Annotated in this window: 42 protein-coding genes and 4 pseudogenes (1 of these 46 running past the window's edge); 2 read left to right on the top strand and 44 right to left on the bottom strand. The window is 33.6% G+C overall.

Translation table 11 applies throughout. The features are described from left to right. The 16 genes and pseudogenes from HMPREF1514_RS09835 to HMPREF1514_RS08235 all read right to left on the bottom strand — a co-directional run. Nucleotides 1–822: pseudogene (locus tag HMPREF1514_RS09835) on the bottom strand (IS982 family transposase); the annotation flags it as partial. A 229-nt stretch (nt 823–1,051) separates the two neighbouring features. Further along, nucleotides 1,052–1,960, bottom strand: a complete 909-nt coding sequence (locus HMPREF1514_RS08170; protein WP_037598630.1) for a magnesium transporter CorA family protein — start codon at nt 1,958–1,960, stop codon at nt 1,052–1,054. 179 nt (nt 1,961–2,139) lie between these two features. Next, nucleotides 2,140–3,684, bottom strand: coding sequence for a peptide chain release factor 3 (locus tag HMPREF1514_RS08175; protein WP_037598631.1), 1,545 nt, complete (start codon nt 3,682–3,684; stop codon nt 2,140–2,142). A gap of 243 nt (nt 3,685–3,927) precedes the next feature. Then, complete coding sequence (locus HMPREF1514_RS08180; RefSeq protein ID WP_037598632.1) at nt 3,928–6,189, bottom strand: DEAD/DEAH box helicase; 2,262 nt, start codon at nt 6,187–6,189, stop codon at nt 3,928–3,930. Beyond that, a pseudogene (locus HMPREF1514_RS08185) lies at nt 6,189–6,647 on the bottom strand (cytosine methyltransferase); the annotation flags it as partial. The gene HMPREF1514_RS08180 and the pseudogene HMPREF1514_RS08185, both read right to left, overlap by 1 nt. An 83-nt stretch (nt 6,648–6,730) precedes the next feature. Continuing rightward, nucleotides 6,731–8,224, bottom strand: coding sequence for a recombinase family protein (locus HMPREF1514_RS08190; RefSeq protein WP_037598636.1), 1,494 nt, complete (start codon nt 8,222–8,224; stop codon nt 6,731–6,733). Next, the gene (locus HMPREF1514_RS08195; RefSeq protein WP_037598638.1) at nt 8,217–9,884 is read right to left on the bottom strand and encodes a recombinase family protein; all 1,668 of its coding nucleotides are present in this window, start codon (nt 9,882–9,884) and stop codon (nt 8,217–8,219) included. Before HMPREF1514_RS08195 ends, HMPREF1514_RS08190 begins: the two co-directional genes overlap by 8 nt. Beyond that, nucleotides 9,884–11,548 carry a recombinase family protein gene (locus tag HMPREF1514_RS08200; protein WP_037598640.1) on the bottom strand — a complete coding sequence of 555 codons (1,665 nt, stop codon included), beginning with the start codon at nt 11,546–11,548 and terminating at the stop codon, nt 9,884–9,886. Before HMPREF1514_RS08200 ends, HMPREF1514_RS08195 begins: the two co-directional genes overlap by 1 nt. A gap of 98 nt (nt 11,549–11,646) precedes the next feature. Next, nucleotides 11,647–11,802, bottom strand: coding sequence for a hypothetical protein (locus HMPREF1514_RS09345; RefSeq protein ID WP_198014312.1), 156 nt, complete (start codon nt 11,800–11,802; stop codon nt 11,647–11,649). 449 nt (nt 11,803–12,251) lie between these two features. Continuing rightward, nucleotides 12,252–12,668, bottom strand: a complete 417-nt coding sequence (locus tag HMPREF1514_RS08205) for a sigma factor-like helix-turn-helix DNA-binding protein (protein ID WP_037598641.1) — start codon at nt 12,666–12,668, stop codon at nt 12,252–12,254. A gap of 248 nt (nt 12,669–12,916) precedes the next feature. Then, nucleotides 12,917–13,501, bottom strand: coding sequence for an MptD family putative ECF transporter S component (locus tag HMPREF1514_RS08210; RefSeq protein WP_037598642.1), 585 nt, complete (start codon nt 13,499–13,501; stop codon nt 12,917–12,919). Nucleotides 13,502–13,511: 10 nt separating this feature from the next. Continuing rightward, a complete protein-coding gene (locus tag HMPREF1514_RS08215; protein ID WP_037598643.1) occupies nt 13,512–14,216 on the bottom strand; it encodes an energy-coupling factor transporter transmembrane component T in 705 nt (234 codons plus the stop codon). Further along, the gene (locus tag HMPREF1514_RS08220; protein ID WP_037598644.1) at nt 14,206–15,723 is read right to left on the bottom strand and encodes an ABC transporter ATP-binding protein; all 1,518 of its coding nucleotides are present in this window, start codon (nt 15,721–15,723) and stop codon (nt 14,206–14,208) included. Before HMPREF1514_RS08220 ends, HMPREF1514_RS08215 begins: the two co-directional genes overlap by 11 nt. A 2-nt stretch (nt 15,724–15,725) precedes the next feature. Beyond that, nucleotides 15,726–17,435, bottom strand: coding sequence for an ABC transporter ATP-binding protein (locus tag HMPREF1514_RS08225; RefSeq protein WP_037598646.1), 1,710 nt, complete (start codon nt 17,433–17,435; stop codon nt 15,726–15,728). Further along, entirely contained in the window at nt 17,428–19,167 is a 1,740-nt protein-coding gene (locus HMPREF1514_RS08230; RefSeq protein WP_037598647.1) for an ABC transporter ATP-binding protein, read from the bottom strand. Before HMPREF1514_RS08230 ends, HMPREF1514_RS08225 begins: the two co-directional genes overlap by 8 nt. A 102-nt stretch (nt 19,168–19,269) precedes the next feature. Continuing rightward, nucleotides 19,270–19,842, bottom strand: coding sequence for a TetR/AcrR family transcriptional regulator (locus HMPREF1514_RS08235; protein WP_005367034.1), 573 nt, complete (start codon nt 19,840–19,842; stop codon nt 19,270–19,272). 305 nt (nt 19,843–20,147) lie between these two features. Here HMPREF1514_RS08235 and HMPREF1514_RS08240 point away from each other — a divergent pair, with 305 nt between their 5' ends. After that, nucleotides 20,148–20,507 (top strand): plasmid mobilization protein, encoded by a 360-nt coding sequence (locus tag HMPREF1514_RS08240; RefSeq protein WP_037598651.1) that lies wholly within the window; start codon nt 20,148–20,150, stop codon nt 20,505–20,507. After that, nucleotides 20,508–21,839 (top strand): relaxase/mobilization nuclease domain-containing protein, encoded by a 1,332-nt coding sequence (locus HMPREF1514_RS08245; RefSeq protein WP_037598653.1) that lies wholly within the window; start codon nt 20,508–20,510, stop codon nt 21,837–21,839. It begins immediately after the preceding gene. A 5-nt stretch (nt 21,840–21,844) separates the two neighbouring features. Here HMPREF1514_RS08245 and HMPREF1514_RS08250 read toward each other — a convergent pair whose 3' ends face one another. The 28 genes and pseudogenes from HMPREF1514_RS08250 to HMPREF1514_RS08385 form a co-directional block, all read right to left on the bottom strand. After that, nucleotides 21,845–24,433, bottom strand: a complete 2,589-nt coding sequence (locus HMPREF1514_RS08250) for a TrlF family AAA-like ATPase (RefSeq protein ID WP_037598654.1) — start codon at nt 24,431–24,433, stop codon at nt 21,845–21,847. Nucleotides 24,434–24,469: 36 nt separating this feature from the next. Continuing rightward, nucleotides 24,470–24,973 carry a hypothetical protein gene (locus HMPREF1514_RS08255; protein ID WP_037598655.1) on the bottom strand — a complete coding sequence of 168 codons (504 nt, stop codon included), beginning with the start codon at nt 24,971–24,973 and terminating at the stop codon, nt 24,470–24,472. Continuing rightward, on the bottom strand, nt 24,963–25,835 hold the full coding sequence (locus HMPREF1514_RS08260; RefSeq protein WP_037598656.1) for a hypothetical protein: 873 nt from the start codon (nt 25,833–25,835) through the stop codon (nt 24,963–24,965). The genes HMPREF1514_RS08255 and HMPREF1514_RS08260 overlap by 11 nt, the downstream gene beginning before the upstream one ends. Then, nucleotides 25,828–27,927 carry a DNA (cytosine-5-)-methyltransferase gene (gene dcm / locus HMPREF1514_RS08265; RefSeq protein ID WP_037598657.1) on the bottom strand — a complete coding sequence of 700 codons (2,100 nt, stop codon included), beginning with the start codon at nt 27,925–27,927 and terminating at the stop codon, nt 25,828–25,830. Before dcm ends, HMPREF1514_RS08260 begins: the two co-directional genes overlap by 8 nt. Nucleotides 27,928–27,966: 39 nt before the next feature. Next, nucleotides 27,967–28,182, bottom strand: a complete 216-nt coding sequence (locus HMPREF1514_RS08270; RefSeq protein WP_037598658.1) for a helix-turn-helix domain-containing protein — start codon at nt 28,180–28,182, stop codon at nt 27,967–27,969. Nucleotides 28,183–28,331: 149 nt separating this feature from the next. After that, complete coding sequence (locus tag HMPREF1514_RS08275; RefSeq protein WP_037598659.1) at nt 28,332–28,991, bottom strand: hypothetical protein; 660 nt, start codon at nt 28,989–28,991, stop codon at nt 28,332–28,334. Nucleotides 28,992–29,043: 52 nt separating this feature from the next. Further along, nucleotides 29,044–37,395 (bottom strand): helicase-related protein, encoded by an 8,352-nt coding sequence (locus HMPREF1514_RS08280; RefSeq protein WP_037598660.1) that lies wholly within the window; start codon nt 37,393–37,395, stop codon nt 29,044–29,046. A 9-nt stretch (nt 37,396–37,404) separates the two neighbouring features. Then, nucleotides 37,405–38,352 carry a DNA cytosine methyltransferase gene (locus HMPREF1514_RS08285; RefSeq protein WP_198014314.1) on the bottom strand — a complete coding sequence of 316 codons (948 nt, stop codon included), beginning with the start codon at nt 38,350–38,352 and terminating at the stop codon, nt 37,405–37,407. A gap of 55 nt (nt 38,353–38,407) precedes the next feature. Next, nucleotides 38,408–40,114: a DNA topoisomerase 3 gene (locus HMPREF1514_RS08290; RefSeq protein ID WP_037598662.1), complete on the bottom strand. Its 1,707-nt coding sequence runs from the start codon at nt 40,112–40,114 to the stop codon at nt 38,408–38,410. 91 nt (nt 40,115–40,205) lie between these two features. Next, entirely contained in the window at nt 40,206–41,813 is a 1,608-nt protein-coding gene (locus tag HMPREF1514_RS08295) for a CD1107 family mobile element protein (RefSeq protein ID WP_037598663.1), read from the bottom strand. Then, nucleotides 41,791–42,021, bottom strand: coding sequence for a hypothetical protein (locus HMPREF1514_RS08300; protein ID WP_001078452.1), 231 nt, complete (start codon nt 42,019–42,021; stop codon nt 41,791–41,793). The genes HMPREF1514_RS08295 and HMPREF1514_RS08300 overlap by 23 nt, the downstream gene beginning before the upstream one ends. 15 nt (nt 42,022–42,036) lie before the next feature. Beyond that, a complete protein-coding gene (locus HMPREF1514_RS08305) occupies nt 42,037–44,118 on the bottom strand; it encodes a CHAP domain-containing protein (protein WP_037598664.1) in 2,082 nt (693 codons plus the stop codon). A gap of 6 nt (nt 44,119–44,124) precedes the next feature. Then, nucleotides 44,125–46,557 carry a VirB4-like conjugal transfer ATPase, CD1110 family gene (locus HMPREF1514_RS08310; RefSeq protein ID WP_037598665.1) on the bottom strand — a complete coding sequence of 811 codons (2,433 nt, stop codon included), beginning with the start codon at nt 46,555–46,557 and terminating at the stop codon, nt 44,125–44,127. Beyond that, a complete protein-coding gene (locus HMPREF1514_RS08315) occupies nt 46,460–46,858 on the bottom strand; it encodes a PrgI family protein (RefSeq protein ID WP_000542590.1) in 399 nt (132 codons plus the stop codon). Before HMPREF1514_RS08315 ends, HMPREF1514_RS08310 begins: the two co-directional genes overlap by 98 nt. Nucleotides 46,859–46,861: 3 nt before the next feature. After that, nucleotides 46,862–47,128 (bottom strand): hypothetical protein, encoded by a 267-nt coding sequence (locus HMPREF1514_RS08320; protein WP_000573637.1) that lies wholly within the window; start codon nt 47,126–47,128, stop codon nt 46,862–46,864. 12 nt (nt 47,129–47,140) lie between these two features. Further along, nucleotides 47,141–48,004, bottom strand: coding sequence for a VirB6/TrbL-like conjugal transfer protein, CD1112 family (locus HMPREF1514_RS08325; protein ID WP_000466903.1), 864 nt, complete (start codon nt 48,002–48,004; stop codon nt 47,141–47,143). A 12-nt stretch (nt 48,005–48,016) separates the two neighbouring features. Next, complete coding sequence (locus tag HMPREF1514_RS08330; RefSeq protein WP_000345446.1) at nt 48,017–48,232, bottom strand: Maff2 family mobile element protein; 216 nt, start codon at nt 48,230–48,232, stop codon at nt 48,017–48,019. Nucleotides 48,233–48,253: 21 nt separating this feature from the next. Next, entirely contained in the window at nt 48,254–48,547 is a 294-nt protein-coding gene (locus tag HMPREF1514_RS08335; RefSeq protein ID WP_037598666.1) for a hypothetical protein, read from the bottom strand. A gap of 357 nt (nt 48,548–48,904) precedes the next feature. After that, nucleotides 48,905–49,348, bottom strand: coding sequence for a hypothetical protein (locus tag HMPREF1514_RS08340; RefSeq protein WP_037598667.1), 444 nt, complete (start codon nt 49,346–49,348; stop codon nt 48,905–48,907). 80 nt (nt 49,349–49,428) lie between these two features. Beyond that, on the bottom strand, nt 49,429–51,210 hold the full coding sequence (locus HMPREF1514_RS08345; RefSeq protein ID WP_037598668.1) for a VirD4-like conjugal transfer protein, CD1115 family: 1,782 nt from the start codon (nt 51,208–51,210) through the stop codon (nt 49,429–49,431). Then, complete coding sequence (locus HMPREF1514_RS08350; RefSeq protein ID WP_037598669.1) at nt 51,207–51,692, bottom strand: PcfB family protein; 486 nt, start codon at nt 51,690–51,692, stop codon at nt 51,207–51,209. The genes HMPREF1514_RS08345 and HMPREF1514_RS08350 overlap by 4 nt, the downstream gene beginning before the upstream one ends. Beyond that, on the bottom strand, nt 51,692–52,729 hold the full coding sequence (locus HMPREF1514_RS08355) for a DUF6017 domain-containing protein (RefSeq protein WP_037598671.1): 1,038 nt from the start codon (nt 52,727–52,729) through the stop codon (nt 51,692–51,694). The genes HMPREF1514_RS08350 and HMPREF1514_RS08355 overlap by 1 nt, the downstream gene beginning before the upstream one ends. Nucleotides 52,730–52,804: 75 nt before the next feature. Further along, nucleotides 52,805–53,086, bottom strand: a complete 282-nt coding sequence (locus tag HMPREF1514_RS08360; protein ID WP_037598672.1) for a CD1845 family protein — start codon at nt 53,084–53,086, stop codon at nt 52,805–52,807. Nucleotides 53,087–53,097: 11 nt separating this feature from the next. Further along, entirely contained in the window at nt 53,098–53,946 is an 849-nt protein-coding gene (locus HMPREF1514_RS08365; protein ID WP_037598674.1) for a KilA-N domain-containing protein, read from the bottom strand. Between the two features lie 167 nt (nt 53,947–54,113). Next, nucleotides 54,114–55,241 (bottom strand): annotated as a pseudogene (locus HMPREF1514_RS09355) (site-specific DNA-methyltransferase); the annotation flags it as partial. 509 nt (nt 55,242–55,750) lie between these two features. Further along, nucleotides 55,751–56,455, bottom strand: a complete 705-nt coding sequence (locus HMPREF1514_RS08375) for a YwaF family protein (RefSeq protein ID WP_006269761.1) — start codon at nt 56,453–56,455, stop codon at nt 55,751–55,753. A 6-nt stretch (nt 56,456–56,461) separates the two neighbouring features. Continuing rightward, nucleotides 56,462–57,009 (bottom strand): annotated as a pseudogene (locus tag HMPREF1514_RS08380) (DUF1697 domain-containing protein). Next, nucleotides 56,999–57,671 carry the end of a UDP-N-acetylmuramoyl-tripeptide--D-alanyl-D-alanine ligase gene (locus HMPREF1514_RS08385; RefSeq protein ID WP_037598675.1) on the bottom strand. The gene runs 698 nt beyond the window's last position, so only the last 673 of its 1,371 coding nucleotides appear in the window; its start codon lies beyond the right edge, outside the window; it ends in the stop codon at nt 56,999–57,001. Before HMPREF1514_RS08385 ends, HMPREF1514_RS08380 begins: the two are co-directional and overlap by 11 nt.

Here is a 57,671-nt window from a genome sequence, read left to right on the forward strand (position 1 = left end):
CCTGTTCAATCTCCAATTGCCATTCTGCTAAAGACCTAACAATCGGGTGCTCAATGTCAAACATTGCATTTAGAACAAAGATTCAAGTTTCAATAGTTCCTCGGATGGCTAAAATGCTGGATTGTTATGCTCATCGGCGCTCTCCATATTTTTACGAAGTGGCGTCCAAAGATGAACCCCCTTTGCCTCCAAGCGTTCTTTCAGCTCTTTACTTAGGTATCCCAAATCTCCTAAAACGCGAGAACAAAGGACGGTCTCCAGTAATTCTTCTGCTACCTGAATATCATGGACTGAGGCAAGGGTAACCAGATAATCCAAAATATAGCTCGACACTGTCACCGCCAAATGCACTTTCAAACCGTAAGACCACATGTTTTTGAAAGTACAGTAACCAATGTTGACCACCTCATTCAAGAACTTGATCCGATGATTTCTGACAGGCTAGCAAAGGAGGTGGACTGGAAAACTGTCGATGATGACCAATTCATCAAAATCTAGCTGATTGAAATAGGGGCGAATCAACCGAAGCAGGGGCGTCAGATAACGAGCATGGCGATAAAAGCAGCTTCTCTCCAGTCCGGTGAATCCGAAGAAATTGCAAATCAATTGGTAAAACCTTCGCTGTGACTTCATTCCAATTTCTGCCTGGAACAGCATTAAGGTCAAAACAGAAACATCTGAAACCTTGCATTGCTCTACATTCTTACGATGAACCAGCTCATCAGGAGCGACTTTTTGATATAAGTCACATCAGACTTCACGAAGCTGTGACATACTAAGTTGAAGAGGATGATGATTCGGTGTATAATGGAAAGTGTCCATTTGGTTTACCTCTCTGCTTTTTTCTTCACTTGCAGTATACACCAAATGGACTTTTTTGTGAAGCAAAATCAACTAGCAACAGGGGTATATAGTATTTTAAAACAAGACTTCTGTAAATTTGACAACTATACTTTGTGCCTATGTAAACAATATATCATTTCTTTTAAAATTTATCGGGGCAAAACTAGAAACGATTATGATTTTGCTTAACTTCCTCATCTAGACAATTTTATTGTTTATTTACAAATCGCTTTAGAAACTGAACAAGAATAATCCAGAGTATAAAACTAATAAGCACAATATAGAGCCAAGCATTCTTATCACTTGACCAAGGCAGTGGCACATTCATTCCAAAGAATCCTGTAATAACTGCCAATACTGCCAATAAGACTGAAATAATAGTTAATAGAGCTAAATTATCGTTTAGATTGTTGTTCAAAATATTGTTGTACGAGCCTGACAATTGATTGAGAACTTGAGCAATCAAATCTGTCATAGCGACGAGTTGACGAGCTTCAATCATGACATCATCAAACTGCTCTTTTTCAATCTCATCTAAATGGCGATAAATGGCATGGCCTTTAATATGCTCCAAAAGCATGCGGTTCTGCTTGGTAGCAGCAACCAGATAGACCATAGAGGTTTCTAAATCCGCTAAAGCAAAGAGATTTTTTTTAGTGGTTGTTTGGTGCAAAAGATGATTGATGTTATCTTTTGTTTCGTCCATTTGTTCAATCACAGGATAATAAGAATTACACACTAATTCTAAACTAGCAAATAGAAATTTGTAAACTGTAACTGGTTCATGGTGTTCAACATAATTTTTCATCATATCTACAACATAAGTATTTTCCTTATTGCTAATGGTAATGAGCCGATCCTGCTGTACCACAAAGGTCATAGGGACTGTTTCATAGTAATTTTTAGCTCTTTTTAAATTGAGTACATTGAAAATAAAAACAACTGTTCCTGTCTCACGATTATAGTCCATGTGGGCGCGTTCATTTTTATCCAGTGCATACTCAATTGTTTCTTCATCAATATTGTATTTTGTATAAGAACCTGGGTGTTGACTCAAAATATCTGCATCCAAATTTATCCAGGCCATTCCACTCTGTAATTTCTTTTCGATAAACACTACTTTCCCCTTTCACTATCAATGGAAAAGGACTGAGAGAAGAAAGCTCAATCCTTAGGAAAATTTAATATATACAATTCAGTAAATCTTTATATCTTGTAGCAACTAACCTAGCGAGCCTATTTTATTATAACTATGATGCTGCTATACACGGTCTGTAATCAGATAGTTTTGGTACGTCACATCTTCTCTTCCAACTTGACATCCGGATACTTGTCTGCGAACCAGCGAAGAGCAAAGTCATTATCAAAAAGGAAGACAGGCTGGTCAAAGCGATCTTTAGCTAAGATATTGCGACTTGAGGACATACGCTCATCCAGGTCATCTGGTGAAATCCAGCGGACTGTCTTTTTACCCATTGGGCTCATAACCACTTCAGCATTGTATTCATTTTCCATGCGGTGCTTGAAGACCTCAAACTGGAGCTGACCGACAGCTCCTAGCATATACTCGCCAGTTTGGTAATTGGTATAAAGCTGAATGGCCCCCTCTTGTACCAGCTGTTCAATCCCCTTATGGAAGGATTTTTGCTTCATGACATTCTTGGCTGCAACCTTCATAAAAATCTCTGGGGTAAAGGTTGGCAAAGGTTCAAATTCAAACTTGTTCTTGCCCACAGTCAGGGTATCACCAACCTGATAAGTCCCGGTATCGTAAACGCCGATAATATCACCGGCCACAGCATTGGTGACATTTTCCCGGCTTTCGGCCATAAACTGGGTGACATTAGACAGCTTAGCGGACTTGCCAGTGCGAGGCAGATTGACACTCATACCTCGCTCAAACTCACCAGAAACGATACGGACAAAGGCAATACGATCGCGGTGGCGCGGATCCATATTGGCCTGAATTTTAAATACAAAACCTGAAAAGTCTGGGCTGAGCGGCTCGACTTCTTCACCGTCTGTCTTCTTATGGCCATGTGGTTCCGGAGCAAACTTAAGGAAAGTTTCTAAGAAAGTCTGCACGCCAAAGTTGGTCAAGGCTGAACCGAAGAAAACCGGGGTCAATTTACCAGCCAAAATCGCTTCTTCTGAAAATTCATTTCCAGCTTCTTGTAAGAGTTCGATATCCTCCTTGACCTGATCATAGAAAGGATTGGAAGCAAAAAGTTTATCCCCATCTTCCAAAGAAGCAAAACGCTCATCGCCTTTGTACAGTTCTAGACGTTCATTATAGAGATCATAGAGACCCTCAAAACTTTTTCCCATACCGATTGGCCAGTTCATTGGGTAGCTAGCAATGCCTAGAATTTCTTCCAGTTCTTCCAGTAGATCTAAAGGTTCGCGACCATCTCGATCCAGCTTGTTCATAAAAGTGAAGACTGGGATATTGCGATGTTTGACAACCTCAAAAAGCTTCTTGGTCTGTGCCTCAATACCTTTAGCTGAGTCAATGACCATGACCGCTGCATCCACCGCCATCAAGGTTCGATAAGTATCTTCTGAGAAATCCTCATGCCCCGGCGTATCCAGAATATTGACCCGTTTGCCATCGTAGTCAAACTGCATAACAGAGGACGTCACAGAAATTCCCCGCTGCTTCTCAATATCCATCCAGTCGGACTTGGCAAAGTTTCCGGTCTTTTTCCCCTTGACTGTCCCAGCCTCACGAATCTCGCCCCCAAAGTAGAGCAACTGCTCAGTAATAGTCGTCTTCCCCGCATCCGGGTGGGAGATAATAGCAAAAGTCCGTCGCTTCTTAATTTCTTCTTGTAAAGTCATCTTTTTCTCTTTCTTTCATTTTAGAATAATCATGAATGTTAGCATCTACTTTTTATTTTTACATCGGAATCCCTGATCCTTTTAACTTATCTATTATAGCGGATTTAGCGCTTTTTTTCAATAATCTAAGGTTTGTAAATAATAGGTTAAGATATGGCTCATATAACAATTATTTAAAAAAATCCACTTTGTAAGGTGGATTTTTTGATAAGCAACTTTCTTCTTCCTATAAATCAGACAGAATTAAAAGTCAAACAAATCATCTTGGAAGAATTCATTCATTGGCTTCCAGTATTCTCTATCATTGATATCCTCTTTCCATACAGTATTGTTAAAGAGTAAGCCCGTCACATCGCCAGCAGTATTGACGATTGGACGGACAAAAGCAAAACGCGCCCCATTTGGATTGGTGTCCTTATTTTCAGACCACTCTCGGATTGCTTTGAATTTTGCTTCTGAGTATGTGTCAATATTTTGTTTCTTTCCACCTTTAGTTTCAACGACATAGGTCCGACCATCTGTCCCTAAAAAAATATAATCCGGGAAAAAGCCTTCTTTCTTTTGCCCATACGCAACTGAGAAATAGTTATCTCCTCGGTCCTTGCTGCGGTACCACCACTTGACTTGTTGGCTGCTTTCAAGCCATTCTTCAAAGGCTTTTTCTGGCTTTGAAGTTGTCACCCAATTATTTCTGCCGTAACCTTTGTAAACATTTTTTGAGAAAACTTCTCCGGCTTCATTTTTCAAAGTTTGATACATTTCATTCTTAGGAAGAACAAAAGAAACAAGGTCCAATTCATTATGACTGATACCGTATTCCAAAGACAACTGTTTATCAAACAGTCCCTGTGCATCTGCATTTTTAGCAGTTTCACGAAGAAGTCTGTAATTATTGATGACAAAAGCCATAAATTCAGACGGTTTTAAACTTAGAAAACGCTTGGTAGGTTCTTCGCTGCGATTTGAAAATAATTCCAGTAAGATATGATTGACATCACTAGGTCTATCTCGGTAAAGATATTTTTGGATGGCTTGTTCAGCATTCAGTAGATCCAAACGATTGTCACGAAGATTGACAGGCATTTTAATATCAAATGCCATTAGCTGTTCAGTAACGATATCTCGCTCTAATTTATCAGATTTAACTAAATATTGAAGAATTGTTGTTCCAAAAATATAACCGTAACTCTCTAATTTTTCTTGATTTTGCTTGCCGTTTTGTTCTACTAGACCATAGTCATTTTTGAACTGCTTGCGAAGTGCTTGAATGACTTCACTGTTTGTCAAACCGGCTCGTAAATTTGGTTTTACTGAAGTAAGTTGGAAATCAGGTGCTTCCTCTTTCAGCTCATAAGTCGCAATATAAGCCCCTTCTCCTTTTTTCAAGACATCTGCTATATATTTCTGGTCGTTCGAGTAGATGAAAGCGTTGTCTAACAAGGGATTATCATAATGCTTTTGCCCAGGCATTCTGCGAATACGACCAATAGTCTGCAAAGTAAAATTGGGTTCAGTATTGAGACGCAGCTTGACCAAAATTTTAGCTCGAGGCGCATCCCATCCGGTGGAAACCGCCTGCTTCATCAATAGATAATTAACAGGACTGTTCTCTTTTTCAATCGCAGTTATGTTAATTTTCTCATTAGCCAGCCAAGTCGCTACCTGTCCATCCTCCTGACCAATTTCAGATAGATAGTCCCTGACTTGTTTGATGAGGCTCTTGCGTTCCTCCTTATTTGCTTTTCTCTCATCAGGAAACTGAATCAATACCAATGGATTGATGGAAAGACCTAATTTTTCGTATTCTACCTTTACCTGACGGCGCTTATCATCCGCAAAATCCAAAAAATATTGGATCATATTATCCACAACATCTCCATCCACGCCATCTGGATTGAGCTCTACATTACGGACAATCAGCCCCTGAGCAATGACATCTTCATCATTGACCTGAACATTATCATAATCTGGTGATGATGATTTGGGTGTTGCAGAAGCTCTAATAATCTTATCTGCTTCAAATTTATTAATAATCCGCTGCGCTTTTTCCGTCTGATCGCGATGCTCTTCATCAATAATCAAGACAAAGTGCAGCCCCTTATGTTTAGCAACTTTGATAATATCGTCAAGATTTTGAGTCTCGCCCTCACGCAAGGCAATAGCCTTATCATTTTTGACACGTTCCCAATTCAGAAAAGTCGCTGTGCCAGCTTGAAAACCTCCAGTCAAGGCTTCATCTAAAGTAATAGATTTGACAAATTTCCCAATATCTTTGGCTTTATTCCAAGACTGCTCTTCCAATTCTCCATTTCCCGGTGTCAGCCAGACAAAGACGTAATCATAAGGATTGGGATTATACTCAATAATTCTGTCCATCAGTCTAATGAGCATGATAGTCTTTCCGGCTCCAGTAGGTGCATAAAAGACCGTTGTTTGTTTTCGAGAATAAAAAAACTTGTCTTGCAGGGTTTGAACTGCCTGCTCTTGAAAAGGAAATAGTTTCATTATAATCCTGCCTCTCTCATTTCTTTTGCAAAATAGTATTCCGGAACATCGACTAGTTCAATGCCTTCATACCGCACCCTGTCTTCTTTTTCCATCAAAGCATGGGAATGCCGACGGACATAAACTGTCTTAATGCCTGTCAAATCCAGCTCTCTGATTTCCGACAAAGTAAAGGCAACTGCCTTATCACTTTCCTCTAGGTCAATGGCATGCTCCAGCTCAATCAAGGTCTTCACATTATTGAGCAGGGCATATTCTAAATCTTCATCCTCTTTTTCGATGAATTGAGTTTTGAAATATTTGAGGTTATGCGGCAGATCCTCTTGGATATTTGCCAAACGTTTATAAGTTACTTCTTCGCAGATATTATTCTCATTGTTGGTGCAAAGAATATACTTGCGCTTGCCACCGTCTTCCTTGTTGAGCTGCGCTACCGCATGGCCTGTTGTGCCCGAACCCTCTCGTGTCAAGCGACTGACACAAAATTTATTGTCTATTTTTAGACAGCAAAAAGAGAGTGATTTCTCACTCCCTCTTGTGTCTATTTCCATATGATTTTTTGAACTATACTACCTTCACAGATAACTGACTCAACATACTTTTCCATAAGTTTCCGTGTAAGTTCATTATCTGTTACTACTTCTGTTTCATTAGAAGATAGTTTTATCTTTTCTTCAAGTTTCTCGATTTCCTTATCTATCTGGCTTTTTCTTTCTACAAACTTAACTTTCGTCATTTTACCAAGCTTATATTTTTCAAAATCAGCCATCTTCTTCGCCTGAAGCTTTTCTATCTTTTTCTCTATATTTTTAATGCTTATTTTTTCTTTGGGCTTTACTTCTGCTTCGCCATATTTCTCTTTAATAAGTGTAAGCACCTGCTTCTCTAACTTATCTACTCTTGAATTTTTATGTTCTACATTATTGCACTTGCAGATCCTACAATGAAAATACTTATGTATTCTCATACTTCCATCTGGTCGCTTAAATTTTGATTGAGTAAGTCCCAGAATATGGTTACAAGTAGGACATCTTGCAAATCCTTGTAATGGAGAATGCTTTCTCCATGGATAGTCAGTATTTTTCCCTTTTAGAAAGCTATTTTTTTCTTTAATTTCTTGAACCTTATCAAATTCTTCTCTTGAAATGATAGCTTCGTGGTGGTCATAAACTCTACCCCATTCTTCTTTAGGATTAAATTTAAAACTACTGGGATTTAATACCGATTTTTCTTGCATATTGAAGACATAAGTGCCTGTGTAATTTTCATTGGATAAAATATCTACCACTGTACCATTTGTCCATGTTGGTGCATCTCTTGTATCTGATGATACTATGTTATATTCATAATCCATATTGGTAAGTTCTTTTTTACGCTCGTTTGGTGTTGGTATATTCTCTTCATTCATAACTGCTGCAATCTTTCTCGATGCAAGTCCTGTAAGTGCTAAATCATATACCTTCCTCACAATCCAAGCTGTCTTTTCATCAATAATAATGTTGTGCTTATTATCCGGATCTTTCATATAACCAAATGGTGGACTCCAAGCAAGAAACTTTCCTTGCTTCTTTAGTTCCGTTGTAACGGTCTTTACTTTCTGCGAAATATCCTTTGTATAGAAGTCATATAACAACCCTTTAAACTGAATATCAAGATCTGTCCCATTTCCTTTTTCCTTAGCACTGTCATAGCCATCATTAATAGCAATAAATCTAATACCAAGAAACGGAAATATATTCTCCAGATAATCACCAAGGGTAATATAATCTCTCATAAACCTCGACAAGTCTTTTACAATTATGGCATTGATTTTACCATTCTTAACTTCTTCAAGCATTCTTTGAAAAGATGGTCTTTTCTCATTTGTCCCTGTATATCCATCGTCAACATATTCTTCTCTTTTGAAACTTTTAAATTCGTCATTTCTATCAAGAAAACCATTTAGGAAATACCTTTGGTTGATGATACTTTCGCTTTCATCTTTTTTCATCTGGTCTTCTACAGATAATCTGATATAAAGGGCAATCTTACTCATACTTTACACCTCCCATCAAACTATCCATATTAAATTTAAAGATGATTTCAAAGTTATGATTGCCATAAACAATTATCTTTTCTACTAAGCTATGAATTAAGTCAGTTGGTAGCTTTTCAACTTTTTTTACTGAAAATACATCTTTAATCCATTTAACTGATTTCTTTTTTTCTTTTTCAAGGTCTTTTACATTTCCCTCTGTAGAGATAACTTCGCTATTGATTGTTGCAATATGACTTAAAGCAATCTCCCTTTTCAGACTATATGTTTCTCTATCAAGTTTGCCTAAGCTATAGTCTTCATAGGTTTTTTGAATGATAATCTCCTCTTTTTCAATCTTGGCTTTCAATTTGAAAATATCCTTGTTTAATTCATCAATATTTTCGTCAAACTTTATGGAAACTCTTTCTATTAGCTTTGTCTTGCTTGTAGCCTTAGTAATAAATTCTGCTACCTTTTCTGACATTGCTTTATCTAAGTCTCTTTCCATAATAAAGACTCTAACCTCGTTATCTATCTTTCCTGTACAAGTATCATTTTGAAATGAGTAATAAAACCTATCATGGTTAATACCATAAATTCTTGTTCTTCGATAAAGTTCTTTGCCTGTTGCATTATTAAAGACTAAGCCTTTATATCTATTTTCATAATATCGTTTAAAGTTATGTTGTTCTGCTCCAAAAGCATGATTTTTTAAGCGTTCTTTTCTTCCATCTTGTATCATTTCAAAGTCTTCTTTTGAAATAATAGGTTCATGAGCATTTTCATAAATAATATGCTGACTTTCATCTACAAATTGTTGCTTCATTCCCTTTGCAAGATTCTGTTGCTTAACACCTTGTACTAAAGTTCCTGTATAAGCTTTATTCGTAAGCATTTTGGAAATAGTACTTTTATTCCACTGCGGATCACCATCCTGTCTATAAATTCTACCTGTTTTGTAGTAGACCATTCCTGTCGCATAGCCCTTTGTATTAAAGTGCTTTGCAATCTCATATTGGCTTTTCCCCTCAAGTGTCAATCGGAACATTTCTTCAACAATGAACCTAACATTCTCATCAACTTCTAACTTTTGTCCCTCTTTTAATTTCACTACCTTATATCCATAAGGTGGAACAGAACCAATAAAGTATCCATTTCTTGCCCTATTATGCTTACTTGTCTTTATCTTTACCGAAATATCTTTAGCATACATATCGTTGATGATATTCTTAAGAGTTACTTCAAATGATTTCTTAGAATCTAAATCCTTAACGGTATCAACCTTATCATTAACAGAAATAAACCTCACTCCCAAGAACGGAAATACCTTGTCTATGAGTCTTCCCATCTCAAGATATTCTCTTCCAAGTCTTGATAAGTCCCTTATGATAATACAATTAATTCTTCTTTCACGAATATCTTGCATCATCTCTTGAAACTGTGGTCTTTCAAAATTTGTCCCACTATATTCATAGTCTGTGTAAATATTTACGACTTTGATATTTTCCTTTAAAGCATACTCTTTACAACAAAGCACCTGTGTTTCGATAGACGATGATTTCTCACGCCATTCTTCTTTTCTTTCACTGGATAATCTTGTATATACTCCGGCTTTATAGAATACTTTTTGTGCTTGTTCTTCGTTTTTTCTTATATATCTTTTGGAAGTCCTTGCCATTAACAAACACCTCCAACTGCAAGCTTAGGTTCAACTCTTTCTAAATGCTCACCAAATAACTTGCCCATTGATATTAGTCTTGCCTTATGTGTATCCTTAGCTTCGACCTTATCACTATCTACAATCGCTTGAAGCAGATTCACTGTTTCAATATTGTTGAAGACAAAGTTAATTGCATTATCCTCTCCAATCTCAATACGATCTATAAAAGACACTAAAGACAATCGATTCAGTTCATCAGTTTCAGGATTAGGAACTATCTCAGAAACGAAACTACCTTTATCGTTTATCTTCATTTTCAGTTCATTTACGATATTTTGCTTTGTAATAATTTGTTTCTCAATTTCCCTAATCTTAATAAGATAATTTTTTCTAAATCGTTCAAATTCTTCAGTCGTTATAAGCTCTTCTTCTAAATCCATATAAAGAGATTGTCTAAGTCTTTCATATTTTCTTTTTTCTGCATTTAAAGACTCAAAATCAACTTTCACAGTAAATTTTGAAACATCTATTTTGCTAACTTTCTTAAGTAGCTCATTGTACTTAGATAGATAGTCATTTAGTGCGTGAATTGTTGCACCTATAACATAATCTTCTTTGATGCTATGCCTTGAACAGTCACCTGAATTGTTATACTCGGAACAAATATAGAAAACTGTATTTCTTACCTTTCGTCTAATCATCGGACTTCCACAATCTTTGCAGTAAAGCATTCCAGATAGGATTTGTGGCTTTTCCTTAGATCCTTTTACATCACGAAGTAGCATTTTGTTTGCTAGTGCAAAGATAGATTTTGATACTATGCTTTCATGAGCATTTTCTATTGCAATCCAGTCTTCTTTTGAAACATCTACTTCATGCTTTGATTTATAATTTAACTTTGCTGTTTTTCCTTGTTCTAGGACACCAATATAAACCTTATTTGAAATAATACGGTTTACCATTTTAGCATCCCACTTTGCTTTTTTCACAACAAAACCAGTATTGAAGTTATCACCACTATTTTCCTTATGCTTTGATGGTGTAACTGTTCCAATACTGTTTAGAAAGTCAGCAATAGCCTTTGAGGAATACCCCTCTATTTTCATATTAAATATTCGCTCAATAATATGAGCTACTTGCCTATCAACTACAAGCTGATGTTTATTCTTATCATCTTTCTTATATCCAAAAGGAGCAAATGATCCAATAAACTCGCCATTCTTCCTTTTCACCTCTTTTGATGATTTCACTTTCATAGAAATATCTCGACAGTAACTGTCATTGATAAAATTTCTAATCGGAAGTATTAAATGTGTATCACTAACATCTGCATTATCACTATCATAGTTATCATTTACAGATATGAAGCGAATACCTTTTTCAGGAAATATCTTTTGCAGATACTTCCCAGACTCAATATAATCTCTGCCAAAACGAGATAAGTCTTTTACCATAATGATAGAAAACTTTCCTTTATTCAGGTCATCAATCATATTCTTGAAATTTGGACGCTCAAAATTAGAACCACTATATCCATCATCTACATATTCATAAGATAGATCTATGTTCTTTTCTTTAGCGTAAGATTTGATTATTTGTCTTTGATTTGAAATAGAGTTACTTTCATTGCTGTCTCCATCTTCTCTTGAAAGACGAAGATACATACACGCAGTATTTCTCATAACAATCCTCCTAAAATGATATTTTGGCAAATAGTCATTTCGGAAGATTACTTCTACCACCTATATTTTACCGCACCCTATTTCTCTTTGTCAGCCCCTCAAATCCTGATACAGGATTTGCATAGATACATCTCAACAATATCAAGTAAATCAAGCTTTTCACTTTCGCTTGTAGAGTAGGTTATTTTCTTAGAATAATCATCTGCTATTTGCTTCTTATCCTTATCTTTTTTAACTTCTTTTTTCTTATTCATAGTCTTAACCTCACTATTTTTATAATAAGTTTTTTGACATTGGTAGGTGCATTGGCTGCTACATTGGAATCTCACCACCGCCCCTTATTAAGACGAGCCGGCTTAAACTATTGAAGTATCATTATCACCATTTGCATCACAGAGATAGATTGCCACATCTATCCTTTATGTATTCCTATTTATCACTCTTTTTCTTTTATCCTTGGCACTTACCAGTATTCATTTAAACCAATTTCTTAGCAGAAAAGTCTTGGCGTAGGTCATAATTCTCCACAAATGGATAACGTCCCACCTTGGTCTATTCAGTTGTCAAAGAACGATTGCCTAATGGCTGTAAGAGAGAATTCTTTTTAAATATCTTGAATTTTATTTCCTATCTTCTAAAAAATTAAAGAGGACAGATCTCCCTTCACTTTATAAAGGAAAATCTGCCCCCTGCTACAAGGTACTTAATCCAATAATTCTTCCAAAAGTTTCTTTAACTTCTTCAATATATTATTTTTTCTCCACTGTATGGCTTGATAGCTCACTTTCTTTTCAGTTGCAACACTTGATAGAGTTTCATCATTGAAATACAAGCGTTCAATAATATCTCTTTCTTCTGCATTGAGCCTTGATATAGCATTTCTGACTGCTTCAATCATCATCTGTGTTTCAACAATCTTTTCTACATCAACACTTTCATCAACAATATTATCTACAAAATGTCCGTCATGATCCAATGATGAAAAAAAGAGCAAGTGGTTTTTCTTGTCCACCTGCTCTAAATACTTCTCGTGTTCTCTTTCTCGCCAGTAGACTTTGTATATCTGCTCGCTGACTTTGACCTCTTGCCCATTGACATAAAGGTAATATTCTTTTGGCATTTTATTTCCTCCATTTCTTTTTTGTCTGCGTTTTTAGACAAAAAAGGAGGACTTCTGCACATAGGCATAATAAGTCCTCTGAAATGAAAGAAACTTGCTCTTTCTCTATATTTTAAATTTGATTTTTTATGATAATTACCAGTATCAAAAAGGTCTATTGTTTTTTTCTATATGAATAACAGACCCCAAATAATACATAGCAATTACCTCCATTATTTAATCCATTTTCCCCCACAAATAAAGATTGATTAAATCACTCCTGCTTTTTCAAAATGTTTTTTAAGTATCCTTGTTGCAACGAATGCTCCTATGCAGGCAAGAACAAAAGTAGCAAGTCCAAAGCCTACTGCCCACGAAACTTTGAAATAAGATAATGCTTCATTTATTTGTGCTTCGCTCATTTTCCATTTTGATGCTCTTTCCACAAAAGAAGCTGTTCCGAATAAAATCACAGGAATTACTGTTCCTAAAAAATCTGCTAATGCAAATGTCCCATATCCAATAATCATTCGTCCCTTGCTCTCATAATTTCCTATAATCAAATCACATATAATTCCACCAATTACAGCAAAGACTGCATGAGGTAAATGTCCTCCCGACAATGCAATTAAAGCAAGAAGCGTTCCTGATATTGTAAATACGCCCTTCTTTTTAACTTTCAAAGCCATAAGGATATAAACGGTAGCAGATACCATAAAGCTAACTCCTGAAGCAATAAATCCTCCAATAACTGTTGTTGCCATAGCAAATGCAACCGCCATGTATATGACAATTCCAATTGCATTAAAGATTCCGATTGTAATAAAATCACGACCATTCAATTTGTTTTTCATAAAAGTCCTCCTAATAAATTTTCTGTATTACTATCACAAGAGCAATCATCAATGCTCCTAATAGTCCAATCATTAAGTCTGTTTTTCTAAACCGCAATTCTGTTAATGTTACCCTCTTCTCATCACTATCAAGTCCTCTAATAAGTGCTGAAGCTGACAGTTCATCTGAAATCTTAATCATTCTCATTAAAAGCGGAACAAGCGTATATTCAATATATTTAATTGGATGTAGCAATGGGAAAAATCTGCTTGTTACAATTCCTCGAATCTTCATATTCTCTTTTAATGCCTTGAGTTCTATTTTTATAGTTGGTACAAATCTAAGCAAAACACTAAAAGGTATACCAATGCTTCTTGGTACTTTCATTCTATTTAACGCTTCCAGCATTTCACTTACACTTGTAGTCTTTGTTATATATCCACCAAACATAGCGATTAAGGTCATTCTTGATGCAAAGTAAATAAACATATATATTGCAAATACAATACTTGCTTCACAAAATTTTCCAAGCCCTAACTCTATGCAGTATAAAAGCACAAAAAACAAGATAAAGCGTAACGCTCTTTTCCACATACTGCTGTATACATACAGAAAAAAGGCAAAGACAATCAGTCCGAAAAGTAGAATTGTATCGCTTATAAAAAAGCTCGTAAATCCAACAATTGGAAGTAGAGTAAGTTTTATTCTCGGATCTATAGTTTTTCTATCTGACAAGCTCTCTACCTCCTCTCATCTTGTCTAATATGAGAAATTTATTACTTTCACTCATATTCAAAACACTTTCTATTTTTCCATCTCCCATTACCCAGAGCTTACTCACTGTGTTTGCTAAAAACTCAAAATCATGACTTATTACCAAAACTGTTATCCCTTTTTTTAATTGTTCTTCAATCAGTTTTGCGACGGAAAGCATTGAGTCTTTATCACAACCTGATGTTGGTTCATCATAGATGAAAATCTTTGCCTGTTTCATCATTCCACAAGCTATTGTCAGTCTTTGTTTTTCTCCTCTTGATAAAGCAAACGGATGCTTATCTATATATTTATCTAAGCCAAGAACATTCAAAATAGACTTTGCCTTTTGAGTATTTTCTTTTTTATCTTTACTTGAAATACCAAGTAGCATTTCATCAAGTACACTTTCTGAAAACAACTGATAGTCTGAATCTTGAAAGACAAAATATGACATATCCATTAAATCTTTATGATTAAGCGACTTATCTTTCCTCGCCCATATTTTTCCCTCTTCTATCTTCTCAAGTCCTGAAATCACTCTTGCAAAAGTAGTTTTCCCGGTACCATTTAAGCCGATAAGACCAATGGCTATTCCGCACTCCATATTAAAATCAAGATGATTTAGAATGTACTGTTTTTTCTTCTTCCCATCCTTAGCTACATTCGTATAGCAAAATTTCAAGCCTTTTCCGCTGATACTTTCATCCTTTAATTGATATGAATCTTTCTTCTCGCTTATCCTGTATTCTTCTAATTCAAGAATTCTTAGTCCATTCTCATCCCAAAACGCCCTTTCAAGATAGATAACTTCTTCCCGACTCAAGTCCTGTGCAATTTCTCCATCTTTCACCAAAAGAAAACGGTCAAATAAAGATTTTACATAGTACAAACGATGTTCAATTAGAACAACTGTTGTTCCTTTTTTCTTTAATTTTTCCAAAATTAAAAACAGGTCAAATGTTGCTTTCATATCCAAATTTGCTGAAGGCTCATCTAAAATTAAAACTTTCGGATTCATTGCATAGATGCTTGCAATAGCTATCTTTTGTTTCTGCCCGCTTGATAATTCAAAAACAGATTTTCCTTTTAGTTCCTCAATATCCAGTTCTGCATATACTTCTGCTACTCTCTGTTTTATTTCATCTCTTGATTTGCAGATGGTTTGAAGCCCAAAAGCTATTTCTTCATCTGTCGTTGTCGTAAAAAACTGACTTCTTGGATCTTGAAATACAGTCCCTACAATATGCCCTATTTCATGAAGCGATAACTTGTTTATATCTTTTCCGGACGCAAAGGCTTCCCCTTGCATTTTTCCTTTGTAATAATGTGGAATAAGACCATTCATTACACTTCCAAGAGTGCTTTTACCACTTCCACTTTTCCCTGAAATTAAAACAAATTCACCTTTTTTAATTTCAAGATTGATATTTTTTAAAGCAGTTCGTCCATCTTCCCATTCATAAGAAACATCTTTTAACAAAATCATGGTTACACCTCATACTGAGCTTTCCATAATTTTTTGTAGTAACCATCTTTCTCAAGAAGTTCCCCATGCTTTCCTTTTTCAAGTAAATTTCCTTTTTGAAATACGAGAATTTGGTCAGCTTTTTGAATTGTTTTTAAATGGTGAGCCACTACAAGTACAGTTCTATTCTTTGCAAGTTCTGTAATAGCATCTTGTATCAAAGATTCATTTACAGGATCAACATTACTTGTCATTTCATCAAGAATTAAAATCGGTGCATCTTTTAGAAAAGCTCTTGCAATAGATATTCTTTGTCTTTGTCCCCCTGAAAGAATCCCACCATTTTCTCCAATATCAGTTTCATAACCTTTTGGTAAACTCATAATGAAATCATGTATCCTTGCCTTCTTTGCAGCTTTAATGATTTCCTCTTTTGTAGCTCCTTTTTTACCTACTCTGATATTTTCTTCAATCGTGTTATCAAACAGTTGAACATTCTGCATGACAATGCTGATACGATCTAAAAGCTCATCATAAGGAATATTCCTTATATCAGTTCCTCCAAGTGTAATTTTCCCTTTATGCACATCATAAAATCTTAGAAGCAAGTTGGTTATAGTAGTCTTTCCACTACCTGATTCTCCAACTAAGGCTGTCATTGTTTTTTCAGCAATAGAAAAGCTCAATTTTTCCATTTTAAATTCATCTTTTTCATAAAAAAAATCTATGTTTTCAAAAGCTATATCATTATCTTTCGGAACAATTCCATTCACTTTATCCGGGATTACATCTGCATATAAAATTCTTGAAAGTCTTTCGTAACTATCTACCGCCGAAACATAGTACATATAGTGTTGTTCCATAGAAGCGAACGGCTTATAAAACTCTTTTGAAATTACCGCAAAGATAATAAAATTAAGTACATCAAGACTTCCCTTTATAACAAGTATTGCTCCAGAGGTTAAAAGAACTAAATATCCAATATCCAGTAAAAAACCAAATATAGATAACTGTTTTGCCTTAAATCTTGAAGCTGCTTTGCTTGTTTCTCCAAACTTTTTTGTCTTATTCATAAGCTCATTATCCAAGCTCTTATTGTTTGAAAAACTCTTTAGTACAGGTATTCCTCTAACATATTCAACAAATAAGCTAATCATATCAAGAAGTGCTGAATTATTCTGATTCTCTATTTTTTCAGATTGCTTAATTGTCAGATATAGAAAGATAAGTGCAATCGGAACAGATACAGCCATTAGAATAGCAAGTTTTAAATCAATACTTGCAAGACCAATAAATACAACCGCACCTATCAAAAAATCACCAAACATTCTTGACCACATGTGTCCTACAACAAGGGACATATTATCAACATCTTTGTGTAAAATTGTATTGATCTCGCCCAGTCTTTCGTTGGTATAAAATCCCAAGCTGAATTTTTTTAATTTGATAATCATGCGTTCTCTGATTTGCTGAACAATATCAAAACCTGCACTATGCTTTTTCATATCTGCGACCATATTACAAATGCCTTTGAAGACTACAAGTAATCCAATCGCAATAAAATATTTATATAGGCTTGCTAAGCTCGTCTCATCAAATATCTGAAACAGTATAGAAAATACGATAACAATCATAGCTATGGAGCTTAGTCCATAAAGGGCAAAGAATATACTTGATATAATCAAATCTCTCTTGCCGGTTTTTGTAAGTAGTTTTAACATTTCTCTAAACATTTTCTGTTACCACCTCTTTCAAATTCCATCTATCTACCTTGTTCTGTGCTTCAACCATATCCTTGTAGAACTCACAACTTTTCATCAGCTCTTCATGGCTTCCTGCATCAAGAACAACACCCTTATCCATAACAATAATTTGGTCTGAATCTCTAATCGTATTTAGATGATGAGCAATTGTAATGATAGTTTTATCCTTGCTTAAATCGTCAATTGCTTCGCCGATTAGTCTTTCATTTTCACTATCAACAGCTGCCATTGCTTCATCTAATATTAAAATCGGTGCATTTTTCAGTATCATTCTTGCTATAGAGATTCTTTGTTTTTCTCCACCGGATAACTTAACTCCCATTTCACCTACTCGTGTTTCATATCCATTTGGTAATGCTGAAATAAAATCATGGCATCTTGCTTTTTTAGCAGCTTCTATGACTTCTTCTTTTGTTGCATTTAGTTTTCCGATTGCTATATTTTCAAAAATACTTAAATCAAAAAGGATAACTTCTTGTTGCACACTACCAATCAGCATTGAGATATTTTCTTGACTATATTCTTTTATGTCTTTTCCATTTATCAGTATTTGTCCTTCATCTGCATCCCAAAATCCCATAAGCAAATTAGATACAGTACTTTTCCCACAACCACTTGCTCCTACAAATGCATTCAAACTATTTTTCTTAAAAGTTAAATTGATATTTTTTAGCTCAAAGCTATCTTTTCCGTATGCAAAATTCACATCTTTAAATTCTATATTTCCAAAGTCTAAACCTTGTTCTGTCTTTTTCTTTGGAAGCGGAACTATTAAAACTTTTCCAATCGCCTTTAGAGCTTCCTTAAACACAATAGAAAAATGTTGCAATGTAGCCGTCTTACTTATAGATGCAGTAAAAGCAGACGATAAAATAATGGCAAGTATAAAATTAGGTGTTGTAATATTTCCATAGTAAAGAAATATACTTCCCAAAATCATAACAATAACTACTCCAATTTCCATAAATATGTCAATAAGTCCCATTGGAATCGTAATTGCTCCCATGCTCTTTTTAACCCAGTAAATATATTCTCTTGCCGTTTTTAATGTTCTTTCACTAATCTCCTCTTCTTTAGCAAAAGCCTTAATCACAGAAATATTTTTTACATATTCCATTAGCTCTTCTCTCATCTTATTTTCATGGTTAAAGTAAATAGCAAAGTTTTTATCCATTGTTTTCTGTGAAAGAACTTTTACCAAATACATGAGTGGAACTCCGGCAATCATTCCAAGAGCAAGACGCCAATCCACAAAAATCATAGCTACAAAAATAATGGTAGGCAGAAGTGTAACTGACATTATTTCAGGAAGACCATGAGCAAGATATACTTCCACTTGTTCTACATCATGTTGAACAATGTTGGTAAGCTCTCCTGTATTATGTTCTTTAAAGAATCCCAAACTTAGTTTTTTCAGATGACCGATAATATCTAACCTAAGTTCTGTTAATTTTTCGTATGCTTTCTCATGGGCAACCTTTGTTGCAAAATAATAAAACACTCCTTTTAATACAAACGATATAAAGATTCCCAAGAATATATACTTTAAATTACCTTCGTTAATATTGTTTGTAATTAAAGAACTAATCAAATATACGAGTAAGATTTGTGGTATCAAATCAAATACTATTTTTAAAGCAAGAAGTGAATTGGATAAGCCGTTTTTCCCAATCACTTTTTTTCTTAATTCTTTTTCCGGCATGAACAACTCTCCTTTCAAAATTGAATAATATTGAATTTTAATTCAGTATTAAGGTTTAAAGTAAGACTTTGCTGATTACGCAAAGTCTATTTTTAGTGCTGATTATAGGGATTCCACTCCCTTGTAATAACACCTTGCAATAAGTTTTAGCATATCTTTTGCCCACTTTTCACTTTGATAATGCCTTGCTATTTCAAGAAGTCCCTCTGTAAAGTTACTGGCTAAAATATGGGCAAGCATTGGATCATATTCCTGTTTCGATTGTCTTTTTAAACTTACTTCAATATGAACCTGCATTTGCGATATGAGTTTTTGTTTTGCTTCTGTATGCTTTGTACCTGAGCTTTTATCCATTAAAATAATTAACTTCTTACGCTCTTTTAAAAGTTCATGAATATAATTTTCTCCAACCTCATCAAACCTTTCAGAAGCAGAACCTTTTTCCAAAGATTCTTCCTCATTAAAAGCTGACTCGAAGTTTATATAAACAGAACTTACTACTGCATCAAACAAAACTTCCTTATTTTTGAAATAGGTATAAATGAGTGCCACAGGAATATCTGCTTCTTTTGCAATTTCTGTTAATTTGGCACCTCTATAGTCCTTTTTATAAAATACTTTTTCTGCTGCTTCGAGTATTCTATTTCTAACTTCTTCTTTTAATACTTGTGCCATAGCACACCTCTTTCTATTCCAATACTGAATTTATATTTAATAATAAATCAAAATTCAATATTTGTCAAGTTACATGTGGAAATTATGGCGTCCTTATGGTATAATTTAATAATAAATTCAAAACTTGCTTAACGCTTGTATTACAAATCATTCTTTTGTAGCTTTTGTAGCAAGCACAGTAAGTGTGTACCCACTTACGAAAAATCGATGAAGCAGCCCCTCGTGGAGTTGCTTCTTTTTTTATCAATTTTAGCTTGTTAGGGAGCACCCTAATACCCCAGATTTTATGAAAGGAAGTAACAACCATGGCAAATAGAATTAGAAATGTTCAGTTGAAAATAAACTTAACAGAAGAAGAAAAAGCACTCTTTGAAAAGAAAATGAAGATGGCAAAGTCTAAGACCATGAACCATTTTCTAAGAAAAGTAGTATCTGAATCAGATATTTATGTCGTCGATTTACAGCCCTTTAGGGAAATACAAGGATTACTTTTTAGGTATGCAAGTAGTGTCAACCAAATTGCTAAACGAGTTAATTCGACTGGTGTTATTTATAGCGATGACATCAAAGATATGCAGTCCCAAATTGAACATCTATCAAAAGAAATATGGCAAATACATTCCCTACTGCTCAACAAAACTACCAATAAAGGAGATGACATATAAATGGCAATTACAAAGATACATCCAATTAAATCTACTCTTAATCTTGCTATTGCTTATATAACAAATGAAGAAAAGACAGATGAAAAAATATTGGTAAGCACAAATAAGTGCTTCGCTTCTACCGCTCATACTTCTTTTCTAAAGACAAGAGAAGATAACAAAGTGAGTGGCTCTGTCCTTGCAAGACACCTCATTCAATCATTTATGCCTGGTGAAGCTACGCCAGAAATAGCACATCAAATCGGAATGGAACTTTGCAAGAGAATACTTAAGGATCAGTACGAATTCGTACTTACTACCCATATAGACAAAGGTCATATCCATAACCATATCATCTTCAATAATGTAAATATGGTTACAGGCAAGTGCTATCAGTCCAACAAGAGAAGCTATCATCAAATTAGGTATCAAAGCGATAAATTGTGCAAAGGAAACAACCTATCTGTTATTGATAAGTTCTACGAAACTTATAGGAAGAAATATAAAACTAATGGTAAGTCATGGTATGAAAATGACCAATTTAAGAAAGGTACTTCTTGGAAAAGTAGACTTCAATTTGATATAGATAGGGCTATTAAACAATCCAAAGATTGGGATGATTTTATAAAGAGAATGGCTGCCCTTAATTATGAGATCAAGTATGGAAAGCACATTGCATTTAAGCACAAGGACAAAGAAAGATTTACAAGAGCTAAGACTATTGGAGAAGATTATACTGAGGATAGATTAAAAGAGCGTATCTTAGATAATGCTAATCAAAGAACATATACAGTGAAAAAGCGTATTGGAAATATAATTGATATTGAGAATAATGAAAAGATAAAATCAAGTAAAGGCTATGAGTATTGGGCTACAAAACATAATTTGAAAACTGCAGCCGATACTGTACTTTTGATGCGTGAAAAAGGATTTAAGTCTATCTCCCAGCTTGATGAATACATTAAAGAGAGTGCATTAAAAAGACAAGATTTACAGGATCAAATCAAAGTTGTTGATAACAAAATTTCAACTCTATCAAATATTATGGAACAAGTTCATACCGTAAAATTGTATCGTCAAATCTATTTGGAATATAAGAAAGATCCATCTGATAAGGCTTTTTCTGAAGAACATAAATCAGAAATAACGCTCTATGAAAATGCCCTTTCAGACCTAAAAAAATCTTACTCAAAACTTCCAAACTCCAAGGATATTTTGAAAGAGCTTGATTCATTGCATGAAAAAAAGAATACCCTAATGCAAGAGTATTCTTCTGCAAAATCTGATATGAAAGAACTGTATCAAATCAGAAAAAATTATGAAAAATATATGGGTAAGGAGATGGAGAGATAGCTTGACTATGACTGTATTGCGTCATACCAGTTTGTATAAATTAGCTTTCTCCTTTCAAACGCCTCCTTTCCACCTTCCATAATATCAACAATTTTTTGATGAGTGCTAATGCAATCAATATTTCCGCAATCTGCATTTATCTTTTCATCATATTCTGTGGAAATAACACTTTCTGAATCTCCCAATACAGGAATATTGGCATTGTGTGTTGCGAATATAAATTGAATAGAGCCCTTCTTTTTCTTAATAGTACTTATTACTTCTTGATAGATAATCTGATTATCTAAATCGTCTTCTGGCTGATCAATAATAATTAGATCATTTTCTTCCTGAGTCAAAATAAACAATATCAGTGCAGATGCTCTTTGCCCAATTGAATGTTTCTCAAGTAATTTATCATGATAAAATATTTCCACTAAATCAGGACATTCTTCACGGATAAGATTACTATAATTTTCCTTAATTTTATTGTATACTTTAACAACTTCATTATCGGTTAAAATTCCACGAAGTCTTTTACTGTCCTCTAAAACGCAATCAATAATAATATCCGTAAAATCCGAATATTGCTTTGAAATCTCAGTGGTTTTATTATCAGTAAGACCTGTTCCTTTAAATTTAGTTTTAATATCTTGTTTAAATTTTTCTTTATCGCCTTTAAAAAGAATTTTAATTTTAAGCTCTCTCTGGCTCTCATTAATCTTTCTTATTTCATTTTCATATTTATTGAAAACATCATTAAGCATTTCATTTCGCTTTCGAGCGAAGCCCCTTATTTCTGTACTTAAACTATTTCTCGAATTGTTTCGTTTAGTAAACTTGTCAATATCAGCCACAGTTTTTTCGAGCTCAGAATTATATTTAACATAGCTATCAGGGTCTAACTCTTCATCATTTATTTCACGCTTAATATTCGCGAATTCTTCTTTTAAAGAATCAATTTCATTTTCCAGTTCAATTCTCAGTTCTTTTAACTTCAATTCTTTTGTCGAAACATTTTCGATTTCACAATTAATTTTTTCAAAGGATTCAACAATGTCTTTTAAAATTAACTCAATCTTTTGAAATAACTCTGTATTATATTCGCTTTTATAGTCCGATATACCGAATTCAGTCTTATCTATTTCTTTATATGTCGCTGATAACTTTTCATACGTAGCTTTTACGTTATCAAGTAACGTTTTTATCGTTGAGGCATCCTTAGAATATGATGTTTGTTTTTTTAGTTTTTCAGCAATCCCTTTTTCTTCAAAAACCTTAAGCCTATGCTCCAAATCTTGTTGAGTGGTCTTAAGTTCTTTTACTTTTTCAGGTATAGTTTCCAGTTGCAAGAATTCTTTTATTGAATTTTCAAGACTATTTAAATTTTCCTCTTTTAATTCTAGATCATCTTTTATTTTTCCACCTACTAATTTCTGCAACAACTCAAAAGCATATCCACTTTTTGTAAAAGATAAATCCTTTTGACCAAAGTATAATGGATTATTTATTAAAGAATTTATTGATATTCCTACATCCTTTCCATCACTATCTATAACAGAAGGTTGTTCTCCCATAAGTCTTTTTACTTCATACTTTTTCCCATATTCGTCAATAACTTCTAAAGATATTTCTCCACCAGAACCTAATGTGTTTTTTACCAAATCGTTCTTATAATCACTATCTATATCTGCATTAAGATTCAATGCATATCTAATTGTCTCTAAAATCGATGATTTTCCACTCCCTCTAATTCCAATTAAAGAATTCAGTTCATTTGAAAATGGTATTTTAACAGAGTCCAATCTGCCACCCTTAAATGATGCCGACTTAATATATCCATGATTACAAATAGGTAAATCTCTCAGAACTCTACTCTCATAATCTTGTAAGGCAAACTTTACCGCTGCGAATGAATATTCACCAATCTTAATAAAAGAAGTTTCTCCTTTTCCTATCTCACTAATATTTTTGGGATCTGAACCTTCTACAAATGCAACTTCATAACCAAACCAATTTTTTATTTTGGATTTATTGTCAAAAGTTCTAAGTTTCTGTAATCCAAGCACTCTTTTTTTAAATTCATGATTCTGTGCTAAAGAACTTAATCTACCACCACCACATTCTTCAATAAGTCCACTTCTCTGTTCAATATGTGCAAATACAATAAAATAGTCTTTATTAAGCTTTTCCAGTTCTACTAGTAAGGTATTTATATCAAAGTTACAGCATGTGTTTTCATTTTCTCGATTACTTATTCCTTGGAAAGCAGCAGTCAAAAAACTGTCAATATGGTTTTCGCCATTTTTAATCCAGTCTTCTGGATTAAATACTATAAGTGTATGAACGCCATTTTTACCATCTTTAACTGATAACTCCACTCCTGGCAAAATGAAAATATCTTTTTTCTTTGCTGTTTTTTTCAAAGCTTTATATTCTTGCAAATCAAATTTATTATGATTAGTTATTACTCCAATCTTTATCTTTTCACTTTCCAGTTTATTTACGTAATCGCTAACAAATGAGTTGTCTTCCCCTATATATTTGAATTCTTTGTCTTTCCTTGTATGTAGATGAAAATCACATCTTATCCATTCACAACCATTATCAAACATAATTCTAAAATCACCCCTTTTCAAAAATAATAAATTCTAAATTTTAGGCACAATAGAATGATTATCTATCCCATCTTTAGTTATATCCCATCTGGCAACCTTAATTTTTTTAATTCTTTTTCCGCTTCCATAATCAAGAAGGTCTTCCCTATTTAAATTATTTAAAACTTTTTTTAAGCTACCTAAACCGCCAGAGGATAATAAATACGCTTCCTCAGGATTGCAAAGTTTACAATATATCAATAATTGCCCTAAGTTTTGAAGATTTAAAGCTGTCTTTTTTGCTTCAACCAGATAGATTTCAGCTCTATCCTTCCATCTTACAATTCCTAAAACATCAATTTCAATTTTCAATCCAACAACTTGTGGATAATATTGTATTACATCGTATTTATCTAAAATTGAATCCAAATATACAGAATGACAATCTAACACAAACACTTCGCATCTTTTATTTTTAAACTTGTCTTTAAGGTATGTATCTAACCATCTGCACATGCCAGGATATAGATCAAATTCACTTCTTACATTATTCGCCATATCCCAACTCCTTTGCTAATTGAGTCCATGAGTCAAAATGCTTGCCTCTTATTTTTTCAGGCAAGCTATCATCATTTTCCATAGGATGAATAGGCTTATTCCTTAATCTAACAGGTTTTTCCCAGTAAAATTGATGTGTTTTTTCTTCATCTAAATAGTCAAGCAGTTCTTCAGCATATCTTTCTAACGCCCTTTGCTTATGAACAATGTTAAATCCTATAGGCAAAAATTCATTTGCCCATATCTTTACTTGATGTTCCTTTTTCCAATAATTAGGTTTTCCTTCGTTGTATTTTTTTAAATTAGAATCTCTAAAATTCGGATGTCCAAAATCTATTGTTTGCACTGGTATATCTAATGTTTTCAACATATTAGCTATATCTATAACAAATTGCCAATTACCTGGAATCTCAATATATACTCTATGGCAGCCATCTTGTCCAAATGCAATATTACTTTTCCTAATGTATCCTGTTACATCTGCCACTCCTCTAAGTAACTCTTTCTTTTCGTCAGTAGACATATTAAATAGTTCATCATTCATTGTCATTGTTGAGTGATGAATTCCATTTCCAATAAATCTTAAAATTTCCCTCATTGTATAATCTTCATTAGGCTTTGTAAAAGACACCCTTGTTACACTTTTTGTTTGTGAAATAGGCAAGGAATGTCCTAAAAGTGGTTCGATAACGCTTCTAATATCAGCTAAACTACTTTTTACATATACCGAAACTTCTAGCCCTTCATCATCTCTTAAATTCTTATGTGGTATTTCTATCGTAATCGTAGTGCTATTAACATCTCTTTGTACTTCTCCGTTTCCTAATATCATACCTACTAAATAAGCCATTTGATTATTCATTTTCAATTACCTCACTCTCATTATTGACTAAATTTTCATATATATGATCGGCGATAGCCTTTGCCATAAGTGGTGGCACCGCATTACCAATTTGTGTTCTAATATCAACTTTATTACCATAGAAAATAAATCTATCATCAAATGACTGAATTCGGGCAGCTTCTCTAGGTGTAATAGAGCGATTCAAAAACGGATGATTATTTGTACCATTTGATGCAGCATCAAATCTTGTGTCTATAGTTGGAGATGGCTCATCCCACTTCAATCTCCCCCATGTTGAATTAAATTTTTGCTTTCCTAAAAGATTTTCAGGCAAATATTCTTTACCTTTTTCTGGTGGTATCATGCTAAGCTTATGAATTGCAATTTCAGAATGATTAGAAGCCTTATGATTATATAACCTATCACTATCTTTTCTCATGAGCTTTTGATACTCTGTTTTTGCTTCAGTAATATAACTTTGTTCAAAATCACCTTCATTTGAGTTTAAATATGCTAAATCTTCGATAGCATCTCTAACTGTTGTAGGTTTTTTAACTGTTGGCTCTGGCAAAGAAATTGCTTTATTTTTGCTGCACAGAAATATAACTCTCTCCCTATTTTGTGGAACTCCATAGTCACTTGCTCTAACTATACCTACACTAACTTCATAACCTAATTTTTTTATCTCACTTATAATTTGATTTTTAAACCATCCGTTAGATGTAGACATTAAACTCTTTACATTTTCTATTACAAAAACTAGAGGCTTAAGTTCCTGAACCAAATGTAGATATTCTATAAACAAAAAGTTTCTAGGATCATCTAAGCCTAATTTTTTGCCCTTTAAGGAAAATCCCTGGCATGGAGGTCCGCCAATGATCATATTTACTTTATTCTTCTTAGAGAGATTTATTATCTTTTCCTTAATCGCCTTATCTTGTATATTTCCAATAATCAATTCTGACTCAGGAATATTCTCCTTAAATGTCTGTGCCAATTTTTCATTAATATCTAACGCAACTTTTGTTACAAAGTGGCTATTCTTATGCATTCCATAAGACATTCCTCCAGCACCACAAAATAAATCAAGTATTCTAAATTCCATTCTTTTGTCTCGCTTTCGTCTTTTAATCAATATTCGTTTAAATGTTTCTTTTCCATTTATTTGTGGTTTAAAAAGATCATATTCATTATCAGAACCATGATTTGCCTCCCCAACAATTTCAAACATCTTGTCATTGTGATATTTCAAATATGTAAGAGGTACGCCCATTATTCCATAATAATCCATTGGTATTTCTGAAACTCTATATACATGAACTGCATCAAAATTATCATACTTTGGATAGTTTTCTTCTTTGAAGCTATGGGTTAAAACTAGTTTTTTACCACTATCATTGGAAACCTCTAAATTCGTCAGCCACATTGCATTTCCTAAGCTTCGCCATTTTTTTCCAAATTCATCTACCCAAAATCTTGTTTTCCTAGGTTCTGTATTATCTGGTACCCTAAATGCCATATCTCCAAAATGATATCCCACACGAGCCTTATTATTCTTTATATAAGGAAAAATTTCTTTATATGTTATTGCATTCTGATTACTAATCAATAAATATTGTTTGTCATATTTTGTAATTAATGAAAATAACTCTGTAAACTTAGAAAAAGGTGGATTAGTTACAACGATATCAGAATCGATTAAATAATTTATACATTCTTGACTTCTAAAATCACCATCCCCTATTAACTTTTTAATATTCCCATTACTATTTAAAGCTTCAAATATCTTGTCATTATTTAAATCGCCATCAGTAAAATATGGCATTTTATCAACTTCAAGTAGAAGCCCTCTGCCATCTTCACTAGAATGCATCGCCGACTTTGCATATGATATGCATACAAGTTTTTTAAGCTTGAAACAATTGAAGTTTTTAAGGAAATATTTTGCAAAAGCAGATTCGTAAGGATCATCACAATTACACAAAACTTTTTTTCCATTGAATTGAGATTCATAATGCTTAACTTCATTTTCTATTGTTTTATAATCTGTATACCACTCATCTGTATTATTGCTACTATATCTAGCTTTATTTAATATTGAGTTTCCCATTATTAAATCTCCTTCCCATTTTTTCATATATCTTTATTTTCATTTATCTTCAATTTCTACACATTCCACAATATCCGAAATATCACATTCCAATACATCACATATCCTTAGCAATACATCAGTAGTAACATTTTCGCCATTTTTTATTTTGTAGAATGTACTTTTACTTACTTTTGCTTTTTCCATAAGCTCAGTATTCTTCATTTCTATATCTATTAATTTCTTAAATAATTTTTTATAGCTTAGTTTCGACATGATTATCCTCCAGTCTTATCCATCTTAATATCATATCGTTTCTATTATAGCATAATAATAGAACTTTTAGTAGTATTATCTTCTTTTTTCTCGAACCAATTTTGCAATAAAAAATAATCGGTGCAGTCCGAAGACCACACCGACATATCTTATCTCTCAGTTTCCTTTGAAGATTCTTTCTTCTCCATAGGTTTTGCTTTTTCTTCAGCCTTATATTTCTTTATTGCTCCAAGCACAGATTCTTTCTTTTCTTCTTGATTCTTCATCTGTTCCTTTGCTTTTAAAAGCTTAGACGATAGGATTCTAACATTAGTATGTTCCTTTCCGTTATCGTCAATGGATGTCCTTACTTGACCAAAAAGCTTTACAAAGTCACCTTGCTTAAAATCCTTTGGAATATCTCCCTTATCTCCATAAGCTGAACAATTTGTATAAGTCTTGTTGCCATCATCATCTTTTGATACGACTGAAAAATTAACTACTTTAAAGGCTTCTCCATTTTTGTTTTCTCTTTCAATTGTTTCAATCTCACCTACGACATTCCCAACAATGTTCACCAGATTATTATCTTCTTTTTCGATTGCTGCACTTTCTTTAATCTGTCCATTTTCTCTAAGTTCATCAATCAAGTAATCAAACTCATCATTAAGTAAGCTCATACTGTCATTATCCATATACTCCTGGTATAACTTGTCCAAGGCATCTTTATCATTGATTCCTTTTTCAAAACTAATTAGTGCCTTTGCAAAATCTTCGTGATTTTCGTTTGCCATTTGTTCTAGTGTATTTCTCATTTCTTTGTAGTTCATAATATTCCTCCATTTTTCTACTAAAATTGAAAAGGAGCTTGTAATAAGCCCCTTAACGTTCATCGTGTTCTTTTGATTTATTTTCTCTTGTTTCTGCTTGTTTTTCTTCTGACTGATATGACTTAATCTGTCCCAAGATAGACGGCTTTTCAGATACCTTTTCTTTGCTTTCTGCCCTTGTGTGAATATTATCCTCTACATCATAAGTAGTTTCAAAATAGTCACTATCTCTAAAGTCATTATCGTATCTATCTGCCACACCATCATTGTCCAAATCTTTTGCAAGAGGATCATAGATATTACCATCGTCATCTCTTTCAAGACCTAATGCTTTTTTAAGGTCATTATCATCAATAGATACAAACTCTCCAAAGTCTCCATATTCCATTTCTTGTTTTAGAAATTCCAACGCCTTTTCTTCACTTCCAAGGTCTTTGAGATAATCAATCTTTGTAATTGGTTCTCCATTGATATATTGAGTAGCTGTAAAATCTTCTAAGCTAATTTCATATTGAATTTCATGCTTTTCATCTGGTGTAGTAGTATATGCAATTCCAATATGAGCAAGGTCAGGAAATAGATTACTAAAATTTTCATAGGTATAACTATCATCTTCATATTCCCTTTTACAAAAATCTACAATAGCCCTCTTTACATCTTCAAGTAATGGATTAAGATTTTCTTTTTCTTCTACTTCTCCCATATCAAGTAGCTTGTTTAATTCTGCAAGTCTTAATACTTTTGTCTTTAGCTCATCTGCTTTTTCAAAAGGCTTTTTCAATTCCTCTTTGGCATTTTCCAGTTGTTCCTTTGTGCTAACAAGTTTTTCTTCAAGACGATTTAACTTTTCTGGCATTTTATCAATAGCATTATCAAGTCTTGTGATATTACCATCTGCACTTGTACCAAGTTCTCCTGAATGGTTTGTAGCACCTTTTAAAATGAAATTATGCTCATTGGTAAAGAAGTTATAGCTTACCTCTAAGTCCATATTTCGGTACTGTCCTATGACCTTGCTTTTATTAATTTTTACACCTTTAATCGCTTCTAAGAGCTTTTCTCCAGCTATCTTTTTATCTCGAATTATCTCGCCATTAATCGTGATAGAAGTGAATTTATTTTCACCACTTCCTTGTGGTTCAACATTTTCAATATCTTTTTTCACTGCTTCAATTAGCTTTTCAGTCCTTGCTATTTCTTCAGGATATGTCTTTGCAACCTTATCCTCTAATCTATATCGATTGGACTTATAGTTTGCCTCAAGCATTTTAAGTTTTGTGACTTCATTATCCAAATCCATCTTTTCTTTTATCTTTGGATCACCAGTAGCAAGAGCCTTAATCTCAGCATAGTTCAAACTACTTTCATCTACATCTTCTGCAACACGAACAGGAGTCTTTGAAGTCATAATCTGTGAAATAAATTTCTGCTTATTCTCTATCGTCTGCCAAAGGTAAGCATCAAAGGTATTCTCAGTGATGTAACGATAAATATTAACCTCTTTATTTTCATTACCCTGGCGAACAATTCTGCCACTTCTCTGCTCAAGGTCAGCAGGTCTCCATGGCACATCCAAATCGTGCATTGCAATAAGTTTATTTTGCACATTTGTACCAGCACCCATCTTCTGAGTAGAACCTATTAAAATACGAATTTCACCTTTTCTTACCTTTGCAAAGAGTTCATCTTTTTGCTTATCGGTATTGGCTTCATGAATAAAGGCAATTTCTTCCTTTGGTATTCCTAAATCCACAAGTTTATCTCTAATATCATCATAGATATTAAAGCTGCCATCACCCTTTGGTGTAGACATATCTGAAAATAGAAGCTGTGTTGATTTTTCTTCTTTTGTCTTATCCCAAATAGAAAATACATTTTTAACACATACATTCACCTTTGAGTTTTCATCATCTGGAAGTAATGGATTGATTAAACGCTGATCTAATGCAAGTTTCTTACCATCATTAGTAATCTTAAGCATATTATCTTCTTCAGGCTCTACGGACTTATTACGCACTTTATCAGCCCTTTCAGACAAGCTCTTTAGTATTTCTTTTTGCTCTTCACTTGGTTCAGTTTTAATAACTTTAAAATGAGCTTCTGGAACAGGAAGATTGAGCATATCTGCGGTTTGAATATCGGCTACTTCCTTAAACATACTCATAAGCTCAGGTAGGTTATAAAACTTAGAAAAACGAGTCTTCACTCTGTAGCCTGTTCCCTCTGGAGATAATTCAAAAGCAGATTGTGTTTCTCCAAAAGTTGAAGCCCACGAATCAAAATGCTCTAGTCCATTCTTTTTCAGAGTGTCATACTGTAAATATCTTTGCATAGTATAAAGCTCTGTCATTGAGTTTGATACTGGAGTGCCTGTCGCAAATACAATTCCTTTGCCACCAGTCATTTCATCCATGTATCGGCATTTCATAAACATATCTGATGACTTAAAAGCCTCTGATTGCCCAATACCTGCAACATTTCTCATTTTTGTATAAAGATATAGATTCTTATAGTTATGTGCCTCATCAACAATCAGCTTATCTACGCCAAGCTCTTCGAAAGTAATAACATCATCCTTTTTGAAATCATCATTTAACTTTTCAAGCCTTGTTTCTAATTTCTTTCTGGTTTTTTGAAGCTCTTTTACTGTAAAATTTTGATTTCTATCATGCTTGTACTCTTCTACATAATTTATAATCTCATCAATCTGGTCTTGAATGTGCTTTTGTTGATATTCCTTAGACATTGGAATCTTTTCAAATTGACTATGCCCAATAATAACTGCATCATATTCGCCTGTTGCGATCTTTCCAATAAATCTCTTTCGATTCTTTGGTTCAAAGTCTTTTTTATCGGCCACCATAATATTAGCTGATGGGTATAGTTGCATAAACTCACGACCAATTTGCCCTGTAAGATGATTTGGCACAACAAACAATGACTTAGTACACATTCCAAGTTTCTTAGCTTCCATTGAGCTTGCCACCATTTCAAAAGTCTTGCCGGCCCCTACTACATGAGCAAGTAAGCTATTACCACCATAAAGTATTCTAGCAATTGCGTTCTTTTGATGTGGACGAAGCGAAATATCTGTACTCATTCCATCAAAGCTTAAATTTGATCCGTCATATTCTCGATTACGGATAGAATTAAATTTTTCATTATAGGCTTTTACAAGTCTATTTCTTCTATCCTGATCGTTAAATATCCAATTCTTAAACTCTTCTTTTATAAGTTCTTGTTTCTGCCCCGCAAGCATAGTTTCTTTTTTATTTAGTATCGAAGTCTTTGAACCATCTGGATTGAGAATTTGGTCAAACACCTTTGTTTCTTTTAGGTTTAGAGCATCTTCAATAAGCTTATAGGCACTTACTCTGCTTGTACCATAAGTCATTTCTGCAAGGTCATTTCCCCTGTCTTTGCTCTTACCTTCAACATTCCATTCACTGGTTAAATGTGAAAATTTGACTTTAATATCCCATCTTGCATATCCTGGAGTCTTTAATGTTTCAAATATGAATCTTTCAATATCTTTAGGTGGAATCCATGTTGCACCAAGCCTTACATTGATTTCACTGGCTTCAAGTTCTTTTGGCATTACTCTTTGAAGTTCTGCTTTTTGATATTCCAGTCTGCTTAGTTCGTTTACAAGTGTTTTTCTTTCGTTTTCACTTTCTTCTGGAAGCATTCGTTCTACTTGTCGTAACCTATTGATATAACTATCTACAATACCTATTTTTTCTCTAATATTTCCACTTAAGTATTCATCTTTCGTTACATAGGTATACTTAAAGGAGTTAGTCTCATCGCTACAAGCAAATGGTAAATCACCATCTTCCAAGTCAAAAGAAAGCTTCTGATTAAAACTAACATTCTTCTCCCTAATATTTAGAAAGATTTCTCCTCTAAGTTCTTCTATAAGAGTATTTCTATCCTTATCGGTTAGATTTGTCATGTAATCAAAATCTACATAGCCTTTTTGTGAAATAGATAATACCAATGCTTCAAGTGAAGAATCTACATGGTCAATAACTTTCGCTTTTGTAATGGTTCTTTTCGAGAATATATCTCCCTTTGCCTTAAAGTTTTCTTCTTCATCCAATATCTCAATAGAAGATACCAGTGGGAAGTTACTATCTTCTCGTAAAGCTCTAGTATTACTCAGGTTATTTACAAAGCCGTGCTTCTTAGAAAAACTGTCATAGACTTCGTTTAATTTATCCTGAGATTCTTTTATTTCAGCTTCACTAAAGTCTTCTTTTTGCTTGTATATTACATCCTTTAGTGCATCATTTAATTCGAGATAATCCTTAATCTTTTCCTTGTTTTTGTCCGATACTTCTTTCTTAACAAAAAGTGAATTTTCCCTGTAATATACCTCCTCATCTATGATTGTGTAGGAAAAGTTTTTTACATCATCTGTTGCTGGGATTGCTGTTACTTCATCATCTAACAACTCTATCTCTTCATACTTCGCATCTTTTGATATTCTTTCACCTGCAGCTTCAATACGATCTTTTAAAGAAGACATATTTATTTCATGAGGTAAAAATGCTATTGGCTCACAAGTAAGAGTTTTTCCAAATCTTCCACTTACTTCTCTCATGTTTCCAAGAACTTGTTCTGGATGGTCTACAAAATATTTATTATATACAAGACCATTTTCATCTTCCGCTAAATGAACCCAGTCATCATCACGCTCAAGTACACTATCTCTTTTCTTCAGGAATATAATATCTGAAGTTACTTCTGTACCGGCAACACCCTTAAAGGTATCGTTAAAAAGTCTTATTGCACCTAAAAATTCTGCTCTTGCATTTATATATTTACGGATACTTTCGTCTTTCTTATCCATAGTTCCAGATGATGTGACGAATGCTATAACACCACCATTTCTCACCTTATCAATAGATTTAGCAAAGAAATAGTCATGAATTAGAAAGTTATTACGATTGTATTCCCTATCATTAACCTTAAATTCGCCAAACGGAACATTACCAATTGCCACATCAAAGAAATTATTTGAAAAACTTGTTTCTTCAAATCCTTTAACTTGTACATCGCTTTCAGGATAAAGAAGCTTTGCAATTCTGCCACTAACAGAATCAAGCTCAACTCCATAAAACTTTGACTCGTTCATTTCATTTGGAAGATTACCGATAAAATTTCCAACTCCCATAGATGGTTCTAAGATATTTCCACTCTTGAATCCCATTTCTGAAAGTGTCTTATATACTCCATCAATTACAATTTTAGGCGTATAAAAAGCTGTTAAGATAGATTCCTTAGCAGCCTCATATTCTGATGGTGATAAATTTTCTTTTAAGAAAGCTCTAGCTTCTTTCCATTGTCCGTCTTTACTTTCATCAAAGACATCGGAAAGTCCTCCCCACCCAACATATTTAGCTAAAGTTTCCTGTGCTGTAATATCTAAATCCCTTTCACCTTTTTCTATCCTGTTAAGCATTGAAATGGCTTCAAGGTTATTATTTAACCTTTCACTTGGAGTAAGTTTATCAGGGAAAATATCTTCTGTAATTCTAAAGTTTGATACTATCTCTTGTTTCTTTTCCTCAAGTCCAAAAAGTCTTTCTAAATCACTTTCTAATCTATACGGAATAACTTCTGAACCCGTAATCATTCCTCCAAGATACTCAACATTATCTTTTATTGTAACAGTCTTAAGACCACCACCCATCTCGTCAAAGCGAGTTATAGTGTAGTCTTTATCTTTATAGTGAACTTCGTCTCCAACAAGTAGCTTAGGTCTATCAAAGCTAATCTTTTCTAATAGCTCTTTATCATCTGCAAAACTTACTATAGGCATCATATGATTACCATTTCTTAGAGGAGCAAGTCTTAAATCATTCTTTTTTAGAATCTCATTAAAGCTCACTTCATCATCAATCTTATATGCCTCATGATCCATGTAGACCGTTTTCCCAACAGATAAGTCTAATGATTTTTCTTTATCTTCTTCTGGATTAAGGTAATCAAAAAGTGTCTCTTGTTTTGCTTCAACTTGACTGGCTTCTACAACATAATCAGCAATCTTATATGCTTCATATTTTCCAATATCAATTAAAGTATCAACCTTTGTGCTTTCCTTAAAATCTACTCCTCGATTAAGTGAATATTCTATTCCATCAACTTCTACTTTTCTTCCAGTATCTTCAATATTAATCCCTAAGCTATCTTGTTTACTTGCAAGTATAAATTCATTGCCGACTTTAACTGCTATTTTCTCATTCTGATTGTTATATGCGTAATCTTTAAGGCTATCAACAAACTCACTCATCGTAACAAAGTCAATGTTATCCTTAAATTCTTCAATTTGACTTATGCTTACTTCATCATTCATTAGATAACCTTTAAGCACATTAAACTTAGCAAGTTCAATGTCTAACTCTTTCAGATATTTTATCTTTTCTGATGTAACACCATCCAGACCTTTGTTCCAATCATCAATAAGCCATTTTAAATGTTCCATCTTCCATACAGGAAGTTTAGGATCTGCAATCTCAGTAATTTCATTTCCATAAAAGTCATACTCTTTTATAGCACTCATAATTTGTTCTAATTGTTCAAAATTAAAATCATCAATCCCAATGTTTGTTCCTTGAAGAGCTTCTTCTAATTTACTAGTGGCAAGTCTGCTAATTGCAACATCTCTTTCTACTTCGTATTCTTCCATAATAGAGCCAACTTCTTCAGCAAAATTAGGGCTTAATTCTTCTTCAAATTTATCTATTACTTGATTGCTAGCTTCTTTAGGAATTACTTGATCTTCAAAACTGAGTTCCCCATTAAAGACCATTTGAAGCTCATGTTCATCCATCTGTTTTTTTAATTCTCTATCTTTAAGTTCTCTAAAAGTCTTTGGAAAATCTTCTAAAATAAGTCTCTGAGCATTCAGTTCTTCAAGCTCATGAATATTAAAATATCCCCACTCTGGTTCAATTCCTAAAACAAGACCAAATGCATCGCCTGTTTCCCTATCATATTCCGTCATATACCATGTCCAATTGCTTCTAAATGGAATGATATATGCTGCATGAACCTGAGTATCTGCCAGATCAGTATGTTCTTGGTCATAAATTTTTGGAACACGCTCAAGCATTTCATCAGTCATTAAATTGTATGGATCTTCTTTAGAATAGAAAAAGGAAGCATTTTCTGCTCCCTCGTTTGTTTTTTCAATGCTATTTTCTAAGCTTCCACTATTTCCTTGATTGTCATCTCTTTCAAGGCTGAAATCATTGCCTTGTATTCTGGATTCGTTTCGCTCTCTATTTTCCATGCTTCCATCATCTTCGGCTTTTCCTTCCTCATAAAGTCGATGGCTCTCTTTTGAACTTCCATCAAGTGTTTCACTAGGCTCTTCTCTTTGTAAAGGTCTATTAGCATTTGATAGTGTTTCTCCTCGCTGCTCTCTGTTAGAAAGTCCAATCTCATCACTGCGTAAATCGGATTCGGAAATTCTTCCATGAACTTCTTCTCTTCCTCCAGATTGTTCAAAGTCTTCTCTTTGATTGTCGAAATTATCTCGTCCGTATTTTCCATCCCTGAAAATTCGGTTTCTGTCATTATCATCTCTTTCGTCATTTGATCGAATAGCATTCTCCATACCTCCTAATTCATTATTATTTTCGTTAAGCTTATTATAATCGGCGCCTATACTCTTTGTCAGGTCGTAATTGACATATAAATTTCTTGTTCTAACCATCGTAGCTTCAATAATATTGCTACAAGCATTGGAAATACAGTTACCAACACTCATTAAAGAAATTCTATCTAGGTACTTAAAATTTTCTTGTAAGTTATCCATTGGAATAGGATAATCCAGATTAAATCTATTTGAAATTGCAAAGCTAATAGAATTTCTCATAAAATTTACAAATGAGTTTCTATCTTCATCAGCAATCCTCAGATTATTCGCAAGCTCATATATGCTTTCATCTGCGTATATTCTGCTAAGAGAATATAGATTCTCTGATAGGTTTTCACTTGAATCATACCCTTGCAGCTCAATCATATCTTTTAATGCATTTTCATGCTTTTCTCTATCAAAAGACCATAGTTCCACTTCATTAACATTTCTATCCATCGATACCGTCTGACTAATATCGAAGATATATCCTACCTTTTGAAAAGCATTACTGTCGTTTAAAATAGGTATCCCCTTTTGCCCTCTCATGACAGTTCGATTAAATCTTTCCCTCCACATATCAAAGCTTGCACAAGCAGTTGCATTAGGATTTTTATCATAGATACTAAGTTGACTTAAAAAGTCATATCTTTGATTATTTCCAATGACCTTTAAGAGCTTTAGATATTCTCTTTCACTATCTAAAACATCTCTTTTTACAAGCTCAATTATGTTGTAAAAATCATTCGTTCTCATCTTTACCTCCTAGTTCTTCAAAATTTCTTTTAATATTGCTTCTAACACATTTACGACAATGCTATTTCCAGCTTGTTTATACAGTATTGACGATAATTTACCTTTTCTTCCTGGATATATAGCTCTGAGTTTATTAAAGTCTTCATCATTAAAACCCATAAGTCTAAAGCATTCTCGCTCAGTTAAATATCTATATTTGCCATTACATAAATCAATAATTCCTGAATTAGGAATACGCACTTGCTTGGTGGAAATTGTGTAGGCAAACTTATCTATCACTTTAAGTCTTCCTCTAAAATTATTATTCTTAGGTTCTCCTCTTATATGTCTAAGCATTGACTCTTGCCTTACTTCATAAAGATTTGAAGCGTCTTTCTCAAGAAATTCAGATATATCCCTTGTTTGTGTTTTTTCGAGTTTGCCAAAATCAAAAGAATTATTCCCCAATATGCTTACAACAAATATACGCTCCCTTTTCTGTGGTATTCCAAAGTCCATAGCATTTAGAATTTCATATTTGCTCTCATATCCTAGTCTCTCCATTTCTTTTAAGTAATGAAAAAAGGAAGCTCTCAAATTTTTATCGAGAACTCCCTTTACATTTTCCCAAAGCACAACCTTGGGCTTAATATTCATTTCTTCTATTATTCGTATTGTTTCAAAAAGAAGACTACTTCTTGTACCACTGCCCTTTGTGCCACCTTTCTTTAAGCCGCTTCTGCTGAAATCTTGACAGGGACTACCATGCATTAATAAATCTATTTTTTCATCTGATGGATGATAATCTACTATACTCTTAGGCTCAAATTCTTCGCCATAAAGTGCATTATAACTTTTAACACAATTCTTATCTATCTCTACATAATCCACCATCTTATGAGATATTTTTTGCCTTATTAAAGCTTTTCTAATTGCACCTATACCACCAAACAGTTCTAATACATTTAGCTCATCTATTTTAATCACCTCCAATAAAATAAGGGAACAAGATTAGCTCTCATTCCCCTAAAAATTATTTACGATATATCCCTACTGTTTCTCTTATTTCATTCTCAATACATTTTAAGAAATCATCCTTATTCGCCTTTCCATTAGCAATATCAGATAGTTTCATTTCCCATTCAGCAGTAGTTTCTGCCGATTTAAAAGTATCTGAAACAATAGTCACCAAACTAATTCCTTTATTGGTTGCAATTAGATTCTTTTTATCTCTTTCGATAAAACCTTTTAAAATCAAGTTTTCAATAATACCTGCACGAGTTGCCGGTGTACCAAGTCCTTTTCTTTCTACCTCAATGCCTTTTTCTAAGGCATCATTACCCGCTACTTCCATAGCCTTTAAAAGTGTATCTTCCGTAAAATGCTTAGGTGGTGATGTATATTTCTCTTTTACTTCTTTATTTCTTATCTCAAATACTTCGCCTACCTTTACACCTGGTAGTAATGTATCTTCAGTTTTCTTAGTTTTATATTCTTTTAAATACTTAGTGAATCCCTCATCAATAATCACTTTGCCACTACTACTAAATTCAAAACCATCAAACTCAGCAACAATTTTTGTAGTATTTTCTACTAAAGGGTATCCAACACTTGCGTGAAGTTTATTTGTTATAAGTCTATATACCTTTGCTTCACTTTCTGGAAGAGTTGAAATATCTTCTTTTAATGAGCTGATTGTTGGTATAATCGCATGGTGATCCGTAACTTTTTTAGAATTAAACACTATCTTAATTCTTTCAGTATCAAAGTCATTCTTGCCTAAGATATTATTAATGACGCTTGTAATCATATCTTCAGTCAGGCATCTACTATCAGTTCTTGGATATGTTATAAACTTCTTCTCATAAAGACTTTGAGCATAATCAAGTGTCTGTTTCGCACTATATCCAAAATACTTGTTGCATTCTCTTTGAAGTGTTGTAAGGTCAAAAGGTAACTCAGGCTTTGTTATCTTTTCTTTTTGAAAGACATCAGTAATTTCTATGGAATTACCTACTAAATTGATAAGCTGCTCTGTGATAGTCTTGTCATCAATTCTGCCTGTAGAAAGTAAAAATTTATCTAAAGAAAGCTCAACTGTATAATATTTTTCTTTCTTGAAATTACTGATTTCATCATCCCTATTTACAATCATTGCAAGTGTGGGTGTTTGTACTCTTCCCACACTATAATTTTGCTTATACAGGCAAGAATAAAGCCTACTAATATTCATCCCGACTAGCCAATCTGAAATCGCTCTTGCCTTGGCGGATTCAAATAAATCATCGTAGTAACTTCCATCTTTTAAGTTTCTAAAACCATCTTTTATTGCACTATCTTCCATTGATGAAATCCAAAGTCGTTTCATCTTCTTTTTACAATTTGCTTGATTGTAAACAAGTCTAAAAATACTTTCCCCCTCACGACCTGCATCACAAGCATTTACTACATTCTCTACTTCTTTATCATTCAATAGTTTCTTCAAGATACTAAATTGTTTCTTAGTGGATTTTGAAACCTCATACTTATATTCACTCGGAATAATCGGTAAATCTTCCATATTCCACTTAGCATACTTTTCATCGTAGCTATCAGGATTTGCCATCTGAATCAGATGACCCACGCACCAGGATACCCTATATCCATTTCCCTCGTAGTATCCATCTTTCTTTTTTGTAGCTCCTATTACCTTTGCAATTGATATAGCTACACTCGGTTTTTCTGCAATAACTAAATCCATATTATCTCCAATCTTTCAAATAAAATAAGGCGAAAGATAATACTCTCTCGCCTTTAACTTGCACCAAAAATCATATAATTTATGATGCATTTTATTCTTCATCTTCTTCGATCTCTTCAACCTCTATTTCTGATGTTTCTTCACTTTCATCAGCTTCTGAGAAAAAATCATCGTCATCATCTTCTAATGCTTCAAGTTCTTCATTCTCTTTCTTTTTAACAACCTTAAAGTAATAACCTACACCTAAAGCTCCAGCTACTACAAGAATCAGAATTAAGTATATTCCTATATTGCTACTCTCCTCTTTTTTCACTGGTTTAGTCTCTTCTTTTATTGGTTCTTCCTTTACAATCTCCTTTTGTGTTTCCTTCTTTTCAACCATATTTAATAAATCATCTTCTGAAACTTCTGTTAAAAGCATTACATTTTCGCTATCTTCATCATGGTTAATGATTAGATGAAAAGTCTTTCCATTTTTAGTTGTAAAAGTTACAAACTGTCTTGCGTCTGCTGAATACATATCCGTAGACTTATTATCTTTACCATCGTTGTGGTGAATTGGATAATCTTTGTTTGCATTATCCTTATTCTCTGTAACAGATCCTCTTGCCTTTGATGGTGCTGACGCTACTCCTTTATTTGTATTTACAGGCTTGCTTGTTCCATCCATAGAAGACGTATCTCCATTACTTGAAGTCTGTTTAGGTGTTAGCTTATTCGGATAACGGATTTCCTGTTTCTCCTCTTTTTTATTTGACTTAGTTTCCACCTTATTTTCTGTATTAGATGTTGGTGTTGAAACATTACCAGAAGCATCGCTACCTTTTCCTGTATTTATAGGCGTGCTTGGAATAAAACTACTAAATGATCCACTGTTTTTAGGTACTGGATTTGAAATAGTTGGATTAACATTAGTCCCTATCTTATTTACAGAATTAAGCTTTTCCTGTAGTTCCTTAGTCTTCTTTTCTAACTCTTCAATAGATTTTTTTAGCTCAATATTTTCCTTTGATGAATCAATAGAATTCTTATTCTTTTTGATTTTCTTTTCCAAAGCTTCAATTTCATCTTCAAGATTTTTGATTTTATCTTTTTGTTTATCACTTAGCTTGTTTTTGTCCTTAAGTTCCTTGCTAAGATTATCTACCTTTTCTTTTAAGTCCTTAGACTCCTTATCCATCTTATCTAAATCATTTTTAGTAATATCAGTTTGAGCTGATGAATCTTTCTTAGGTTCTTCTGTTTGAGTGGCTTTATCTTGTTTTGCTTCATCTGACTTCTTTTCTTTATCTTTATCATTTTCAGTCTGAGTTGCTTTATCTTTTACAATCTTTTCAATCTTACGGATAATCTCATCTTTTCCATCACCTTTGACTTCATAATAAAGAAAATCATCAATGAATTTCATATCGTCAGGTAACATTGGCAAATCACCACTATCAAGGATTTGTCCTTTCTCCGCTTTTATAATTTCCTCTTTAAATACTTTCTTGTCTGAAAATACATATTTAATCTTTACTTCAAATTTCTCTTCCGTTTCTGCAAGAGCTTCAATCGGATTAAGCATTGAAAGTACAGTTCCATCTTTTGCAAATACAATCTGCTTATTTACAGTCATCACACCTATAATTGAAATCAAAAGTAACGTTGCTCCAATAAGTGCGGCCAATACTTTCTTATTCTTCAATTTGCTTTTCATTACTATATTTCTCCTTTTCTTTTTTCTCTTTGAACATCTTCACTAATTCCTCAAGAGTGATATTGTTCTCTCTACAAATCACTACATATTCTTGGTCTAATAGTTCTTCTTTACGAATAAATAAAGGCTCTAAATCTTTATCAATCTGAGCCTTCTTATCTAATAATTTTTGAATTTTTTTATTAACAGTATTCAGTTCCCTATTCACATTTTCCACTCCCTTCTATCTTTGTACGTTTGGTGGAAATCCAAATCCTACTGGATGGTGTTTACAGAATGTTGCAATCCAATCATCTAAGGTTGTTACCCTAACTACTCCGATATTATCCATTACCTTACCATCACCAATATAAATTCCAACATGACCATAAGTAAGTCCGGCTTGTCCACCACTACTGCTACTTTCAACTGCTACAAGCATTCCTACTTTTAACTTTGATCTATCAGAAGTAAATGTATGGTTTCGGTACATATCATTAGCATTACCTCCGATATATCCAAGACCTGCATTTTGATAAACCTGAGAAACCCACATTGCACACCAACCTGCTCCAGGTGATGGAGTAATATATGCTGCATTTACAATTTTCTTTTGAATATCAGAGGATGCTTCGTATTCTTTTCCTCCACCTATACCACCATTTGCAGTAATGAGATTCGTGTTGCCAAACATTTCGCCCATATTCCCCTGTGCAAGGAATAGTGCTTCATAATGCTTTAAATTGTCTGGATACTTGGCGAAGACTTCTCGAACCACGCTATCTATTTCTCTTTTACTTAAAGTAACAATGAGCTTTCTATACTCATAAGGTTCTTCATGGCTCTCGGTATATTCGTTCCCCTCTTCATCAGTGTAAGTTCCAGTTACAGTCTTATATCTTATCTCTATTTCCTCTTTATAATCGACATGGTACATAGTCTTAAACAAGTCATCTAAAATACTACTAACTTCAGACAAACTCTTTACTTCACCACATCTTGAAGTGATATAGGATAAAAGCTCATGAACATTATGACCAATATCTCCATTTTTTCTTACGATATATTCATCGTATCCGGGATTATTCTTTTCTACATTTTCAAGCTCGCTATATAAGTCATTCTCCTTGTTTGAAAAACTTTGGTTAATCTCAGTTAAAACATTTGGTCTTGATAAATATGATGTTGTTAAAACACTACTCGTAGAGTTAGCAAATCCACCCATTGTCATGCTTGCAAAGTTAAATACAAAAGTTCCAAAAATAATTATGGCAGCTACTACTATTGCTGCCACTTTTGCTTTTCTTATGATAAAGTCTTTAGATACCTTGAATGTATCCATCAGTGTCTTTTTAACTCTATCTCTAATTCTTGTCTTATTTTGCTTATAGATAGCTGACTTCATCTGTTTCTTCTTTTGAAACTTCTTATAAGTATTTGCTTTTTTATATTGGTCAGTCTTCTTAACCTCGTCCATGCTCTTTCTAAACTGAAGCTTAGATTTTCTACTTTGGATTTTCCTATCGCTCTTTTCTAAATCATATAGCTTCTTACTTTTTCTCTTGTCCGAATAATTCTTTACACCATGAATAAGTTTAGAGGAATTTCCTAAGCCTTTTTCAGCAGCTTCAACCGATGCATTTTCATCACTACCAGATGATAGATAAGCACTTGTAACCTCACCAAGTTTTGCAGCTCCAATCACACTTCCACCGACTAAGGTTTCCTTGTTATACCTTTTATAAAGCTGATTTTTCTTTTCCCTATCTCTGATGGCTTCTTTACCAGTTTTAGAAGCTTTAGTGTTATCTTCCTTTTTCTTATCCACCCCTTTTCTTGTAAAGAGCTTATCAGAATAGTTCTTTCTTTTAAGTGACCTTTTCTGCTTTTCATGAAGTTTGGATTTTTTATTACCTAAAGGCTCATATGATACATCACTGTCTCTAAAATCATTATCGTATCTGTCAATAACTCCATCACCATCTTGGTCTTTTGCTAAAGGATCATAGATACGATTTTCTTTAACCTCTGTTTGATAATCTGACTTGGCTACTTCGGCTTGAAAACTGTTACTTCGAATATTTCTTTTTATAGCATTTTTGCTCTTGTTACTTGTGTCTATTTCACTAGTAATATCAGCCCTTTTACTTATCTTCTCGTGAATCTTATCTTGAAACCTATTTTCTTCTTTAACAACCTTATCCCTGTAATCATCTCCAGTTTTTCTTTTGTAATCTAGGACATCATCTGTTTCAGCATTTGTGATTATTTTTTCTTCTCTTGCCCTTAACTTTTCATTCAAATCTCGCTTTCTTTTTTTACTCATAAGACGCTACCTCACTTCTTCAGGTTTTGTAGTCATCTTTTGATATAGGATTGTGTCTTTAGGGAAATTATCTACAAATGGAACAATGGTATTTCCAAAGAAAATCAGACCTTCACCAGCTCTCGAATTGGTAACGAATTTTTCCTGATCCTTTGAGATTTTAAGCTTTACAACAAGCCAGTCTCTATCACCTGTTGCTTGATTAAGCATTAGAATAAAATCCGTATTATCGAAAATATTTTCAATTTCTTTACTTGCAAGTAGATCTTTAACATTCTGTGTAATTCCTGTTGGAATACCACCCCATTTTCTAAATCTCTTCCAGATTTCCACCGAATACTGTGAAGTCTGTTCATCCTTTAAAAGCAAGTGAAACTCGTCAATGTAATACCTTGTACTTTTGCCGGTATTTCTATTTTGAGAAACCTTATTCCAAACCTGGTCTTGAATAACAAGCATTCCTATCTTCTTAAGCTGCGTTCCAAGTTCTTTAATATCAAAGCAAATAAGTTGCTTATTTAAATCCACATTTGACTGATGATTGAAGACATTAAGACTTCCTGAAACATAGATTTCCATTTCTGTTGCAAGTTTCTTTCCAACCTTTTCTTCTTGCCCTTTTAACATATTGTAAAGGTCTTGAAGTATAGGCATATTCTCTGGAATTGGATTCTCAAAATACTTCTCATAAATTCTTGGTAAGCACCTATCTATAACAGATTTTTCTTCTGCCGTAAGACCACTACCACCAACCACAAGTTCAAGCATAGACATAATAAAGTTCGCCTTATCCTTAAGTGGTGCATCACCATCTCCATAGTTCATATTTATATCTAGTGGATTTAGATAGTCTTTACTCTTTGCACTAACCTTAATAACTTCTCCCTTAAACTGTTTAACAAGATTGCCATATTCACCCTCTGGATCACAGATAATGACATCATCATCTGTTGTAAGAATAGCATTTGCCATTTCACGCTTTGCAGAAAAGGACTTACCAGAACCAGGCGTACCTAAAATTAAGCCATTTGGATTTTTAAGCATTTTTCTATCAGCCATAATAAGATTATGGCTTAAGGCATTTAATCCATAGTACAAGCTATTTGATGAGTTTATGAAAAGTTCCTCTGTTGTAAATGGTAAAAAGACTGCTGTAGATGATGAGGTTAGTCCTCTATCTATTTCAATCTTATTTACGCCAAGAGGTAATACACTGATAAAACCTTGTTCTTGACTATGATCTAAGCGTTTAATCTTACAATTATGCTTACTTGCAATAGATGAAATCTGAGAAATAGTCGTATCTAGCTTTTGTACTGTCCTTGCAAAATTCATAAAGACAATCGTTACGATAAACATACGCTCATCTCTTGTCTGGAGGTCTTTTAAAAGCATCTTAATATTATCACCATAGGTAATTAAATCACTTGGTAAGATATCCATGTCATAGCCACTTCTAACTGCCTTTTTATTTTCCTCAATCTTCATCTTATCAATATCTGTATTTTTTCTTTTCACCATTTTAATAGCTTCTGTCTGCTCAACTGCCTTGATATGAAAAGAAATATTGATGTTGTCATCTATATCTAAAAATTCTGCAAGCATTCTATCCGATAGCTCACTTGCAAGTATTTGAAGATGACTTACAGCTCCAATATATTTTCCAAACTTAAAATACTTACTTGGCACGAAGTTAAAAGAATCTGGTGCAATAACAGTCTTTGTACTTTCTCTTGGTTTTAAGTCTTTATAGGAAAAAGAAAAGAGCTTATCTGGATTTAAAATATCATGCAATACCTTTAATCTTTCTTCTCCAGTTAAGCCCTCAGCACGAACTCCCATGCTCTTTAGATTTGATAATATATCAATCTCAAGTCGCTCAAGTTTTGCAGTCGCTTGCTCCAAACTATCCGCTTCAACTCCAAAGGTGATATACTTCGATTTCTTTAAACCATTATTTCCCTTTGCAAGCTGACTTTTTAACATCTCACGAAACTCTAATCGAATATCATCATAACCATCATTTTTATCCGGTATCTGAATGGCTGCTTTTAATTCATTATTTCTTCCAAGCTGATTGATATATGAAAACTCAATATCTACACTTGGATCAAAAGAGTTTAAGACATTCGCAAATTGATTGAAAATCAAATCCTTATCTTCTTCTAAGGCAATCTGATAGTTTATATCCTGAAATGCAATACACTTATTATAGTGCTTTTCATCAAGCTGGCATATTCCACTTTTTAGCATTCTCAGATAAGGTATTGTGTCTTCAACAGTATATCTCTTAGGCTCTTTCTTAAATATTAAGTCGATTAGAGAAGCTTTTTTCTTCTGCTTAGTCAGCTTTTCTTTTTTCAGGTTTCTTCTGTTTTCCTTTAATACCTTTTGATTTTTTTCTAACTGAATTTGCTGTATTTTTCTTTTCTTGTTCAAGGTAAACCTCCTTTCTCACTCGCTTCTGTGGTTGATAAAACTTGTGTAGATATATGTGCTTAAAATATTTCTCAAAGGTAAGTCCATCTTTTTCAAATAGTGTTACAAAGAAGATTGGAAGAGTTGATACAATTAAAAACAGTATCGCTATATCATTAGGCATAAACTTTCTCATAAATAAATAGACTGGTATACCAACCAGTCCAGCAAGTGTAAATCCAATTAATTGTCTTCTTGTAAGATTAAAGGCTACCTTTGTTTTTACCTTTTTTAAATCTTTGGGAATTGGTACATAGCCCATAACTTACCTCCCATCTTCTTTTTCCTTTGAAAATGCTTCAAAATGCTCATAGCATGAAGCAACTTCATTTCTCATCTCTTCTAATTCTGACTCAATGAATGCATTTTTCTGCTCTTGATAACAAAGAATAGATTTCACATCATCTCTTGTACTTTTTACTTCATCTTCTAAATTCTTTAATTTGTTCCTGTTAAAAATCGAGATAGCAAATGCTCCAATTCCTACTGCAATAATTGAAACAGGAAACAACTTTTTCTTTACTTCTATCATTAAAAATCCTCCTTAATGTGCGTTTAATACACTCTTTGCAAGCGTTCCACTCTTTAGCATCATTAGACCAAGAAGTAATGCATAGCCTAATATCATAAAGGTACTTGCATGAATGTCCGTTATCTTTATCGTCTTTACTAAAACTGCGTAAATACCCAAGCATATAATCAAGAATAAGCCTTGAAGCCCAATAGCAAATAGACCTTTGATATAGTTTGTTCCAATTTGTCCCCACTCCTTATTTCCCATAGTGGCAAATGGAATTGCTGAAACTGAACAGTAAACATATATCTCAAACATTCTGCCATAGACAACTAGCATTATGACTACCGACATAACCTGTATTGCAACTTTAACAAGCGAGGTTTCAAAGAGTATCATCACCAGTTCTCCAAGTCCTTTGTCTTTTAATCCCTCAACCATCTGAACAATTTGATCACCTGAAACGGTAGCAGAAGTATTGATTACTCCTGCCGCCTGATTTACAAGGTGTTGTGCAACATCAAAGACTGCCATTGAGAATGTAAAGGCATGAGATACTAGCCATACCGCTATCCACATCTTTATCATGTATTTAAAAAACTCAAAGGTATCTGTATCGTGCATATTATTCTTTTGCATAACCATATTTATCAGTTCAATACATAAAACTGCTGTAATGATTAAACCTGCAATTGGAATAATGACACTATCATTGATACTCTTAATAAAGTTAAATACCTCTGAGTTCCATCCCATTGGTGTCTTGCCTATATCGGTTGCAACTGCTCCGACTTTATCATTAATGTCGATAAACATTGACTCAAGATTTGCTTGGATTCCCCCGAGAAGAAGCTCTTTAAAAAATTCCTCTATCTTATCGAAAATACCAAACATAGGCTACTCTCCTTACTTCAATACATTTGAAAGTAATGGAATTAGTTTTAAGCCGATTAGAACGATGCCTCCTCCAGCCATTAACTGCTTAATACCCTGAGATTTTGCTCCAGGATTATCATTACCATATCCCTCCATAAGGTTAATAACACCCCATGCTCCAAGACCAGCACCCACTGCCATTACCAAAATCTTTAATACATTAACTGCTTGTACAAAAAAATCCATTATTTATTCCTCCTCGTTTTCTTATTTCTTTTCAATTTTGTTCATAGACATAACTACAAAATTCTTATATGTCTTTCCATTTTTAGTTCGTTTATTGAAGTAACCATATACATGAATGAAATCACCTTCTGAAAATTCCTTAGCCACTTCAGATTTATTGCCATAGGCTGCACAGTTGATATACTCTCTACCTTTTCCATATCCTTTCGAAAGAGCAAAATTTACAACTTGAACCTCTTCATCACCTCTTGTAAAAGTTCCAAAAGTAGGTTCTTTTAACAGATTAGCATTGATATTAATCATTTCTTTGTCCATTTTTTCCTCCAATTAAAAAAACGACTGAAAAGTTAATTCCAATCGCCAAGTATTTGTATATTTAGTTATCTATTAGGTAGGGCTTCTTATCCTTATCATCTTTTCTCCTTTACTTTCTGTAACATATTTAAGGGAACTAGCATTTTGTCGTGTATATATTAGTGAGAGGCATTTGAAATACTAGTTAGCAACTCTTGCGAGTTTTCCCTATTTATTGATTGCAATATAAATTGAAAATAGGCATGAAAAAGACGATAGATTTTTTATTTCTATCGTCTTTAATACTTTATATTCCGTTCGACAAACTGGAAATTGACAAATTACTGTCAACCTTATTAATCCGTGTTACCCCAAAACTTATGAACAATTTTCCAAGTATTTTCTTCGATTCTTTCTTATATTAGCAATAATAACCACTGCAATTGCAAAGAACTCAATTATAAGTTCTGCCGTGAATAGCCTCAAATATCTGGGTGTATCTGGCTTTAAATTCAAAAAATATTGTTGTATTTTATCACTTTCGGCAACATTAAATGTGTCATCAAATTCTTCGTGTTTCTCTCCAACTGCGTCATATATATCCAAAGAATAGCCATCTGGAAAGCCTTGCTGATAAACAATCTTACTAACATCATATTCAATGTGAAAATATTCTTTTACACTTTCTACTATATAGTCATCTTGATTTGTAACATATATGCTTCTTTTTGGAAACAAAAAATCAGGTGACATAAGCCACAAGGTATATACATCGATTACTATGAACAGAATCAACATCAAGATAAATACTGCTTTCTTCATACACTAATCACTTCCATAAATTCAAATTTATTTTATTATACTACATATACCCATGCCACATAAAGCTATGACAGAAAATATTACAATCTTGTAATTACTGTATTTCTATTAAGCTTAACTTTACCTTTTCTCTTGATATATTCCTCAATATCAAAGGCATTTTTCTTATTAAAATCTTCAAGTAACTTGTAATTCTTATGCTTTGTAATATCAAATTTATCTGATAAAAACGGTCTTACACCACGAAGCTGAAAGATACATTTACTGCCATCCATAACCGTTATCTCATCTTGGCTCATCAATTCTTTCCCTGTCTTTTGATAATTCAGTCCATAACTGTTGGCATTGGATCTTGTTTCCGATGTGTTATATAGGTCTATCGTTTCCTTTCCAAGCGTTTCTGATAGCTCTTTAAGTGTTGTTTTCTCCTTTCCACCCAAGAATAGCGTGCTATCACAGTTACCGACAATGGTATCAGCATTGTCCTTGTAAATTGCCTTTAGCTGAGATTGTGCCTGCAAGATAATACTTGCTGAAATTTCTCTTGAACGGATTGTCGCAATCAATTTCTCAAATTTGGGAATTAAGCCGATATTTGCAAACTCATCAAGCAAACACCTTACATGGACAGGTAATCTTCCTCCATATTCGTCATCTGCCTTATCACAAAGTAAGTTAAATAGCTGTGAGTACATAATAGACACCACAAAGTTAAAAGTATCATCTGTATCAGAGATAATAACAAAAAGTGCTGTCTTTCTATCTCCAAGAGTATCAAGCTCAAGCTCATCTTCTTTCATCAAGTCCCTAAGCTCTTGAATATCAAAAGGAGCAAGCCTTGCCCCACATGAAATAAGAATAGACTTTGCTGTTTTTCCTGCAGCAAGTTTGTATTTTTTATATTGCTTTACTGCAAAGTGCGTAGGCTCTTTCTTTTCCAATGCTTCAAATAGTCTATCAATAGGATTCATATATGTTTCATCATCTTCTCTAACTTCTGAAGCATCTATCATATCAAGTAATGTTGCAAAGTTCTTTTCCTCTCTTGGAGCTTCATAGAAAATATATCCGATAAGAGCCGTATAGTAGAGTTTTTCGGCTTTAATCCAAAAATCCTCACCTGATTTTTCGCCCTCTCCCTTAGTGTTTGCTATAATTGTTTGCACTAATTTGAGGATGTCTTTTTCACTTCTGAGATAGGCAAAGGGATTGTACTTCATGCTCTTTTTGAAGTTGATGGTATTTAAGATTTTTATCTCATAGCCATTATCTTCAAGCATTTTGCCACACTCAATTACTATCGTTCCTTTCGGATCAGTTACGCAATATGACGAGTGCATTTGCATTAGGTTCGGCTTTACATAAAATCTCGTCTTTCCGGAGCCGGAACCTCCAATAACAAGCACATTCTTATTTCTTGCATACTTTGGATTTGCCGGTCTGCCATTCATGGTTAATCGCTCAGTTTGAGTAAGCAAGATATTATTTTGAAACTTTTCATCCATATACGGCTCTATATCTTTTCTCGTTCCCCATCTTGCTGAGCCATACTCTTTCCCCTGTCTGAACTTTTTTGCGTTTTTACCTTTGGTATAGACAATAAATTTAATTAAAGCTGCTACTCCCACGCCCATTAAAATATCAGCCACATGAATACTTGGCAGTAAGCTCATGGTGTTAAGTTCCAATATTCCTTGAAAGATTTTATCTATCACATCGCCGCCAGTATAGGCTCGTACATGATGAGAAAAGATATTGCCTACATAGAAAAATGCAAGATAGGGAATGTTCTGTTTTAGAAACTTTGCCTTATCTTGCACTTTGAATAAGCCTTTGATGTCTTTTAGTATCTTATCTATCATAGGCTCTGCTCCTTTTGCTTATTCTTGACTTTATCTTTAGAAATAGTATTTTTAGCTAGTTCTTTAAATTTCTTTATGTTCTTGTGAATTGACTCCTTATTTTTTTCTTTTTTCTCAATATTTGATAGCACATTTTGAAAAGCTTTATTCATAACTTTTGTATCTTTTGCTTGGAAGAATACTGAATGTGTCCCAGTCTCCTTATCTTTCATCACTGAGAATTTAACACCATATTTATTCAATTCTTTTTTTAGTTCTTTTAATTCACCATCTTTAACATTGATTTCTTCAAGCTGACCTTTCTTAACCATATCTTTGAGTTTGACTTCATTTCCCTCAGCCTTGATAAGTTTATCTAAGCCACCATGTTGTTTTGATCTCTGTTGTAATTTCTTTACTTGGCTTAAGATTTCTTGATATGTTGCCTTTAAGACATTAACTTCAATATTAACTACTCTATTAGAAATTTCTTCATTTATCATTAGTAACCTCCTTCCCTCATATCATAACTAACAAGTGCTGTATAATAGGCATCCATATTGCTTGGTGCATTATATGCTGCCGTTAAGATAAATGCTCTTACATTTCTTATTTTTGATTCGTTCTCTGATAAAGCATTTACAAGATACTCCATATGCGAAGAATCTAATTCTCTAAATCTCTCTTGAATAACATATGCTGGTAATTTCGTTTGATTTATTGTTACTGTATCTTCTGCATTTAATACCATAACATCAGCTAAAACTTTAATTATTTCATCAAAGGTTTTAGCAATAATCTTATTACCTAGCCTCATGTGTTCGTTATATCCTGTACTTTCTCTTAATTCTTCTAAACAAGATTTATATGATTTTATTTTTTTACATCCTTCCTCCATTCCGTCCCTTAAATAAAATGTGTCTTTTTCACAGATGGGTAGGTGGGAGGAATTCTCTGTAGAAATATATGAAGTAATCTTTGATGAATTATTTGTAGTAATCTCTGGTAATGGTTCATGCAAGTTGCCATAATGCACTGGTAGATTTTCATCAAATGCATCGGTGCTAAATGCCTCATTGCATTGGTTGATTTTGCCCTCTTCCATTGGTGCATTTTGCCCTAATGCATTAGGCATAGCACTTTTACTTACTTGTTCTAATATTTCTCTTTCTTTCTCTTGTTTTCTTTGGTTTAGTTCAAGATAAAGTTCTTCTAATTTCTTGTCATTTATTGTGTACCACTTCGTTTTATCTCTAGGATCTTTATTATAGTTTCCAACTAAAAGATAGCCCGCTTTTTCAAGCTTAGAAAAAGTTCTCTTTACTGTATCAATACTTAAATAATCAAAATCTTTTTCTTGCCATGCTCGTATTGAGTTATATGTCCAATACTTGCCATCATGATAATTGTTACCAGACTTCTTATTTATCTCAATCCAGTAATTTATTTGTTGAAGCACAAGAGCTTCATTTAAGCCTAATTCTCTGGCTAATGCTTTATTAGCCAGTATAGGTTGTTCATCAAATAAATACATACTCATATCATCGCCTCCTTTCTCTGAAATTTAGGCATAGAAAAAGACGATAGATTTATATTCCATCGTCTTAACTCTCTCTTATATTTCCTTTAATGTATCTTTCGCTACTTCAAGATACGCTGTGATCCAAAGTGCAATTTTAGGTAGCCCATAAGGACTGATCAAGAATGCCAGTAGTAATGCTACTATTCCTGTTGCCATATCTTTTTGTATAAAGCAAGCTACTGCTCCAATAAATACTAGGAAAGATATTATACCTAAAATCATTCCACTAACTTTTATAATAAATTTTAGAAAAGCAATTAGTATCGACAAGATTAATATTATTGGAAATAAGATAATTTTCAATGCCCATCTCATAACAGACCTCTCTATTTCTTTGATTTATCCTCTAAACTCTTAATACCTGTATTGTTCAACTTTTCAATTGACATCAGCTGAGTTCTGGCAAGCTTTCTAAGTTCTATCATTCTTTCTTTTTGATCCATACCTTTACCAATAAGAATTGCATTATAGCTTTCCATATTTGCAAGAACAAGTAATTCATTCAGACTTGCATAGTCTCTCATATTACCCTTTAACTCAGGATTTTCTTCACGCCACTGTTTTGCTCTTTTGTTAAACAAGGCAACATTGAGCATATCTGCTTCACTTGCGTACTTATAGGATAGCTGTTCGTTGGTAAGATCCTTTAAGAGATATTCTTTGATTGCGTCTGTATGAATTTTGTAGTTAATCTTGGAAATTTCTCGATTAAGATTCCAACCTAATGATAGCTTAGAGTTTTCATCTGACTTAAGTCTTTTGTAATCCTGAATTACATACATCTTAAATTCAGCAGAAATCCATGAAGCAAATTCAAAGGCAATATCTGTATGTGCAAATGCACCACCATATCTTCCGCCTTTTGAGATAATTCCGATTGCGTCTGTTTTTTCTACCCATTTCTTAGGGGACAGTGTAAAGGAATTATATCCAGCTTCCGATTTAATTCGGTCGAATTCGACCGAATTGAAATTCATGTTGTTTAAGCTTTCCCATAAACCAAGAAATTCAATTGTATCTTTTCTTCTCATCCAATTTTTAATTACATCACTTGGTTCATCGCTTTTATATCTAGCAATATCCGTTAGACTTATATAGTCGTTTTTAAAGTCTTCAGTATAAATTTGAATAGCAAAACCTTTTGCTTCAATCGTCTCTTTTTTCACCCTAGACATATGAGTTCCTCCTTTATGCTGATGTACTGTTTACAACATTTATTTTCGTAATAACTGCTCTAAACAGCACACCAACGATTCATTTTTTTGATTTTAAACTTTGGTAGAAGCTCTAAAACCCTTGTATTTACTTGACTATTTGCCTGTGTCATTATTATGACACGAAACCCAGCGAAGAAGTCGAGGATGGTTGAAGTTTTATCGGATTTAAGAGAAATTAATTTCATAATTAGTTTTTTAGGTTTAGAAAAATTAAAATCAATATCTAATCCACTCAGCTCTTCTGCTGCATCCTCATTAACACCATCCTTATCAAACCAATTATTAGAAATCTGACCCTCTGATTTATCCAAAAAAATTTTTAAATAGGGAGTACCCGTTTTTGTCCAATAAATTTCGCCATTCTTATCTTTTTCTTTAAAAAATTCTTTTGTTCTTATACTTTTAATAACTTTTTCTATTCCAGTCGGGGATTTAATATGTAATAAATTTTTTCCTCTAGTATTATCTACGATTGTCCCTCTCCTAAATCGCCTACCGGTTAAGTCATCAACATATCTGTATTCTTTAATCGCGCTTTCTTTTAACTCAATCTTATTAAAGTGATTTTGAAACTTATTTAACGCGTAACACAATATTGACTCACCAACTATTGATAATTGTTTTGCATTATTATTTTGTGATTCACTTCTTTTCCAATGTATAGATGTTACAAAATTCCCTTCCCCAAATATCTCATCACAGAGCAATTTCAACTGTTCTTGTTCGTTATCATCAATGGAAATAAAAATAACACCAGTTTCACTTAGGAGATTTTGTGCACTCTCAAGCCGTTTACTCATAAAGGACAGCCATTTTGAATGTGAATAACCATCATTCTTATCCACAATTTTATCATTGTAAATGAAGTCTTTATTCCCCGTATTATAAGGCGGGTCAATGTAAATGACATCAATTTTGCCGGCATGAGTTTTTTCTAACAGATGCAAACTGTGGAGATTATCTCCTTCCAGCAGAAAATTATAATCTTCCGATGCAGGATTTTCTTTGATTTTTCTGGTTTCATCTTCGACAAAAACAGGGATTTTGCTTTTCATCTCCTCTTCTACTAATTCGACGTGCTCCTCCCAAACCAAGCCATAGCGCTTGGAATCAATCAATGCGATCAGTTTTTCCAATTTTGGCAGGTCTTCATGCTTGGATTCTTTTCTTGCCTGCTCCATCAAGGTTCTGACATAAGCTAGGGCTTCTGCCCTCTCATTCTGATCCGGGCATTCATTAAACGTTGCAGGCATTAGAAAACACCTCCAATCTTAGTGATTGAAAGTGTTTTTGAGTATACTAAAAAAAGGGTATTAATTACCTCTGCTCTGCTCATGATAAAATCCTTTCCTAACCATGTCAAGCCAAAATATTTATTTTTTTTCTTTATTTTATCAAAATTTCAAAATGAAATCAAAAAAGAGTTTGGATTAGCCAAACTCATATTCTTATCTGTGATAAAGAATCTCTTACAGATTAAAACTTAACAAGAATCATACTGAAAAGAAAAATGATTAAAATAAGTACTAAAAGCAAAGGTAAACTGTTGGCAAAAGGCAAACGAAAACCCACATACTAACTATAAAGAACAACCAACTGTACAATCTGAAGCCATTTAAAAATCTTCACAAAACGTGGATTATCATGATTTTTTACAGCAGTATAAATAGACAAAGATAAATGCAATCATCAAACCATGCCAAAACATCGGTATCAGGGACGGTTCTGTTTTGTGAGTCGTTAAAAAACTATTCACTATAACTTAATTTTCCTGTCTGACTGTTTCTTCTTGTTCTTGCTTAAGCTGTATTTGTTTAAAGACCAGAGAAATCATCCAAATAGCTAAAATCAGAGGCAATGACACCAACAGATAATTGCTAATTATCCCATGATCACCTACTAAAGGCGGCTCCTTCAAAAAACCATAATTTCCACCACTCACAAAATTTACAAATAATAACAAGAGATTCATAGCAAAACTAATCTCTACAATTCGCCGCAAGTCCAATTGCTTACTATCATAATGATTCATCAAATACGTGAGAGAATTCCCCAAAAGAGCATAGTGACCAATCAGATAGGATACTAAGGTAATATGAGGAAAAGTAAATGGATCAAACAAAGGATAAATCAATGCACAAATAGGCCCAAATACTCCTAAAAGAGCAAAATATTGTTTATAAACTGAGGAATCAGGCAGAAACAAAATAGCAAACATCGCCAATCTACAATGATAAAAAGGAAGTGCCTCAGATAGTGGTGACAAAGTGGCGACATACCAGCTATAAAGCATTAGAATTTGGAATCCTTGTACAAATTTTAAAATAATTTGATAACGCTTATTTTGATGATATTTTACAGCACTGTACATGATGTAAATGATTCCTAAAAACATCATTCCATACCAAAACGGGGTTAATTGTGGTGCCTCTGTTTTATGACTTGTAAAAAATTCTTGTAAATTCATCTCTTACTAATCCATCCTATTGATTAATTTTTTTATTATAGTTAGTTTTCTCGTTGTGGCAACAGTCCCTAGTTTCTTTTCGAGAAAATTATTATTTAACTTCTTTTTTCTGGCATTTTTTGGCAAATATATATAAAGACAAGCTTCTCCAATTGCAAATATTTCATCTGTAAAGCTCATTTCTGCTACTTTTTGAGTCTCTCTGTAGATAGAAAATTGTTTGTAAACAACAAATGAATCCTCAACTGGTCCAATTCCGTAGGAAAAAGATTTTGCAGGACAGCCTTTTCTAAATCAGATTTTTTCTTTACGACAATCGATAAATTCACACCAAGCTTCTCCCAAATCAACTGGTGAATATGTTGAGCAAGTTCTTCAGCGGACATACTAGTTTTGCAAATGACATTGCCTGATTGAATGTAACTTGAAACATTGTTTAAGCCAGATTGTTGCAACATTTGAACCAAATCACTCATCTTAGGAATCCGATTTAAACCTATTGGCATCACACCGCGAAGAAGAGCAAGATACTGCACCTGATGCTTACACCTCATTCTCCAATTCCTCTACTAGATTAGCTAAATTCATAGAATTGCTGCCCTTTATCAAGACTTGATCCGTTGGTTTTAGTGCTTTTTTAACCGCTTTTACCAAATCCGAAAACTGATCTTTATCAGCATTTTTTACAAAATAATGAACTTTCCCTGGTGGGAAAATTTCCTGAGCATAGGCAAAAAGAGCAGCCATATCCTCTCCGTAGAGAAATATTTCTGAGAGAATTTCCGGATTTAGACTAGTTATCATAGCACCATGCATTTGTTTAGACTCAGCCCCCAGCTCCTTCATATCAGCTAAAACAACCAACTTCCGACCATTATCATTATAAGGAATTGTAGAAAAAGTTTCCAAAATCAGACGCATAGCTGTTGGATTCGCATTATAAACATCTGAGAGGATATCAGCTCCATTTTTAGCTTTTTTCCATTCAGTGCGATTTCGCGTTAATTCAAGAGTCAAAAAAGCTTTTTGAATGACCTCTTCTGTCACCCCTTCTTTTAAGGCTACATAAGCGGCAATCATGGCATTAGTCGCATTGTATTTTCCAGTTACTGGAAGGTCAATAGCACTAGTTAAAAAGTTGGTCTCAAAGGTCAAGCTATCTTTTCGTTCTTCTAATTTTGTTAGACAAATATCTTCGTCTGGACCAAAACGAACA

It is taken from the genome of Streptococcus sp. AS20, assembly GCF_000524255.1.
GTDB lineage: Bacteria > Bacillota > Bacilli > Lactobacillales > Streptococcaceae > Streptococcus > Streptococcus constellatus.

Coding starts and splice junctions, on each gene's coding strand:
- HMPREF1514_RS08270 (WP_037598658.1), bottom strand. CDS start 28,182: ATGTCGAAACTAAGCTATAAAAAATTATTTAAGAAATTAATAGATATA.
- HMPREF1514_RS08290 (WP_037598662.1), bottom strand. CDS start 40,114: ATGGATTTAGTTATTGCAGAAAAACCGAGTGTAGCTATATCAATTGCA.
- HMPREF1514_RS08335 (WP_037598666.1), bottom strand. CDS start 48,547: ATGGACAAAGAAATGATTAATATCAATGCTAATCTGTTAAAAGAACCT.
- HMPREF1514_RS09345 (WP_198014312.1), bottom strand. CDS start 11,802: ATGAATAAGAAAAAAGAAGTTAAAAAAGATAAGGATAAGAAGCAAATA.
- HMPREF1514_RS08230 (WP_037598647.1), bottom strand. CDS start 19,167: ATGCCGGAAAAAGAATTAAGAAAAAAAGTGATTGGGAAAAACGGCTTA.
- HMPREF1514_RS08315 (WP_000542590.1), bottom strand. CDS start 46,858: ATGGGCTATGTACCAATTCCCAAAGATTTAAAAAAGGTAAAAACAAAG.
- HMPREF1514_RS08325 (WP_000466903.1), bottom strand. CDS start 48,004: ATGTTTGGTATTTTCGATAAGATAGAGGAATTTTTTAAAGAGCTTCTT.
- HMPREF1514_RS08190 (WP_037598636.1), bottom strand. CDS start 8,224: ATGAGTAAGATTGCCCTTTATATCAGATTATCTGTAGAAGACCAGATG.
- HMPREF1514_RS08355 (WP_037598671.1), bottom strand. CDS start 52,729: ATGAGTATGTATTTATTTGATGAACAACCTATACTGGCTAATAAAGCA.
- HMPREF1514_RS08195 (WP_037598638.1), bottom strand. CDS start 9,884: ATGGCAAGGACTTCCAAAAGATATATAAGAAAAAACGAAGAACAAGCA.
- HMPREF1514_RS08235 (WP_005367034.1), bottom strand. CDS start 19,842: ATGGCACAAGTATTAAAAGAAGAAGTTAGAAATAGAATACTCGAAGCA.
- HMPREF1514_RS08225 (WP_037598646.1), bottom strand. CDS start 17,435: ATGTTTAGAGAAATGTTAAAACTACTTACAAAAACCGGCAAGAGAGAT.
- HMPREF1514_RS08295 (WP_037598663.1), bottom strand. CDS start 41,813: ATGAAAAGCAAATTGAAGAATAAGAAAGTATTGGCCGCACTTATTGGA.
- HMPREF1514_RS08175 (WP_037598631.1), bottom strand. CDS start 3,684: ATGACTTTACAAGAAGAAATTAAGAAGCGACGGACTTTTGCTATTATC.
- HMPREF1514_RS08250 (WP_037598654.1), bottom strand. CDS start 24,433: ATGTTTGATAATGGTTGTGAATGGATAAGATGTGATTTTCATCTACAT.
- HMPREF1514_RS08360 (WP_037598672.1), bottom strand. CDS start 53,086: ATGAGATGGGCATTGAAAATTATCTTATTTCCAATAATATTAATCTTG.
- HMPREF1514_RS08320 (WP_000573637.1), bottom strand. CDS start 47,128: ATGATAGAAGTAAAGAAAAAGTTGTTTCCTGTTTCAATTATTGCAGTA.
- HMPREF1514_RS08280 (WP_037598660.1), bottom strand. CDS start 37,395: ATGAGAACGAATGATTTTTACAACATAATTGAGCTTGTAAAAAGAGAT.
- HMPREF1514_RS08260 (WP_037598656.1), bottom strand. CDS start 25,835: ATGAATAATCAAATGGCTTATTTAGTAGGTATGATATTAGGAAACGGA.
- HMPREF1514_RS08375 (WP_006269761.1), bottom strand. CDS start 56,455: ATGAATTTACAAGAATTTTTTACAAGTCATAAAACAGAGGCACCACAA.
- HMPREF1514_RS08350 (WP_037598669.1), bottom strand. CDS start 51,692: ATGATAAATGAAGAAATTTCTAATAGAGTAGTTAATATTGAAGTTAAT.
- HMPREF1514_RS08275 (WP_037598659.1), bottom strand. CDS start 28,991: ATGAACTACAAAGAAATGAGAAATACACTAGAACAAATGGCAAACGAA.
- HMPREF1514_RS08200 (WP_037598640.1), bottom strand. CDS start 11,548: ATGAGAAATACTGCGTGTATGTATCTTCGTCTTTCAAGAGAAGATGGA.
- HMPREF1514_RS08245 (WP_037598653.1), top strand. CDS start 20,508: ATGGCAATTACAAAGATACATCCAATTAAATCTACTCTTAATCTTGCT.
- HMPREF1514_RS08305 (WP_037598664.1), bottom strand. CDS start 44,118: ATGAGTAAAAAAAGAAAGCGAGATTTGAATGAAAAGTTAAGGGCAAGA.
- HMPREF1514_RS08330 (WP_000345446.1), bottom strand. CDS start 48,232: ATGGATTTTTTTGTACAAGCAGTTAATGTATTAAAGATTTTGGTAATG.
- HMPREF1514_RS08205 (WP_037598641.1), bottom strand. CDS start 12,668: ATGCCAAAAGAATATTACCTTTATGTCAATGGGCAAGAGGTCAAAGTC.
- HMPREF1514_RS08255 (WP_037598655.1), bottom strand. CDS start 24,973: ATGGCGAATAATGTAAGAAGTGAATTTGATCTATATCCTGGCATGTGC.
- HMPREF1514_RS08345 (WP_037598668.1), bottom strand. CDS start 51,210: ATGATAGATAAGATACTAAAAGACATCAAAGGCTTATTCAAAGTGCAA.
- HMPREF1514_RS08210 (WP_037598642.1), bottom strand. CDS start 13,501: ATGAAAAACAAATTGAATGGTCGTGATTTTATTACAATCGGAATCTTT.
- HMPREF1514_RS08220 (WP_037598644.1), bottom strand. CDS start 15,723: ATGATTTTGTTAAAAGATGTTTCTTATGAATGGGAAGATGGACGAACT.
- HMPREF1514_RS08365 (WP_037598674.1), bottom strand. CDS start 53,946: ATGTCTAGGGTGAAAAAAGAGACGATTGAAGCAAAAGGTTTTGCTATT.
- HMPREF1514_RS08180 (WP_037598632.1), bottom strand. CDS start 6,189: ATGAAACTATTTCCTTTTCAAGAGCAGGCAGTTCAAACCCTGCAAGAC.
- HMPREF1514_RS08340 (WP_037598667.1), bottom strand. CDS start 49,348: ATGAAGAAAGCAGTATTTATCTTGATGTTGATTCTGTTCATAGTAATC.
- dcm (WP_037598657.1), bottom strand. CDS start 27,927: ATGGGAAACTCAATATTAAATAAAGCTAGATATAGTAGCAATAATACA.
- HMPREF1514_RS08240 (WP_037598651.1), top strand. CDS start 20,148: ATGGCAAATAGAATTAGAAATGTTCAGTTGAAAATAAACTTAACAGAA.